This window comes from Alicyclobacillus hesperidum, assembly GCF_900107035.1.
GTDB lineage: Bacteria > Bacillota > Bacilli > Alicyclobacillales > Alicyclobacillaceae > Alicyclobacillus > Alicyclobacillus hesperidum.
The window spans coordinates 115343-173013 of the sequence record NZ_FNOJ01000001.1 but is presented as its reverse complement, the minus strand read 5'-3'; the positions used below and the strand labels follow the sequence as shown (position 1 = coordinate 173013).

The window sequence follows — 57671 nt, the reverse complement described above, 5'->3', positions numbered from 1 at the left end:
GAAGTCCGAGTTGCTGGAAGGCGTGGATATGATCATCGTTCGCGAACTGACGGGAGGCCTTTATTTTGGACAGCCAAAGGCCCGTGTCGAAGGAGGCCAAGCGGTCGTCGATACGTTGTACTACACCCGCGGCGAGATCGAGCGCGTCGTACGCCAGGCGTTTAGCTTGGCCCAAGGTCGCAGAAGGAAGTTGACCTCCGTAGACAAGGCTAACGTCCTCGAGTCCAGCCGTATGTGGCGCGAGGTGGTCAACGAGTTGTCTGCCGAATATCCCGATGTGGCAGTCGAACATGTGCTTGTCGATAATGCCGCGATGCAACTGGTAACACGGCCGAACAGTTTTGACGTGATCGTCACGGAAAACATGTTTGGTGACATTCTCAGCGATGAGGCGGCGGTTCTCACAGGATCCATTGGCATGCTGCCATCCGCCAGCATCGGCGGCGAAGGCCCGGGCCTGTACGAACCTGTACACGGTTCGGCCCCAGATATTGCGGGGCAGGGTATCGCGAATCCATTGGCTACATTTTTGTCCGTCGCGATGATGCTTCGTCACTCCCTAGGATATCCGCAGGCGGCCGATGCTATCGAAGCTGCGGTCTTAGCTGTCATTGAGCAAGGGGTGCGCACGCGCGATCTCGCAGGGTCGAACCAAGCGTTTGTCGGGACTAAGGAAATGAGCGAATTGGTGCGCGCCGATGTTCGAAGGAGGTTGGCATAAGATGGGCAAAACGCTATTTGAAAAAGTATGGGACGCACACGTGGTCAAACAACTTCCTGACGGGCAGGCGCTTCTTTATATAGACCTGCATCTTGTGCATGAAGTGACATCGCCACAGGCGTTCGCAGGTTTGCGCTTTGCAAAGCGCTCTGTGCGCCAGCCGTCACAGACGTTTGCTACGATGGATCACAATGTGCCGACTGTCAATCCAACCGATGTGCGCGATGCCATTGCAAAAAAGCAGATTGAGACATTGATGGAGAACTGCCGTGAGTTTAACGTTTCGCTTGCCGGCCTCGACAGCCCCTTTCAGGGCATTGTACATGTCATCGGCCCGGAGCTGGGATTGACCTTGCCCGGTAAGACCATTGTCTGTGGGGATAGTCATACGTCGACGCATGGTGCGTTTGGCGCATTGGCCTTCGGCATTGGTACGAGCGAGGTGGAACATGTTCTTGCAACGCAATGTCTATGGCAAAATAAGCCGAAAACGATGCGGATTCGCCTGAACGGTTCGCTTCAACCGGGAATCACCGCAAAGGACGTCATTCTTGGGCTCATCGCTAAATATGGCGTCAATTTTGGGACTGGTTATGTCGTTGAGTACGCTGGAACGCTGATTTCTCAGTTGTCCATGGAGCAGCGGATGACCATTTGCAATATGTCGATTGAGTTTGGTGCACGTGCGGGCATGATGGCACCTGATGAAACGACCATTGCGTACGTCAAAGGCCGGCAGCATGCCCCATATGGCGAGGCTTGGGAAGCTGCGGTCAGTGAATGGAAGTCGCTGGTGTCGGACGCGGACGCCCAATTTGATGTAGATATCGAGTTCGACGTCGAATCGCTTGAGCCGCAAGTGACGTGGGGCACGAATCCTGGTATGGGCGGTAGTGTGAATGGCGTGGTTCCGGATCCAGCTGATGCGGCGACCGAGACAGAAGCGCGAGCGATTCGACAAGCTCTCGAATATATGGGGTTGGAGCCTGGTACGAAAATTTCCGAGATACCGATACAGCATGTTTTCATCGGTTCTTGTACGAACGCGCGGATCGAAGATTTGCGGCTCGCTGCTGCTATTGTCAAAGGACGCAAGGTTGCTGAAGGCGTGCACGCGATGGTCGTACCGGGGTCCAAGCAAGTCAAGCAGCAGGCGGAGGAAGAAGGACTGCATGAGGTTTTCCTAGCTGCAGGTTTTGAGTGGCGCGAACCGGGCTGCAGCATGTGCCTTGGCATGAATCCGGACATCATCCCGGCTGGCGAGCGTTCTGCATCCACGTCAAACCGTAACTTTGAAGGTCGACAAGGCCGAGGAGCGAGAACGCATTTGGTCAGTCCCGCCATGGCTGCCGCCGCTGCGATTGCTGGTCATTTCGTCGATGTGCGCACGTTTCAATCGGAAGGGGTTACGGCCTGATGGAGCCTTTGGTAAAGCACGAAGGTAAAGTGGTTTGTATGAATCGACTGAACGTCGATACAGATCAAATCATTCCTAAGCAGTTTTTAAAGCGGATCGAACGCGATGGTTTTGGCGAATTTTTGTTTTATGACTGGCGTTATCAAGCGGATGGAACGCCGAACGCGAACTTCGAGTTGAACACGGCTCGCGCGCAAGGAGCCACCATCCTGTTAGCTGATGAGAACTTTGGCTGTGGTTCATCACGTGAGCATGCCGTTTGGGCCCTCGCCGACTATGGATTTCGTGTCGTGATCGCACCGTCGTTTGCGGATATCTTTTTTAACAACTGCTTTAAAAACGGGGTTTTGCCGATTGTCATTCCCACTGACGTCCGCAAGGAATTGGCGGAGACGCATGCAAATGGACAGTGGGAACGGGCGACAGTTGATCTGGAAGCGCAGGTCATCGAAACGGACTGTGGGCACAGAATTGCGTTCGAAGTGGATGCACACAAGCGCTACATGTTGTTGAACGGTTTGGACGACATCGGGCTGACGCTGCAGTATGAGGCCGACATTCGTGCGTATGAAGCTAACCGCAAGGCGTATCAATTTGTGTACTGAGAAACCGGCGAGCATGGCCGACAGGGAATACCACCTTCGCGAGACGAGGGTGGTATTTTCGCGTGTAGATCCCCGTGGTACACTAGCGACAAGAGAGAGGGGCATCGTCTTGGCGTCGTCATGGGCAGCACAGGTGACAAATGCAATTCGGTTTGTGTTTGCGTCGTATGGTCGTCTTCCGAAGGAAAGGCACATCGGCTTGGATCGCGATGTTCGGCATCCGGAGTGGACAGGCCGGATCTTGGATGCGTTAGGCAGGCCGGACCGATACGGATACAATATTGCGGTGACCGGAAGTAAAGGAAAGGGATCACATGCCATCCTTACGGCTGCGATACTGGAGCGTTTAGGATATCGAGTTGGGCTTTTTACCAGCCCTCACCTGGTTGACTTTTTGGAACGAATCCGCGTAAATGGTGAGATGATTCCGGAGCCGGACTTCGTTCGTATAGCGGACAAGGTACGGCATGTGGTCGATAGGCTTCCGGTTCCGCCGGATCAATACATAGGGCCTGTTGGCATCGTCGCCGCCATGGCAGCTCTTTGGTTTAAGGAGCAACAAACGGATTTTAATCTGTTCGAACTTGGACGCGGTGCACGCCACGACGATGTCAATCAAATTGTCCATCAAGGGGTTGTGATCACGCCTATCTTTCCCGAACATTTGGATCGGCTGGGACCTACATGGGAAGACGTCGTGATCGCGAAAATGGGCATTCTTACAGAAGATGTGTCATGGGCGGTGAGCAGTCAGCAAGCGCCTCGCGCAATGGCGGCGATGCGGCCGTACGTTGGGCGCGTTGGAGATTTTGCATACATGAATGATACGTTTCAGGTAGATGTGATGCCTGACGAACCGTCGGGTACATATCTGATTCGGGCGTCGTATCAAGGCCATGTGCACTCGGCTCGAATTGACGAGCGCTTGCTATCCTACCCGGACAATGTCGGTCTCTCCCTCGTTGCGGCGGCCCAAGCCATCGCCCATCGAGCGAGCCATCAAGGTGATCGACGTACACATATGCCCATTGCTGTCGATCTCAGTGATTTGATTCTCCCGGGTCGTTTGCATGTCGTGCAGGAATCGCCGACCGTCGTCGTGGATGGCGCAATTCATGCGGTGAACGCGGCGTTTGTGCGCAGGTTCGTCGAACGTCGCCAGGCAGGGCAAACAGGGCGGGTGTGTGCAGTCTTATCCTTGCCCGATGATAAAGATGCCGAAGGTGTTGTGGGAACGCTCGCGTCGGTTGTCGACGAGTTCATCTTTACGACGGCGAGCAATCCACATTTGCAATACAGTCGCGATCTCGTTCAGCTTGCCGCCAATCACGGCATCGCCGCGAAATCCGTCCCCGAGGTCGAACGCGCGATTGCAGACGCCGTGACATCTGCGGCCGCAAACGATCTCGTTCTTTGTGTCGGTACACAGTCCTTTGTAGGCGATGCGTTGCGCTTTTTTCGTGTGGCTACCGGATCGATCTGGCGAACCAGGATGGGGGATGGATCACGCTGATTTGGCAACTGATTCTTTTCGGGCTTGCGATGGGATCGAATAACGCGCTTGCCTCAGTTGGGCTGGGTACTTCACAGTTGACACGGGCCCAACAATGGCGGACGGCGTTGATTTTTGCGGTGTTTGAGGCGATTATGCCGGTTATTGGTATGGTCATTGGCGAGTCGGTGGCAGGCGACATTGGCCGCCGGGCGAAATTGGTCGGTATCGCAGTTTTGGTCGTCATGGGCGTCTATAGCTTATTGCGGCGCGAGGACGACGATGACGAGGCGGAGCGGGCGGCAAAAGCGCGAGGGATGAAAATTTTATTTCTGGCGATTGCGCTTTCATTGGACAACCTCACGGTTGGCTTTGGCATCGGGATGTTTAATGCACCACTTGGTATTGCGGCTGTGATTTTTGGGGTGATCAGTCTGTGTCTCACACTCTTAGGCCTTGAGGTGGGACGACATCTTGGCAAGCGAGTGTCACTTTCGCCAGACAAATTGTCTGGCGCGGTACTCCTCATCGTCGCGGGTGTGATGGCGCTGGTCTAAGCCAAGGAATCTGCCGTTGCTGGTCAGAGTTTACACTTTTTGAGGCTGGCTGTGATTGTAGTATAATGGCCGAGTACAGCAAGCGGCATTTTGTCGACGGCTCGCCCATGCGAGCCTTCGGCAACAGGGAAGAGGAGGTTCTGCTTTTATGGCAGCGGATACAGGTTTTAAAGCCGGGTTGGAAGATGTAGTAGCCAATACATCAGAAATTTGTTTTCTAGATGGAAAAGAAGGGCGCTTGATATTTCAAGGCTATGATATTCACGATCTCGTCAATGGTGGAGCCACCTTTGAGGAAGTCGTCTACCTGCTTTGGCACGGTGAACTCCCGTCCAAGACGGAACTGAAAGCGTTCACTGAGAAATTGGCCAGCGAGCGCAGCTTGCCAGAGCCAGTTTTGGAGATGTTGAAACGACTCCCGAAAGACGCGAACGCGATGGCAGTTCTTCGCACAGCCGTTTCCCATCTCGGTTTGTACGATCCCGATGACGGCGATGAGAGTATAGAGGCCAACCTTCGCAAAGCGGCTCGACTGGTCGCAAAAATCCCCACCATTGTCACTTCTTTTGAGCGCATTCGTCAGGGGCTTGAGCCAGTTGCCCCCATTCCGGAACTCAGCGCAGCAGCAAGCTTTTTCTATCAGTTGCGTGGTGAACGTCCGTCTGCATTTGAGGAAAAGGCGTTCAATACAGCTTTGATTTTGCATGCCGATCACGAATTGAACGCGTCCACGTTCTCGGCTCGTGTCACGGCAGGCACCTTGTCCGATATGTACTCGGCAATCACATCGGCGATTGGCACACTTAAAGGCCCATTGCACGGTGGGGCAAATGAACAGGTTATGCGGATGCTTCTGGAAATTGGGGAAAAGGATCAGGCGTTGTCCTGGATTGAAGAGGCTCTTGCCAACAAAAAGAAAATCATGGGCTTCGGCCACCGCGTCTATCGCACAGAAGATCCACGTGCTACTCACTTGCGCCAATTGAGCAAACAGGCTGGTGAACTGGCTGGTGAGACGAAGTGGTTTGAGATGTCCCAAATCATCGAGCAGTTTGTGAAGGAAAAGAAGGGGCTTAACGCAAACGTCGACTTTTATTCCGCGTCCACGTATTACGCGATGGGCATTCCAACCCACTTGTACACGCCTATTTTCGCGTGCAGCCGGATTTCCGGATGGACCGCTCATGTTCTGGAACAGTACCGCAACAATCGCTTGATTCGTCCGCGTGCCGAGTACGTTGGCAAGGTCGACCGCAAGTATATTCCCATTGCAGAGCGCTAAGCTCTACGAATTGCCACATGATCCTTGATTGTCTTGGCGTGACGGCATCCCGTTCGGGAACAATGTGTTCAAGGGGGGATGGGGCATGGCCAACAACAATCGGTTATTGCTCTCGCAGGCGTCAAAGGCGTTGCAGGATCTCAAGTACGAAATTGCCGGAGAACTCGGCATCACGCCGCCTGCTGATGGCTATTGGGGATTTGTCTCGTCGTTCGAGAACGGTTCCATCGGTGGTAGCATTACGCGTAAGCTGGTTGCGTATGCTCAGCAAAAACTGGCTGAGGGCTCCACTGAAGTCGAGTAATCATACACAGAAGGGCTGCACCGGTTTCGGACAGCCCTTCTGTGTATTTTTTGTGCTGAATATGCCAAGGAGGGGCTGAGATCCCCAGCCCCTCAACGAAAGTGTCTGTTTTGTCAATGTAAAACGCTATTTTGTGTTTCTGTCCGAGCCGAAATTTTGCTGAGGGCATCGCCTGCCTCGTTGATGTGAATGTCCACCGTAGCCAAGTCACCGATGGAAACAATACCACACAACTCGCCTTGCGCATTGACGACTGGCAGGCGGCGAATCTGATGCTGAGCCATTAGGTCAGCTGCCTCATGGGCATCCATGTCAGGTGTTGCGGTTACAACCGTATTCGTCATGCAATCCTCGACACGGGTGTCGATTTTGCCACGCGCAACTGCTTTTAACACGATGTCGCGGTCCGTGATCATGCCGATCACGCGTTTGTTGTCACAAACCGGGATCGAACCACAGTTTTGATTCTTCATTGCCTGTGCCGCTTTCTGAATCGAGTCGGTTCCACAGCAGCAGGTAACGTCGGTCGTCATAATCTGTTGCAGTTTCATGCAATATCCCTCCTGTGGACTGAGACGTTCACAGGGTAGTATGTCCAGGCGGTGCAGTTTAAGAAGCGGAAGATGTTTGTTGCCGCCGCCAATCCAGAATTTCACGAAGCGCGGTACCGCCCCCCCATAGTGCAATCATCTCCCGAATCAATACATCAAGCGGCTGTTGCTCGCCGAAGTAGGGAGCCCATGCGTTTGTCGGGGCAGCCAGTGCGAGTGCGGCCCAAAGAAAACAAGCCATTCCGACCGTAAACAATACGGCTACGGCCGTGCGTTGTCGCCGCCTTGCTGCCCATATCGAAATCAACCCAAACACTAGATAGGTATAGGATTCTAAGTCCGAAAAGCGCAGGTAAGACCCAAGCTGACCATATGCGATACCAAGTGCCCCTAATGTGGTACATGTCCAGCCAATCAATCGGCATACCGTTTTACTATTGGTCATGCTCCCATCCCTCGTCTTCACACACTGGGTATGTCCCATGTGTACGCGCTAGATGGCCAATTATGCAGTGAGTAAACGGGTGTTGCTATGGTATGTTAGATGGTGATGAATTGTGGGAGGGGTCGGGTGGTGCGCGAAGGCTATAGCAAAAGGCGCAAACTGGTCTACATGGTAATTCTCTGCGTGATCGTCATTGCTGGCCTTGTATCCGCTGTCTTTTGGCGATTGCGGCACGCCCTTGTGCAAGTTCAAACGGCAAGCGTACAACTTCAACATATGCAGCGAGTGACCATTAGTACCGGGGATGTCCGACCGGTCAACCGACAAATCGTCGATGCGACGAGTCTGCCACAGCCTGTCGCCCACCTGTACGTAGCGGTCGGTCAGCACGTGCATGTGGGACAACCTTTATTACAGTTGAATACGAGCGCAGCCACGCTCGCTGTCAGCCAGGCACAGACGGCTGTGACACAGGCGCAGTTGGCCTATCAACGTGCACTCACGCAGTATCAGCAGGCACCCGCTGCCTTAAAAGGTCTATGGTTGCCACAGGTCGATGCAGCCCAGTCGACTTTGGTACAAGCCCAAAATCAATTGGCGGAGGCAAAAGCACAGTTGAATCAGATGACCATTACGGCCAGTGTGACTGGAATTGTGCTTATCGCCAGTGCGAACGGCTTAGATGCCGAAGGCAATCAAACGCCGGTGGTGGAAGTGGTTAGCCCGAGCAAACAGGTGGTCTTGGAACTGTCGGAAGTGGATGCCGCACAAATTCAAGCCGGAATGGCGGTGAGTATGACGACCGACGCCTTTCCGAATCAGGTGTTTCGAGGTGTTGTGAAGCAGGTTGCTCCGTTTGCCAGCGTCTCCGCGAGCGGGACACCGCAGGTGCAAGTGCTTGTCGCACCACAGGGAACCCTACCTGTTCCCTACGGTTATCAGGTCAATTGTCGCATCAGCAGCGTCACGCCTGATAAGGTCCCAACTGTACCTTATGGTGCACTCGTTCAAGAAGGCACGAGCTATGCGGTATATGTGTTGCGGGGCAACCGCGTGTCGTTGGTTCCGGTCAAGCTTGGTATGACGAGCGACACGGCTGTTCAGGTCATCTCTGGGCTTCGCCCTGGCCAAACCGTGGTCGTGAATCCGCCTGATACGCTGACGAATGGAGAGGTTGTGAAGCCGACGTGATCGAACTTAGTGGCGTGTGCAAGGCGTACAAGGTCGGTGACGAGCCGTTAACGGTTCTCCATGGCATCGATCTTCGGATCGAAGAAGGGGAGTTTGTCTCGATCATGGGTCCATCAGGGAGCGGCAAATCGACGTTGATGCATATCATCGGCTGTTTGGATACGCCGTCAGCCGGCGAATACCGGCTGTGCGGTACGTCTGTTGGAGGTCTCTCCGCGCGCGATCTCGCCGTCTTGCGCAACCGCACCATTGGTTTTGTATTTCAGAACTTTCATCTGCTTCCGCGCATCACAGCCGTGCGCAACGTCGAGTTACCGCTGCTCTATGCGGGTGTAAGCCGTGCACAGCGGCGTTCGCGAGCACTCGAGTTGTTGGCGCGCGTCGGCATGGAGGATCGCGCGCAACATCTGCCGACGGCTCTCTCGGGTGGGCAGAAGCAACGCGTAGCCATCGCCCGCGCCCTGGCCAACGATCCGGCATTGATCTTGGCGGATGAACCGACCGGCGCACTAGATCAGCGCACGGGTCTTGAAATTATCGAATTGTTGCGCGAGTTACATAGTGCAGGACGCACAATTGTGGTGATCACGCATGACCCGACCGTTGCCGCCGCGGCGGATCGCACGATTTACATTGTGGATGGCCATATTCAGCGCGAGGAGGTGCGCAGAGGGTGAACGCCTGGGAAATGGTCAGCATGGCGTTGATTTCTTTGCGCACAAACAAGCTGCGCTCCTTTCTGACGATGCTTGGCATCTTAATTGGCGTCGCGTCGATTATTGCCATCGTCGCCATCGGCAACGGTGGCAAGGCAGCCGTGTTAGGTGCGATTGCAAGTGGTAGTGCAGAGAACACCATTCAGATTGTCCCGCGCGAGTTGGTTGCACCGGGGTTGCCACAGCCTGGACAAGTGCTGGCCATCGACGAGTCTGACTTGGCCATTGCGGCCTCGTTTTCTGGTGTGCAGCAGGTCAACTACACCTTGTATGGAACGGCTGTGGTCGGTTCCAGCAATCGCTCCGACAATGCGTCGATTGAGGCGGGGCCAGCGAACTTGAATGAATTGACGCGATTGCGGATCACGCGCGGCCACATGTTCAACCAAGCGGATGTGATTGGCCATCGCGATGTCGCAGTTCTAAGTCAGTCGCTTGCAAATAAACTGTTTGGCAGCGGCAATCCCATCGGTGGTCTGGTTACTGTGTCCGGTGTGCCGCTTCAAGTAATCGGGGTTGCAGTCTCTCAGGAGGCAAGTTTGTTCTCGTTATTTATGGGCAGTGACGCGCTGTACATGCCTGCAACGACTTGTCAGGACCTGTTCCCGAATTGGAGCATCAGCGAGATGGATGTGCAGGCGGCACCAGGCACCAACGTGCAAAATCTCGCACAGCGCATCGTTACAGCCCTCAATATTCACGCCGGCGATGCAACTGCCTTTGCGGATTCATCGGGACTCGCCTCAAGTGTTGGGGCCTTGTTGTCCAAGGTGACGACGATATTGACCTTGGTGATTGGCGCCATTGCGGGCATCGCACTCTTGGTCGGCGGCGTCGGTGTCATGAACATCATGTTGGTCTCTGTGACGGAGCGGACCCAGGAAATTGGCATTCGCATTTCGCTGGGTGCCACAAGGACCGCGATTTTGTTCCAGTTTCTCGTCGAATCGGCGACGATCACGGCAATCGGTGGCCTGGCAGGCGTCGTGATCGGAAGTTTAATCGGGCTTGGCATTCGTATGGCGACAGGAATTCCTGCGTCAGTTCCATGGCCGGTTGCGGTCTTAAGCTTTTTGTTTTCGGCTGTGATTGGTGTCGTTTGTGGACTTTATCCGGCAAACAAGGCGGCTCGCTTGAATCCCATCGAGGCGTTGCGTTACGAATAGGCGCTACCTTCGTTTGTTTGGCGATCCGTCGTCCGCTATACTGAAATCAGTGGTTCTTTGCCACCGTTCAATCTCAGATTTCGTGTTGCGCGATAAGGATGGTTGTCATGCGCCTGGGATTCAATATCGAATACGATGGCAGGAATTATGATATTCTGGAACTGCCGAACGAAGCTTTTGTATGCATGATTCCGTGCATGAGCAAAGATCAATTCAATCGTATGAATCGTCGGTTTCAAGAAGTCTGGCCGGATCCGACCGTCCGCCGCAATCACATGCTGGCGTTTACAGCGGATCGAGTGCATACATCGATAGATTTTTTGTTTTTATACCGAGGATCATTTTGGTTTGATGACGAAGATCTTGATCGCTATATTCACACACATACGAAGCAGGGACATCGTCCGTCGTAAGTGGCTGCGGGGGAAATAGATTGCGCACTGTCATAGTCTTTTTTGCTGGAAACGAGGTGGGGGGGGCGGCGTCCCATCTGCGCACGTGGGCCGAGGGCTTGGCTGAAGCCCGCACGCAATACCAATATCGATTTGTCAGTTTGGGGGATGGGCCGCTAGCGTCTGCACTTGAACGCACTGGAGGTTCCTTGACCAAGGTCACGGGTGGATTTCGAGCGGTTATCGATGCGCTCGCTCAGATCATTCGTCAGGAGCGAGCATGGTTATTGCATTCACATGGACCTCGCATGAACATACTTGCGGCGTATGCAGCTAAGCGTCAACAAATACCCTGGACAGCCACGATTCACAGCAACCCGCTATACGATTTTCTAGGGCATCCGCTCAAGTCGTTTTTATTTCCAAAGTTGCATCTATGGCATCTTCGCCAGGCGTCAGGCTTATTTGTCGTACAACCGACGCTCGGCGATATCCTGCCCTGCAAGACCATCCTAGAAGTTCCAAATGCTATTTTTCTTACGCCACCCGCGCGATCGCGCCATGAATATCGAGCATTTTGGCACAATCAACTCAGGTTACCTACGTCCACACGGTTTATGGGCGTGGCAGCGCGCCTCGATCCGGTGAAGAATCTAGACGTCCTGATCCAATCCGTAGCGAAGATACCAGATCCAGATGTGCATCTTTGCATTGCTGGCGATGGAAGAGAACGGGCTACGCTTGAGGCTCTGGCGGATCGGCTTGGCGTTCGAGAACGCATCCACTTTTTGGGGTTTCTCGCATCCGTCGAAGAATTTTACGGGGCTCTCGACGTACATGTCTTGCCCTCGAAGAGTGAAGGTGCTCCGACGTCCGTTTTGGAGGCTGGATTTTACGGTGCTGCGAATGTTGGATCGGATATTCCGGCCCTGCGTCGCATGCTGCTGGACGGCGAGGCAGGAGAGATGGTCCCCGTTGGCGATGTGCAGGCACTGGCAAGCGCCGTACATCGGCTATTTCGTGACGATGCGCTCAGGGATCATTACGTGCAGGTGTTTCGTGAGCAAGTGTTGCCGTTGTACTCGCGAGATCGCATGATTGCGGCATATGAGCGTGGATACACCGTGTTGGAAGAGGATGCTGTGCGAACAGGCAAGATTGTGCCGTTGGAAAATCGAACGGAGTGGTTGCGCGAATGAGGCGCTTTCGAATGCAGTTTCGGATGGCGGGTGGAGATCCGGTCCCGGCGGGCTGGACCTTCCTTGTTCTAAACGTCGCTTGGTACGTACTGGTCGAATCGGCAACTGGCAGATCCGCTACAGGACTATTGCGAGCAGGTGCGATGCTCCCACCGCTTGTACAGCAAGGGCAGTGGTTCCGGATCTTGTCCGCAATGTTTGTCCATGTTAGCCCTGTACATATTTTGGTCAACATGATATCCCTATGGACGCTTTTTATCGTTGAACGACTGTTGACCACACCATTCTTCATTGTACTCTACGTTATTTCCGGAGCAATTGGCAATCTACTAAGTATGCCGTTCCTTCCGAATGCGGTGTCAGGAGGGGCGTCGGGCGCGATTTTTGGACTTTTTGGTGCCATGCTGGCTCTGGCGTTGATGGGTCAGTTCCCGCCATTCGTACGCAATCAACTTCTCATTGTACTTGCGGTGAACGTCGTGATCGACATCTCGAACTTAGGGACGATTGGCTGGATCGCGCATTTGGGAGGCATGATTTCGGGCGCTTTGCTCACCCTGATATTTGTACGGTACGTGCGCAACCGGCCTTTTTGGATTGGGGTTTCCGTGGTTTGCTGTATTGCCACGGCAGTAAGTTTGATCTATGCGTTGGTGACGCCGTTGCCGTTCGGGTTATGAGCCCACATAATTCCTTATTGCAAATTGCAGGTCCACAACGTATACTACACATCGTAATGTTTGCAAGTTGGACTGCGTAATGAAAACACGGATTTGGACTTACACTTAAAGGGTTAGGACCTCGACGGACTAACTTTCCCCCGTGGTGTAGGGACGATTCCACATGCCTTTGCAACGGCATGGCCGATTTGGCTTAAAGGGGGATTTTTGTCATGGATACGATGGGACGTCACGTGATTGCAGAACTGTGGGGCTGCAACCCGGAAAAGTTGAACGATGTCCATGGAATCGAACGAGCTATGGTAAATGCGGCCTTGGAGGCGGGCGCCGAGGTTCGCGAAGTGGCGTTTCACAAGTTCGCTCCGCAGGGTGTGAGCGGTGTGGTTATCATTTCGGAGTCACACCTGACGATTCACAGTTTTCCTGAGCACGGGTATGCAAGCATTGATGTGTATACCTGCGGTGATCGAATTGATCCGAATGTGGCATGCGATTTAATTACGAAGCATCTCGGCGCGCAGCGCCTGGAGTCTATAGAAGTGCCACGCGGTGTCGGTCCAATTCAAGTTCAAGACGTAAAAGTGCGCGCGTTTTAATCGGACGAGATCCACGTGGAGGGCGCCGGACCAAAACCGGCGCCTTTTTCGCGTTCTCGCGGAGTCGATTGCTGGCGATTATTCGGCCCTGCCACCGTCAGGTCCGTTTGCAAATACGCGTTCATGGTGTGTCGGAATACGGCGATCCATCAGGATATTTGCGTTGCCAGCGTCGACGATGACAAGATATTTGTCTTCATCATCCCGTGCGATTGCCATGTACACGAGATTGGTGCGGATGTTGCGCAACTGAATCTCCTCAATTTTTGCGCCTGGATGTTCACCGAGAACGGCCTTACGTGCGTCGGCCTCTGAACACTTTGCGTATTTTTGAAGCTTCTTCGTGTACGCATCATGGCTTGCCTGGTATGCTTCGCGTAGCGTTTCGCGCGAGACTTGCACGCTCGATTTTACCTCAAACTGGTGGCTTGGACTCGGCGAAGGTACTGCCGACTCTGTTTGCTGAGGAGTTGTCAAAACGCCAGACCCTGACGTTTGTGCCGCGAATGCGGACGGATATGCACACGCAAGCGTGCAAAGTGTTGAAATCGCTGTAATCCAGTGTTTCATGGAAGTCATACACTCCTTTGTGGACGAACTAATTTTAGGTTATCCAGTAAATTGGAAATTATGTTCGGTGATTGGAGCTTTAGTTGATCGATGTGACAGTTGCGCAATAGGCAGAGTTCATGTATAATAAATAGCGTTCGTCAGGGGCCGTAGCTCAATGGGAGAGCACTACGCTGGCAGCGTAGGGGTTGTGGGTTCGAATCCCATCGGCTCCACCAAGCTTATCGTGTCTAACTTGACACAGATTGAACAGTTTTGTAAAATTACATAGCTGTTTGCGGCTCGGTAGCTCAGTCGGTAGAGCAGAGGACTGAAAATCCTCGTGTCGGCGGTTCGATTCCGTCCCGAGCCACCAGCAACCGAATATGCGGAAGTGGCTCAGGGGTAGAGCATCGCCTTGCCAAGGCGAGGGTCGCGGGTTCGAATCCCGTCTTCCGCTCCAGGGCAAACGCCATCAGCCCGACTGCGGGCGAGAACCGAGGACGACTGATGGCGATTTTGGTGCCATAGCCAAGTGGTAAGGCAGAGGTCTGCAAAACCTTTACCGCCGGTTCGAATCCGGCTGGCACCTCCAAGTGAAAAGCCTATCAGAACGCGGATGCCGAATGGATTTCGGGACCGCGTTCTGCTATTTCAAAACCTCGTGCAAACGATTTGCAAACCTTCGTATACAGAAACTTGTTTTGAGTCCACAAAATCATCGTATTCCGCGACTTTATGTAGTTGGTGATTGGGTAAGGCAGAGTTCTACTTTTGAAGTGGCGAAAGCTTGTTATAAAGAGGACTTCGATGGCCTAATGAGTGTGATTTGCACTCATGAAGGTCATTTTTATGTATGACAATTGTATTGGTAAGGGGATGGAGAAGAACTGTGTCAATCAAAAAGGGAGTAGTGGAAGGTCCTACACGCAGGTGCACGATATGTCAGGCATTGCGTAAGCGCTGAATCCGAATTCCTTCTGAACAAACGGTAACTCATCGGCTCGAATCTTCTTTTGAAGATCGCTCCGTGATCATGGACCACCAAAAAGAAACGCACACCTCTTACCCATGGCGGCAGGCTTTGACGCCAAAGTGGCTGGTATGGACCTAAATACCAGCATTACTGCTCGGTTAATAGACGCATCTCCCATCTTGGCAGGGCTTCGGTCGAAAAGTGTCGAATATGATCTGTCTCAGTTCACCTTGTTTGCGTTTGGAGAGACGGTATGATCGGTACATTTTTTAGTAACGCATGTATCGTATTTACATTGATGGTGATTGGCTTTTTGCCGTATAGTCGGCTACGTGCTCGCCGCTTGCCCACTACGTTGGATCGCCTTCTCACAGGTCTGGCTGCGGGAGTCATGGGAGTTCTGCTCATGCTGTACGCCCTACCGGTTCCGAATTCGAAGCTCATTTTGGATCTGCGACACTTGCCCGTGGTGACTTGTGCTTTGTTTCTAGGACCCTCAGCGTCTCTGGTGGCAGGATTGGTGGAAGGGATAGGGCGCGTCGCCATCTTCGGCTTAAATCAGACGTCACTCCTTGCGGCACTCAATATGTTGTTAGTTAGTGCCATTTCACCCATACTGGCACGTATCAAGCGCAGATTGGCTATCCGGGTGCTTGTTGTCAATGTGTATGCACTTACGCAGATTTCGGCGCTGGTCGTCTGGTTGATGCCTACCCACACGCAACTCGCATGGGTTTTTCTCACGTATTGGATCGTTTCGTTGGCCGCAGGATACGGAAGCGCTTGGTTGATGACGCAGCTATTCGCTCATTTCAGGCGCCAACGTGAACTAGAGCAAATGTCATCCGTCGATTTCCTGACCGGGCTTAACAATACTCGTCACTTCGATTTGGTCATTAATGAACTTGCGGCGCGAGCGGCCACTGGCACGGAGTCATTGTCCATCCTTGCGATTGACATTGACCATTTTAAAAGCGTGAATGACACATACGGCCATCCTGCTGGGGATGCCGTCCTGCAACAACTTGCGGAGGTATTGCAAACGTGCACGGGCTCGCGCGATATTGTTTCGCGAAATGGCGGGGAAGAGTTCACCGTGCTTATGCCTGCTTCCACGCTGATTGTGGCGCAAGAGATGGCTGAACGCATTCGCGCTACTGTTGAACGCAGAGACTTCCTGCTTCCAAATGGGGAATCGATTCACATCACGGTTTCGCTTGGCGTGGCGTGCCTGCCGGAATCCACAGTCGACACATCCGCGTTTTTACAACTTGCCGACGACGCGCTCTACACGGCCAAAAAGCGAGGGAGAAATCGGGTCTGTATCGCCTCTCCATAAACGAACGCCGTGCCCGTGCCAATCACGTCAGCAGAAGCTCGGCGTCCGCTTTTTTTATTTCAGACGTGTGATTTTCGGGGATTGCTTTGGCGGCGTAGGCGGTTTTGGCGCGATCGATCCCGCCATGTCGTCGGTGACTTGCTTTAAAGCCTCATAACAGTGCTCCATCGGTACCGACGAGTCCCACATGACGTCGCAGTGTCCATCTTCATAGACGATCACGCTGATCACATATTGTATGTCGCTCATGTCCGTTGCTCCTTCCAAACTTCCGAACGTTCACACGCTCCATTGTATCCTGTCAAGTCGAAAATGAGAAACGGGAAGTGCCCGGTTGAGCAGCTTTGGTAACTGTGTCACAATGGACTAGAAGCCGTCGTCCTAGCGCAATTCGTGCGCTTGCCTTGAAAAGGCTGTGTCGATATGAGGAGGAGAGTCCGTGAGAACCATCAAACTGGGTACCAGCGCGCTTGAAGTGCCGGTCGTCGCCGTTGGATGTATGCGTATTCATTCGCTGAGCAAGTTGGAGGCCGAAAGGTTTGTGCAGGCCGCATTAGAAGAGGGCGCAAACTTTTTCGATCACGCCGACATTTACGGAGGCGGCGAGTGCGAATCCATTTTTGCGGAAGCCGTGCACATGACTGACGATGTTCGCGAAAGCGTTATCTTACAGTCCAAATGTGGCATTCGCAAAGGCATGTTTGACTTCTCCAAAGAACACATTTTAGAGGCCGTTAATGGCAGCTTGCGTCGGTTGAAAACGGATTATCTAGACGTGTTGCTTTTACATAGGCCAGACGCACTGGTCGAGCCGGAGGAAGTCGCGGAGGCGTTCGACATCCTGGAATCGTCGGGAAAGGTACGCCACTTTGGTGTATCGAATCAAAAACCGATGCAAATCGAGTTGCTCAAGCGCTATGTTCGTCAACCGCTCGTGGCCAATCAGCTTCAACTGAGCATTACCAACGCGACCATGATTTCGAACGGTATCAATGTGAATATGGAGAACGAATCGGCCATCGATCGCGACGGTAGTGTGCTCGATTACTGCCGCTTACACGACATCACCATTCAACCTTGGTCGCCGTTCCAATATGGATTTTTTGAAGGCGTCTTTCTGAACAACGACAAATTCAAGGAGCTCAATCAGAAAATAGATGAAATTGCGGATCGCTATGATGTATCGAATACAACCATTGCCATCGCATGGTTGTTGCGACATCCTGCAAATATGCAACCAGTCATTGGTACCATGAATATTGGCCGCCTGCGCGACTCGTGCAAAGCTAGCGAGATTCGGCTTACTCGCGAAGAGTGGTACGATATTTATCGCGCGGCGGGGAATATCCTTCCGTAAGTACAAACGAGCCAGCCGGGCATGTTGCCGGCTGGCTCGTTGCATAAATGAAATGATTAGCGAAGCGAGAATTGTTGTAAGGCGGCTTGCATCTGTTCCGCCAATTCCGCGAGGGAAGCGGCCGAAGCCGAAATCTCCTCCATGGACGCGAGTTGTTCCTCGGTCGACGCAGAGACGGTTTGCATCCCAGCCGACGTTTCCACCGTTGCGGATTCGACTTGTGCGATAAATTCGCGCAGAGAATCGGCACTTGCCGCCATCGCCTGTGAGGCGGACGTGACGCTGCGAATCTCTTCTGCCAGGGCGACGACACCCGCTCGAATGTTGGCAAACAGTTCACCCGCGTGATTGACGGCTTCAATACCATGTTGCACATCTTGCTGGCTCGCTTCCATCGAGGCGGAGGCTTCTTCCATCCGTGCCTGCATCGACTCAATCAACTCTTGAATTTCATTGGCCGACGATGAGGACTGATCCGCCAATTTGCGAATTTCCTCCGCCACGACCGCAAATCCACGTCCGCTCTCACCGGCTCGAGCCGCCTCAATTGCAGCATTCAAGGCAAGCAAATTGGTTTGCGTCGCGATCGATTGAATGACCGCAATGATGCTGTGAATTTGTCCCGAGTATCCCGTGAGTTCCTGAATCGACGTCGATAATCCAGTAAACGAGTGGCCCAACACTTCCATCTGATGCACAGCGCTTTCTGCACTGCTGGATCCGCGGTCGGCTTCTTCAGCCGTTGCTTCTGCCACCTGGGCGACGACACTGGCACTTTTCGCAACCTCTTCAATGTTACTCGCCAGGGAATCCACTCGTTCGCGATCGCGCTTGGCACGCTCCGACTGCTCCATAACGCTTGCCGCAAGTTCGCTGACCACATTTGTAATTTGTTCAGTTGCGCGGGTATTTTCTTCTGCACTTGCCGTCAGTTGTTCGGACGATGCCGCAACTTGCTCCGCATTCATCTCGACCCGGCGGATGATATCGCGTAGGGAGTGTAGCATGTGATTACATGCGCCTCCCAGGACACCTAGTTCATCTCGCGTCTTGATTACCACATCTGTAGTTAAATCCCCGCGACCCACACGTTCTGCGAATTCGACCAGTGCGTGCAGAGGTCGCGTGATCGACCGAACCAAATACCAAATCGCGAGAAAACCGAAGATGAGTGAGATACCAAGCACAATCAGCGTAATGACCAAGATGGGATGCACGGCACGCATGTAGGACGACGTTGGCAAAATGCCGATGACCTTCCAACCAGTCGCTGCGTTGGTTACATATGTGAATCGGTAACTCGCACCTTTAACGGCCACGCTAAAAATACCACTGTCGTGTTGGTACATCTGATTTAGTGTAGCGAGATGGAGGCTTGAACCTGGGGCCAAGCCGTGCATGGCGATGACGTTCGATTGTCCGTCCATCAGCCCCAAATAACCGCTGTTGCCAAGTGGAACTTGATTGACAAGACGATCAAACGTCTTCAAGGAAATGTCTGCACCGACAACCCCACGCCTGTTGGCCAAGCGTTCAGCAATGGTCACTGTCAACTGTTTTGTTATGGCGTCGACGTAAGGTGGTGTGACAATCGGTGTGGGGCTTGTCATGGCCGCTTGGTACCAAGAGCGTTTACGGGGATCGTAGCCAGCCGGCATCTTGGCGGCCGGACTTACGTAGAACGCGCCTGTGTTTGTTCCTACGTAGACGTGAAGAAAGTCGGTATACGATTGGGATGCACCCGCTAATGCAGGGAGTGTGGAAGACTCGTTCAAGGTGGTGCTGTTTAATAACTTAGCGAGATAAGTCAAGGTTTGCTCACGCTGTGAGATGAACGTGTTTACATCCTGGTTGAACACTTTCACACTCGTCATATCGTGGTTGTCCAACTGAGATGAAAAGTTGCTTTTGGCAGTGGCAAACGACGTGAACCCGATGACGAGGGACGGAACGATCAATAGGGCCAGGCTAATTGTCAGTAGCTTTAGTCCAATAGTCCACCCTCGCTTAACTACTTGTGCCGATGCCACCATTTGGTTCTCCATTGGTGTGACCTCCTGTTGCGAAAGTCTGTTTCATCAAGACATTTGGCACTGTGCAGAATGGTAAACACAAACAGACAGCCTTCTGGATCTTCACAGAAGGCTGCCTTGGTGTGATACCTGCCGATTTCAGTGCTCAGCTGACGGCTTGGCAGCCCGGCCATCTTAGATCCGAAGGTAGAATCCGTAGACCCGTGGCTTTGCGCCCCAGCGTTTCCGCTGGTTTGCCTTGCAATCGGGCACATCTTGGAGCCCGATTTTCATAGCCTGGCACATTATCCAACAAGATTCGACAGGAGTCAATGAGATCCAATGCTAGATTGGCCTGTTGACATTTTCGTCAGAGGCGGAGCATAATCCGTTGTAGAAAATGATTTTCTATAAGGTGTGATTTTGGTGGATTTGAAGGATATCCAACAGTTGCTACATGAGCATAAGTTTCGGCTAACTAAGGAACGCGAGGCCGTTTTGATGGCTTTTGTCGACGCAAGGCGCATGTTTACTCCTGCACAACTGCACGATTACGTGAAAGAGCGCTACGAGCGGGTTGGGCTCACCACTGTCTATCGCTTGTTGGAGGCGCTGACGAAGGTGGGCCTGGCAACTCCGTTCCTTATTGACGGAGAGATCTATTATACGTTTTGTCCCAACCAACATCATCATCATTTTGTCTGTTTGCAATGCCATCAAGTAAAGGAGTTGTTTCAGTGTAACGCGCAACAGGCGATGGATGTGGATCAAAAGATCGGAACGGTGGCGTACCACAAACTCGATTTCTTTGGCCGCTGTCGTTCATGCGAGGAGGAGAAACATTGATAAACTTATGGAATCCGCAACATCTGTCGCTCGCAATTGGACTGATTACGGCCTGCTTGCTTGGCGTCATCCACGGAATCACTCCAGATGAGCATACTTGGCCCATTACGTTCAGCTATTCCATCGGTAGCTACAGCAGTAAAGGCGGTATGTTGGCAGGTTTCTTCTTTTCTCTTGGCTTTACGCTGCAAAGGGCTATCGGTTCTGAATTATCATATTTTGCATTAGCTGGGTTTCTTATGCATGGATATGTCGAAAATATTGTCTATATCATTGTAGGACTTGTCATGGCGTGTTCTGGTTGGTATATTCTGATGCGCGGTCACTCGATCCACTTGATACCATGGGTTGACAAATGGCTACCGCATGCGTCGCATGCTGGGGGGATGGATGCACCCGTCCCACTGCGTTTAGCGTTTGTTCATGGCATGATTGCGGGATGGGGAACAGGGGCATTTGCGACCATTTTGTACACGGTGATCGCGCCGACCATGCCTTCTGCGTGGCTAGGCTTCGTGCCAGGTGTATTGTTTGGCATTGGTACGTTGTTCATGCAAATGACCATTGGTGCTCTTTTTGGATGGTGGCTCCAGCGACGACAGATTTCAGCGGCCGGCAAAGCGTTCATTGGTCGTTACGTGTCTGGCAATACGCTCTTTTATGGAGGACTTCTATTTGTTGTCGCAGGGGGCTTGGCTCTTATCGTTCCTTCTCTAGCTGAATGGAGCATCAATACAGGTGTACATGTGCACAATTTAGATGCCATCAATTTGGGTCTGGTACTGGTTGTCGCTGTTGTCGGCGGAGTCGGAGGGGTATCGATGTGGCGAGCAATGCAAATGGTAACCGGAAAAGGTATCTAGCGAGGGGGGATGCAGACAAAACGGTGACATTCAGCTTCATAGTCACGCTTTTGGCTATGCATAAGGTGAAAATCCCGTGACAGCGCATACGGGAATACATATTTGAGGAGGTGTACGTTCGTTGCATGCGCTATTCCATGCAAACGCTGTAGACTATATCATTATCGCTCTGTACTTCGTATTCGTGATCGGTGTGGGCTTCGTGTTGCGCAGCCGCGTTCGGACCGGTGAGGACTTCTTCCTTTCAGGTCGGTCCATTCCGGCTTGGATCACCGGTTTGGCATTCCTCTCCGCAAACCTTGGCGCCCTTGAGATCATGGGCATGACTGCGAGTGGTGCCGAGTACGGTATGCTCACGACGCATTTTTACTGGATTGGTGCAATTCCAGCGATGCTGTTTCTCGGCATTTACATGATGCCGTTCTACTACGTTTCAAAGGTTCGTTCTGTACCTGAGTACTTGAAGTTGCGTTATAACGAAGCAACGAGAGCGGTCAACGCCATCGCGTTTGCGGTCATGACGGTTCTAACATCGGGTATCAGCTTGTACTCGATGGCGCTGATTTTCCAAATCCTCATTGGCTGGTCATTCACAACGAGTATTTTGATCTCGGCTGTCGTCGTCTTGGTCTACGTCGGCCTCGGCGGTCTCACGTCTTCGATATTTAACGAGGTCGTTCAGTTTTTCTTAATTTGGGCTGGCCTTTTGCCGATCCCGCTGATTGGTATGCACAGTCTCGGCGGCTGGAACGGAATGATGGCTCGTCTGCCACAAGGGTTCGGCCACCTTTGGCAAAATCTCGGAAACCCGTCACACAACCCAATGGGCATTGGCTGGCTCGGAGTGGTACTTGGCCTTGGCTTCGTGCTTTCGTTCGGTTATTGGACGACAGACTTCCTAGTCGTACAGCGAACACTGGCGGCCAAGGATTTGCGGGCGGCGCAAAACACGCCTATCTATGCGGCGTTTTTCAAGATGATTGTCCCGATTTTGGTGATTATTCCAGGCCTCATCGCATTGGCCATTTTCCCGAAAATCGGGCATTCGCCGAACATGAGTTATAACCTGGCACTGCCCTTGCTCATTGCCAAGTATTACCCGCCAGGTATGCTCGGGCTTGGGCTTACGGCGATGCTCGCAAGCTTCATGAGCGGTATGGCCGGTAACGTCACAGCGTTTACAACCGTCTGGACCTACGACATTTATCAGGCGTATATTCGAAAGGACGCAAGTGATAAGCATTACGTTAATATGGGTCGCTGGGCTGTGGTCGTCGGCGTTATCATCAGCATTGGCACCGCGTATTTCGCAGCCGGTTTCCCAAGCGTCATGGACTACATGCAAACGCTGTTTTCGTTTTTCAATGCTCCGCTGTTTGGTACATTCCTGCTCGGCATGTTCTGGAAGCGGACGACGCCTTGGGGTGGTTTTTGGGGGCTCATTTGCGGTATTGCCAGTGCGTTTTTAATGTACTTTTTGCTTCCAGCCAATATGTTCACGAGTCCAGATGCTGGGAACTTCTGGCGCGCTTGGTGGGCCTGGTTTATTACGGTTGCTGTCACGGTATTGGTCAGTTTGTTCACGAAACGCCGTCCGCTCGAAGAACTTCAGGGGCTTGTCTATGGTCTGAGCAAACGACCGGACTACAGCGGCTATCCTTGGTATAAACGGCCTGGATATCTAGCCGGGATCGTCTTTGTCATCTTGGTTGGCTTGAACATCGCCTTCTGGTGATTGGATTGGAGATGATGCTATGCAAAGCCGTTGGCTTGACCTGCGCTTTCTCATAGGAATCCTGTTTACGGTTTACGGAATCGTCCTTGCGATTTACGGCGCGGTGTCAGATCCCCGGACGCCGAGCTTACACTGGAATATCGACTTGTGGTGGGGGCTCGTCAGCCTCGTGTTCGGGTTATTGTTCTTAATCGTGTCAATTGCCCGCCGGCCGAACGACGAAACTTAACATCAAGAAGAAGGCTGTCTTTCCTAAGGAGGAAAGGCAGCTTTCTTCGTCACGGAATTGATTCTCATGACGAACTCTACCTAGGCGTATACCAGTGTTCCTTGGTGCCATGTTGTCGTCACCTGTCGGATTTGGACGGTTCCATCTTGTTGTGCTATCTTTTCGGATCAAAGGAGGTGTAGAGCTTTAGGAAAGCGCTTTCGTTTGGTCCTGGATACTGGAGTGCAATGGTTTTGTGACTTGATGTCACCTTCAGGGGGAGTCTGTGTGAACCGAAAACAGCGTACGTTAAAGTTGGGAACGCTCGCAGCAACGATTGTGGCACTCTCAGCCGTGGCCACGCCTGCGGTCGCCAGTGCGGATACGACGACGGCCATTGCGTCATCGACAGTTCATGTCACAGTCAATGCCGCTGCTGAACTTGGAATCGTGCCCAATACTGCACTTGGTGTGAATACGGCCGTCTGGGACGGGCATTTACTCGATGCAGCCATTCCATCTCTGCTTCGTGGCATTGGGGTAACCATGTTGCGATATCCCGGAGGATCGACTTCAGATGAGTACAATTGGCAAACGAATACCGTAACTGGGGGTTATGCAGATCCCAACAACACCTTTGACAACTTCATGGGAGTGGTCCAAAAGGCTGGTGCGCAACCCATTATTACGGTCAACGCCGGCACGGGCACACCGAGTGAAGCTGCCGCATGGGTTCAAGATGCAAATGTCACGCACCACTACGGTGTCAAGTATTGGGAAATCGGAAATGAGATGTATGGCAGCTGGGAAGCAGGGAATTTTGCAAATAACCCATCTGGTTATGCGAAAGAAGCTGTATCCTTCATTCAGGCCATGAAAGCGGTTGATCCTTCTATTAAAATCGGCGTGGACCTCATCGCACCTGGTACTGGAGAAGATGACTGGAATGCAACCGTGCTTAGCACCATGCACAGCCTTGGGGTGCTTCCGGACTTCGCCATTGTGCACTGGTATGCGCAAAATCCGGGAGGCGAGACGGACGCTGGGCTGCTCAGTTCGACGAATCAAATTTCGACGATGATGGATACCTTGAAGCAGCAATTGAGCTCCTATGGAACCATCCCGGTTTTCGTCACCGAAACGAATTCGGTTTCGTATAACCCTGGGCGCCAGAGTACAAGTCTGGTTAATGCACTGTTCCTCGATGATGACATGGCAGACTGGCTTGAGTCCGGAGCGCAAAACGTCGACTGGTGGGACTTGCATAACGGCATTGTTACACAACAGGCCGGTGCAAATGTCGATCCGAATCTGTATGGGCAGTATAACTACGGAGACTATGGACTTTTGTCCAATGGCTCGAGTGACAATGGCATTTCAGAACCGGCTGCCAATACACCATTCCCAACGTATTATGGATACCAAATGCTCGCAGCCGTCATGGTGCCAGGAGCGACGATGATCGGTGCCGGATCGAACAATGATCTGGTGGCCGTGCATGCGACCAAGTTGCCCAATGGTGCTGTCGACGTCATGTTGATCAACAAGGATCCGAAACAAGCGTATACCGTCGATTTGCAAGCTGAAGGATTTGCTGCTAAGGGTCCTGCATTCACGTTATTCTACGGGCAAGGCAGTAACGCGGTGACGCCGGGCAAATTGGATAATCTGCAGAATGTGACACTACCGCCCTATTCTGTGACGGACATCATCATACCGGCGGTGCCCGGGCATCAGCCACAAGGGCCACAGTTTACGGACAAGACGACGTTATCCACTCCTCAGGTAAAGCCTAGTGCCAACGAGACTTTGACCACGACGTTTACCGACACGCGTGGTGCGGTCAAGGATGGTACACTCGACGTGGAAATCTACAATCCAGCAGGGCAATTGGTTGGGCAACAAGTGCAGTCTGGCGTGACGTTTACGCCTGGGCAATCATCTCAACCGATTACCTGGAACTGGACGGCGCCCGATTCTCCTGGGACGTATACCGTGAAGGCGTTCGTCTTCAGCCAAGACGGAACAAGCGTGTATGCGGCAGACCCGAGTGCAGCTACGTTCACGGTCACACAGCCGGATCCGCCCACCATTTCGGCCACCGTTCAGCTGTCCGCAACTACGGTCAAAGTGGGTACACCTGTGACCATCACGACGACTTACACCGAAACCGCGCCTACGGGGTACCTGAACAACGGGTTGCTTGTACAGTACGCCGTGTACAATAACTGGACATCATCGCAACAGTCCAATCCAACTGCGACATTGACTCCTGGGCAATCGGTGACTGAGACTTGGACATTTACGCCAGAGCAGGCCGGAACCTACACATTCCCTGAAGGCATCTTTACCAGTGGATGGACACAATTGCAGTGGATTAATCAGAACGTGACCTTGACTGTGACAAACTAAGGCGGTTCAACGTCAATCCTTCTCCGCCCGTGAGGGCGGATTTGTTTTTTTCACTGAATCTGTTCCTCATTTCGTTTATGATGGAAGAGGGAGCGCGAGTTATTTACGATAGGAGTGGTCACATGCCAACAAACCTGCGCGTTACAGTATGGAACGAGTTTCGCCATGAAAAACAGGAGCCCAAAATCGCAGAAATTTACCCGGAGGGCATTCATGGTGCCATTGCGAAAGCCCTTACAGAGGCGGGGCACGAGGTGCACACGGCTACGCTGGACGAGCCCGAGCATGGTTTGACAGAAACGGTGCTCAATAGCACCGATGTTCTCGTCTGGTGGGGACATATGGCGCACCATGAGGTAGCCGACGAAGTGGTGAACCGCGTCGTGGCAAGAGTACATGCGGGCATGGGGCTCATTGTCCTCCATTCCGGCCACTTCTCGAAGGTGTTTCAAAAATTGATGGGCACGTCTTGCAACTTGCGTTGGCGCGAAGAGGACGAGAAGGAGCGTTTGTGGGTTGTCGATCCAACGCATCCAATTGCAGCGGGATTGTCGCCTTACTTCGAGCTTCCGCAAGAGGAGACATATGGCGAGCACTTTGATATTCCGGTACCAGACGAGGTGGTGTTCGTCTCCTGGTTCTCTGGCGGAGACGTGTTCCGCAGTGGCTGCACATTTCGTCGAGGACTAGGCAAAATTTTTTATTTCCGACCGGGGCATGAAACCTACCCGACATATCACGATCCGAACGTCGTTCGTGTCATTCAAAACGCCGTCTTATGGGCCCGTCCAGTAGCGGGGCCACGGCCCACTTACGGGCATGCGCCAAGTTTGGAGCATGCGTGAGGACGTTCGGGACGTAGGTTGGGTGCTACATGTAGAGATGGCATTTTTGCAGTCCCATCCTGCTACCCGGTCGGTTAAGCGCCTACATATGGACGGTTACGGGGCGGCCTCGGCCGCCCTTCGTCTTGGGTTATGCTTCTGTGGCATCGATGGCTTCAATTGTGCGACGGCTGACTTGGTCGAGGCGATTCAGTTCGTCTTGGTTCAGTTGTATCTCAACAGCGCGCACGTTGTCCTTCAAATGTCGTATATTTTGCGTGCCAACGATAGCCGATGTCACGCCCGGTTGATGCAATAACCAAGCGATGGCGATTTCAGCCGGACTAACACCGTGCGCATCGGCAATCTCCTTTACAAGAAGGACCAATTCCCGTTCTTTTTCCATATGTTCGGGTTTGAACAGGCGACGTCCTTGTCGGAAGTCCGTCTCCTTCAATGTCACGCCACCAATATGGTAGGCACCGGTGAGAATACCTTTGGCAACCGAACTGTACGTGAGGATACCGATACCGTGATCGCGGCAATACGGCAACACCTCTTGCTCGATTCGCCTGTCTAACAAGCTGTATTCTGGTTGAATTACATCGACCTGTACGACGGTCATCGCTTGCTCCAACTGCTCTTTCCAGAAGTTTGAGACGGCAACAGACTTAATGACCCCTTCTTCGCGCAACTGGCGGAACGTCTCCATGGTCTCTGTGAGAGGGATTTCAGGGTTCGGCCAGTGCACATAGTAAATGTCCACGTAATCTGTTCGGAGGCGTTTCAAACTTTGTTCGATTGAGCGCAAAATATCATCGCGCTTCAGGTGATTGGGCGAGACTTTGGTTGCGATCACGCAATCTTGGCGCTTTCCTTCGAGCGCAAAACCAACGATTTCTTCCGAATGGCCTTGCCCGTACCCTTCCGCTGTATCGAATGAATTGATACCGAGCTCGAAAGCCGTCTGAATAGCTTGGATATTCAATTCATCACTTTCTTTTTCCCACTGTCCGCCACCAAGCTCCCAGCAGCCAAACGTAATTTGGGAAACGCTTACGCCATTTTGTAGCGCACTGTATTTCACATTCAAACATCCTTTCAGACGAAGATATGTACGTAAAATATGATACACGTTTTTGCGTCGACGTGTTTACCCCCACATCCATAGTGAACATTTCGCATGATTTATGATAGGCAAGCGAATCGCAGACTTTAGGTTTATAGCGATTTTCAAGAAAGTTTTTCTATGATGTCTACGTACTCATCAGATCAGGAAAAGGAGATTTTGGGCCATGCACTCGAAACGTCGAATCATTGTACAGTCAGGGCTGGCAGTCGGCGCAGCGACTGCATGCTTATTGGGTGTCGATCACGTTCATCGCACTATGCAGACACAGGTCAAGCTCACGTATGACAATGCGCAGTATTCCACTCGTTCCAGTCAGAACAGTTCTATCGGCAATATCTCATTGCCAGCGAATACACAAGGATCGGCAAATTGGAGTGGATATATCGCGACCCCAAGCGGAGCGAACGGTTATACGAGCGTAACTGGCAATTGGGTCGTGCCAACCGTTTCGGGTGCGGACAATTCCATGGCGGCTCAGTGGATTGGTTTGGGGGGCGTGGAAAACCAAGATTTACTCCAAATGGGTACTACCGAACAAATGGTCAATGGGCAACAAGAGGTGGATGTTTTTTGGGAGAAACTACCCGCCTCTGCTCATTCCATCATGACGATTCCCGTCGGCTCCTCCGTTGCGGCGAGTATTGATAAGAGTAACGGCTCGACTTGGAACTTGTCCATCCATGTGACTACGCCATCTGGGGAAACGGAGAGTAAAAGTCTAACGGTCTCCCTTAGCAATCGGTATGCGGAAAATATCGGTACGTCTGCGGAATGGATTAGCGAAGACCCATCCACTGGGCAAGGTGATCTCTATCCGCTGGCCAATGCGGGAACTGTTCAATTCACGAATGCGACGGTCGATGGGCAACCCATCACAGCTTCCGGAAACACCATCCAGTCTGTGGCCATGGTTGACGATGCAGGCGACATTCTCATCAGCCCCTCCAGCCTTGGAACGGATGGAGAGTCTTTCTCGACGACCACTTGGAGTACGACATCAAGCGGTGCAGGCAATGGACTGCCGGGTGATGGCGGTGGCTTTGGCGACGGGTGGTCGCAAGGATGGAGCCACTGGTCTGAGTCTTCGTACGGCGGTGGTCATCACCGAGATGTATCCAGTTGGAGCGGATGGATGCCTGGCGGCAGTTGGTCAATTAGCATCCCGACAAGCGCAGGTAACGGTAGCGGCTATACGATTCAATTTTCCTGGGGATGGTAATCACACTCTAACCATATATGATGTTAAAAAGCTACCCAACGATACCCTGGGTAGCTTTTTAGAACATAACGTTCGTCAATCCGCCGTTTGCCTTCCATTCATGTCAAAGAAGGTTGCGATGGTGCCGGCGATGATGAGCACGATGCCGGACGGAATGTAGGAAAAACTGGCGAATATGAAGCCGATCACGGCACATGCATACATGCCAATTCCTGCGGCTTTTGGGCGCGTTTTCGACAGAACCGAAAGCACCATCGCGATGATGGAGATGGCTATAGCACCGTAACCGCGCCAGCCAAAATCGGGCGTATATCCTTGTTTCGACAGCATGTCGAGCAATGTCTCAATGACGCCAATGAGACCTGCAATCAATCCGAGCATGAACGTGACCAACGCAGATTCCTCTTTTCCGCAATGTCAAGCCAGTGAGATCCCGGTCGCACACTGCATGTCATGGTTCTCATCGAGATCATGACACAAAAAAAGCCCATGTCGCAACATGGGCTCGAAATCTGTGATTAATATTTCACAACGTTTGCCGCTTGTGGGCCCTTCGGACCTTCCACAATGTCAAACGTAACACGTTGTCCTTCGTCCAGCGTCTTAAACCCGGAACCTTGGATGGCGCTGAAGTGAACAAACACATCGTCGCCGCCTTCAACTTGAATAAATCCAAAGCCTTTTTCCGAGTTGAACCACTTAACAATACCTTCTTGCATCCTAATTCCTCCATGGTGCTTCCATCAGCACTTACCAAATTCATTTGCATTGAGAAAGCCGTTCTTCCGACCCATTGAGGCCAGAATGAACGGCTCATGCATCTCTCATATCGTATGCAAATGGGTATTGATCAGTATTATACACGTCATCGCAGAGATGTCAATCGTGAATGCGACTGTGTCTTGCAGCGACCGTGTATGTCTGGATGGTATTGCCCAAACGGTGAACGATTGCCGGGATGAAGCTTGGTTGGCGGCCGACAATATGGGGAGCGGACATGATGCCCGCAGCCTACAGGCAGGGGGGAGATCGCGATGATGGTCGATGTGAAATGCAGCGTCTCGAATTGTTACTTTTGGAAAGCCAATAATGATTGTGCTGCACCTGGCATTATGGTGACAGTGGACAATCAAAGCCGCACAAACTTCCGCGAGGAGATTGCGAGCGAAATCGCCGTCGACACCAGGCGCACAGACTGGGCTCAATCTTCTATGCAGACGTGCTGTCATACGTTCCGGCCGAAATCGCAAAACAATGCGTCGAAGTGAGGAGGCAGTTTATGCACGTCTCGGATAGCGAACTGACGCAGCTCATGGCGAATGCACAGGTGATCGCAGCGGTCGGGCTGACCTCCAATCCGCAAACCGATCCGTACCGCGTTGCGTCTTATCAACAGTCGCAAGGGTATCGCGTCATTGCGGTCAATCGGGAAGGCGAAACGGTGCTCGGGCACCCTTCGGTACAGCATGTGCATGACATAAAAGAGCCTGTTGACATCGTCGAGGTCGCGGGCAACTCGCGCCACGTGGCAGACGTCGTCCAAGACGCCATACGAGCCAATGCCAAGGTCCTCTGGCTAGATAGGGGTGCATACGATCCAGCCGCCATAGCGCAAGCCGAGCAGGCCGGTCTTAAAGTTGTTTCAAACAAGCGCTTCGACGTGGAACACCGTCGCTTGCTGGCACATAAGCAAATGTGATGCGATCTGCCTCGAGTGAAGTTCTTTCGCTATAATGAGAAATACGTCACGGCACCCCTCGCATTGGCGGGGGGATTGTCTGTTTGGAGGGATTCGGTGAATCGCTGGGGGCAACTGCCGGATCGCCTTGTTCGCAATATTGGCGCTTGGCGCATTGGATACATGATGTGCTTTGCTATCTATGCGACGATCGCTAATCTGGATACGAGCCCAAACGCCGCATGGGTGGCCTGGGGGTATATCCTGCTCAGTGTCTTTGCTTTGATCGTCGTCTTACCGCACATTCGCCGTGCGTTGTTTCGCACATGGGATCCGTTGCGATCGCGCATGTACGTGGGCAAGCCTGTCGCTTTATTGAAATGGCGGCTTTATCTTTACATATTGACGCCAATCGCTTTGATCGCGTTGTTAGAACTGTTCAGCATCTTGGAGAGCCTGTTTTTACAGTTTACGCAGACCAACGTCTCAACAAAAGCTGGTGTCATGGATTACGTCATTGCCCTCTTGGCCGGATTAGAAGAGCTGTGGCGTTGGAGTATGATTGGCACTGTCGTCATCGTCTGTCGTTGGCTAACAGGAGATAGCTGGCGGCATGGCCGTGTGCGTGCCGCCGCATTTACGATTGCCGTCATTTTAAGTTCTTTGGCATTTGGGGCCGGGCACATCCTCGAATTTTCGCACAGTCGGTTGCAGGCTTGGTATTTGTTTAGTGGGCTTGGCTTGCTTTTGGCGTTGATGGCGGTCGTCACCGGACGCATCCTATTAGTCATCGCCGTACATAGCGGATATGATCTTTGGATCACATGGGTATCCTCGACTTCGGCTCCGACTGAGCTGTGGGCACTACTGATGTACGGGGTGCTCGTCCTATGGATTGTCGTTGTGGCAACACGACGGCATTTCGGTTTTCGACCGCCTGCACCGGCCTTAGAATCTGTCATTCTATCCGACTTATCGGCCGATTGGTCCGACCTGTTTGCGATTGAACGGCATGCCTTACATCGGGTGTTTGCCAACCGGGCGATGGTTCATATCCGGCACATCGGTGCGACTGCGTTGCCCTTTGGCACGGCAAACGGCGTGATCGACATCTTGGTTGAACTGTCTCGCCCACGTGTAACGCCGGAAGAACATGCGCAATTGAAGCGTTTGGGGTATCAGTTTTGCGGGAATGCAGGAATCAAAGGTCGACTGTATTGGATCAAGGATGACGAAGTCAGATGCCACTTGCAGATTGTGAAAATGGGCGGCCGGTTGGCAAAAACCGCGGTGGACTTCACAAACTTGCTTAGGAGCCGCGATGATTTGCTACAGGAATACAGCTTCATCAAGCGACGGTTAGTCGCTCAAGGATTCGCTGATTGGGCTTCCTATACAGAGGCCAAACGTCCAGTTGTCGAAGACTTGCTCCGCCGTCTTCGTTATCGTCGCACGGATTGACGAACGAAGACGGCTTGTCGCGAAGTTACATCGACAGCATCCACTCGAAGATAGCGTCGTTCATGCCTGGCAGCCACTCGTGCTGAAAGTCCGGGTACACCACCATTCTTTTGGGGCTGCGAATGCGGTTGTACGCCGCAAATTGTGTCGAGGGTGGGCATACTTTGTCCATTAAGCCGATACCCCACAGTACCTCTGCTTTAATGCGGTCCGCTAGATGCTGAATATCGATATAACCCAACTTTTCAAATATGAGATCGCGATTGGCGTGTAACGGATCGCGGTTGCGAAAGTATTGGATGAGCTCTTCGTGAACGCCGCCAAAGTCCATCTCCCATACGCGAAGATAATCGCTTAGGAATGGATAGACGGGGGCGGCACGCCGGATCCGCGGTTCCAGTGCAGCACAGGCTACGGTTAAAGCGCCGCCTTGTGACCAGCCAGTGACGCCGACTAAATCCGGGTCGACCTCGGGCAGGTTCATTACGATGTTGGCCAGTTGTGCTGTGTCGAGGAAGACTTGGCGAAAGTACAGATTGTCGGGATGGTCCTCCAGGCCGCGAACGACGTGGCCACTGCTTGTCATGCCGCGGACAGGGTGCGTGTCTTGCGAATGTCCGCCTTGCCCGCGACAATTCATGGCAACGACCGTGAAACCGTGTGCAGCATAGGCCATCTTGTCCAACCAATCGCCTGCGTGCCCTTTGTAGCCGTGAAATTGCAGAATGGCCGGGTGCGGTGTTGTTGCGTGGCGCGGGCGGGCATACAGTGCATGAATGCGGGCGCCCTTGACGCCAGTAAAGTAAAGGTCGAAACACTCGACCTGTGATGTAGAGAACGAATTGGGTACAATCTCGAGTTTGGCATCGACCTCCTTCATTTCCGCAAGTCCGCGTTCCCAATATGCGTCGAAGTCGTTTGGCCGCGGATTGCGCCCTCGATAGTTCAGCAATTCTTCATACGGAAGGTCAATCATTGGCATGTGCATCGTCTCCCAGCGCAGAGGTGTGGTTGTCAAGGAACTTGTAGGAGACTGTAGCACATTAGCAATCGGTGTAATGGTTCATTCGTGGCTATTTTATATGATTGGTTTGCTGCCGCTGCTCGGCTTCGGGATTTGAAGGAGTCACGTCGACTTTGTCTTCGCGATCAGACTTCGGTAAGACACTGAGGCTTCCGGTGGGCTCCAGGATGGCGTATTCCACCTTGCGGTAGTCAAAATAGCCTTGTTCTCGCAACATCTGCTGCAGGAGATCAAGATCAATTTTGCTTCTCTTCATGTGTTTAAGGATGTACTGCCCACGGTGCACAAGTACGATCGGTTCCCCTGTTGCGATTTTCCGAAAGCGCCTGCTTTTCAGCGACAAATACGCCGCAGCTATGGTGACCGCTGAGAAGAAAAAAAGTTGAACGGCACCCGTGATCAAAGGTTGCCAGCCACCAGCCGTGATCATGTTTGCTGCGATGTTGCCCATGCACGCTCCGGCGACCCAATTGAAGTATGTAGCTTGGCTGATCTGCGTTTCACCGATCCATCGTACGAGCATCAGTAAGATTACAAATGTGAATGTTGTTGCTGCAATGGTCATCAACCAATGTACGTTCATCGGAATGTCAACACCCAACCTCATCTGCACATATCACGATCTTGTTCCATCCGTGATAAAATTATCCGGGTCCCCTTGCCCATGTTGGCTCGACAGAATAGTATGGAGTTGCAGATTGCGCAGGAGGAGGCGTGAATATGGGCAAACGCTACTATTACGTCCACTCTTCCGACTCGCGCCAGGACAACATGAACCTTGAAGGCTTCGACATTCCGATCAACGAGGGGGATGCCCGGCGTATCGCTCGCCTCGTCAACATGTACGAAGAGAACATCCTCTCGCAGATCGATGAAGAGTATGTCAGCAAGACCCGATGGGCGGACAAGCTGGCGGATCGCATTGCATCATTTGGCGGTAGTTGGACATTTCTTATGATTTTTGGTGGCATCCTGGCGGCGTGGATGGTGTGGAACACCATTCCGTATACGGCACGGTATCATTTTGATAAGCCGCCTTTCATTTTGTTGAATCTGTGTCTTTCGTTTATTGCTGCATTTCAAGCGCCCATCATCATGATGAGCCAAAACCGGCAAGCTGCGAGGGACAAGCATGAATCGATTATCGACTTTGCCATCAACTACAAAGCCGAGCAAGAAATCGACGACATGCAAAGCCATCTTCATCGCATAGAGGGAAAACTGAATCAATTGGAACGGCTTTTACGCAGCTTGGAACAGCTCGAACGTCTTCGCCATGATGATCTTCAGGACGGAAAGACGCGCGAATAAAAAGGAAATCCACCCGAATTATCGAACAATTCCGTGTCGGTTGATCATTTGTATCGAGGGCGGGTGATTTCTGTTGGTTCAAAATCCCGAGCCTGGATGGCTGCATTCTATCCAGTTAGAGATCCATGACGCCATGACGCTTCTCGAGCCGCTGATGGAGGATTTTGAAGAGTGGCCGGATGCTGTGGACGCGCTTACGACCGATATTCTGCGTTTAGGGCATTTATGCACAAGTTTGCGAGATGCATTCAATTCCATTGCCGATGCGTCTTTGGCGATGCGGCGGATTGCGTTGACGCTCAGCGTCGAGGCGGCACGTACCCGGTCAGAGCTACACGGTCTTGAGACGGTTGTGGGTGACTTGTGGAAATGGTCGGAGCGGATGGCCAGGGCGTCGAAATCGTTTGTGGGAAAGGCTGCGAAAGTCCAACAGATTGTACGGGGGTTGGAAGTGTGCGCCCATGAAGTACATGAGCAGGTGTCTGCAGGGAAGGATAGATTAGGTGAGGTGTCAGCCGCGCTGGAGAGGTTGCAACAGGCAGTGGAAACGGGGGAATGTGAAGCGTAAACAGGGTTTGAACAATCGCTAAGTTCGTAGTATAGTAGATGTATGATGCGCCGGGGTGGCGGAATTGGCAGACGCAGCAGACTTAAAATCTGCCGGGGGTAACCCCGTACCGGTTCGAGTCCGGTTCTCGGCACCAGAGTTGACAAGGGACTTCGGGAGCTTCCCGAAGTCCTTTTGTTGTGTTGCGAAGCAAGTGTCTGCCGTTTTGCCGAGTCATGCGAATCAGGGATTAGTATGATCAATGCGTCAATGCATGTTCCGGCTATCTTTGGGAACTTCCCAATCCTGAAAATGCTCCGCCAACTCCCGCAAACCATCTGCCAATTCGGCCCCATACACGGGCAGGCCATGGCCCGTGATGACCACTTGCGGCTCTAATGCTGCAATGGTTTGTACAGATTGCCGCGCACGCTCCCAATCCGTTGTGAAATAGGCTGGTGGCCCGTGAAGCTCCCGTTTTTGCGTGAACACATCATACAGTGATTCTTGCTGCACAGTTGTGATGGCGTCTCCGGCAATCAGTGTCCGATCCCGCTCGCGAAATATTGAAATGTGTCCGGGTGTATGCCCGGGAGTATGGATCCAACGCCAATCAGGCATACCTGGAATCGAACAGTCTTCGGGAAGCGCCTGCACGTGATCGTCGAGATCAATGCCTTGGTTGGGGAATGTCGGCGAAAGTTTGGCAATCAGGCCGTTTGCCGCTCCCGGATCAGCGGGGGGATAATCGGCCCTACCCTGTAGAAAAGGTAGCTCGTCCTGGTGGGCGTATACAGGCATACCCCAATGGTCAATGAGTTCGAGAATAGATCCCACGTGATCGAAATGGCCATGTGTTAAAATGAGCGCATTTGGCTGCGCATGGGATCCGAAGTGGCGTTCGGCCAAGTCGATGATCTCCTGGGCGGTGTTGGGAACGCCAGCGTCAATGAGCGTGAATTCTCCAGTATCGCGCCCGCTATCGACGTAGATTACGTTGACGATTTGGGTGGTTAAAAAAAGGACATCATTCACCACCTGCATGGGGTGTCCGCTGACAAGCGAAGTTAAAGGAATCCACTTGTGTTCGAATTCGTTGCGCATCAATCTCACATCCCAGTTCAAAGTGCGATCGAACATCTAGGATGGCCTTCAAGGTGAAATCTAGCCGTTGAAGCAATCACAATTTTTTGCGTTGACACCTGACACGACAGGTGGTACAACAGGTGGGGATTGCATTTTGGATTGATATACGGGTCAATGGCCCGTGGCCAATACAGCAGTCGATTCATACGCTTTACAAGTGCATACGTCCTCGTTAGGCGAGGCGTCTATGTGAACATAAGCCACTGCCCGGAAACGTCGAAAGACGCCAATGGGTAGAACAGGTATGGCCGGCTTAAGGCTTTACTCAACGTGGCTGAGTGGACAACTCTACGTCGCATAGTGCTAAAGCTCAACTAGGGGGATTTATAAGTTGCAAGATTTTGGTGTGCAATGGTGATTCCCTCTGGGCTCATGCTTAGGGGGAATTTTTGATCCCGGAGGAGGTGGTAGTTGTGGATATAGGCCCTAGTCCCAGGTGTTTACGCAACGGAACGGCGTGTGTCGAATCGCATATGGGGGTGTACTGTCCCTTCTACCACTGTTTGAAAGGGGTCGATTGTCGTGAGCAAAAATTTGGCATGGCAAGAACACGATGTTGCGCAAAATGGTCCGGGTGATATCCATGGTGCATTTGGCACTCTGCGCGTTCATGATACGGAATTACACAAAGGTTGGAAGACGCGGCTATTGACCTTGTTGACCATTATGGGACCTGGGCTAATTGTCATGGTCGGCGACAACGATGCTGGCGGCGTATCGACATATGCACAAGCCGGGCAGAATTATGGAACCAGTTTGCTGTGGGTATTGTTGTTGCTCGTGCCCGTACTCATCGTCAATCAAGAAATGGTGGTACGCCTTGGGCTTGTCACGCGCGTTGGGCATGCGAAACTGATTTTCGAGCGTTTCGGCAAGTTTTGGGGTGCTTTCTCGGTCATCGATTTATTCATTCTTAACATCCTGACGATTGTCACAGAGTTCATCGGCGTTCGCGAGGCGATGGCGCACTTCGGTGTTTCGCCACTCATTTCCGTCGTTTTGGCGGGTGTTTTACTCGTCGCGATGACGGTTACCGGAAGCTTTCGGCGTTGGGAACGGTTTATGTATGTAATGGTTGTCGCAAATTTTTTGGTGATTCCGCTCGCTTTCATGAGTCACCCGGAGGCTGGTTCTGTTTTCAAGGGATTCGTCGTGCCGGGCGTTGCAGGTGGCTTTACGTCAAATGCGATGCTGCTCATCATCGGTATTGTGGGGACCACGGTGGCGCCCTGGCAGCTCTTCTTCCAGCAGTCCAACGTGATCGACAAGCGATTGACGTCGCGATGGATGGCCTATGAGCGAACTGATACGGTCATCGGATCGGTAGTCGTTGTCATCGGTGCTGCTGCCATCATGGCTTGCACTGCATTTGCGTTTCACGGTACAACCCTGGCGGGTCACTTCGTTGATGCCGGAGGTGTGATCCAAGGGCTTTCGCAATATGTTGGTCAAGCGGCAGGTGATTTGTTCGCGATTATCCTGCTTAATGCATCGCTGATTGGCGCTGCCGCTGTTACATTGTCGACGTCATATGCGTTTGGCGATGTGTTTGGGACGGAGCACTCTCTGCACAGGAGCGTGAAAGAAGGGCTTTCGTTCTACTTGATCTATGCCGTAATTATCGCGGTAGCGGCAGGAATCGTCGTGATTCCGCACGCACCGTTAGGGCTAATCACGACTGGCGTGCAGGCCCTCGCGGGCATTTTGTTGCCGAGTGCGACCGTCTTTTTGTTGCTGTTATGTAACGATCGCGATGTTTTGGGGCCGTGGGTTAACCGCCCGTGGCTAAACGCCATCAGCATCCTGATCGTCGGTGTGCTTGTGATGTTGTCACTGATTCTCGCCGTCACGACATTTTTTCCGAATGTCGATGTCCGCTTCCTCAGTCTTGTGGCCGCAGGCGTGCTCTTGGTGGGTTTGTTCGTTGCCTCCATTGTCATGCTGGGCAAGCGGCGAAAGGGGGTTGCACAGGCGCCGTTTGTCGACAAAGCGGATCGCCACGCATGGCAGATGCCTCCGGTACATGAACTGCCGAAGGCATCTTGGTCACCCATGAAAAAGCTGGCCATGATGACGTTGCGCGGATATCTTTTGATTGCCGTCGTTATGCTGGTTATTAAAATCGTGGAGTTGGCCTTGCACAGATAAGAAAGCGAGCGTTCTTGGCTGATTTCGAGGTTGTTTCAATTTGCGGCTGATATCATTCTTCTTGCGGAACCCCCCTGAAACCCCCTAGAATACATCCTTTGGCCACTGCGGTAAGCGGTGGTCTTTTTTTGGGAAGGCTAAGATATTCAAGGGCAATTCAATCTTGAATGTGTACTATGAGCTCAAACCCTTCCATTCCCCCTGGGTTTCCATATTTGCCGCTGCTTGAGTTGGCAGCGGCTTTTTTATCGCGATCGTGCGGTTAGCTACGGTGCGCTGCTTGTCCACCATCTTCGGCCCCGGTCTGTGTTCGGTCCGGCAACAGCCAATAGATGGCGAGACCTACAATGGTCGCGATGGCAATACCATTATTCTTGGCCCCGATACCGATAATGAAAATGACGGCGACGACAATGAGGTTTTTCGTGTTTGTGAGGTCGACTTTTGCCTCAATCATGTGACGGATGCCCATCGCCGCGATCATGCCGTACAGCAAAATGCCGATGCCGCCGACCACAGCCGCTGGAATGGACTGAATGACAGCGTTGAACTTGCCGAACAAGCCAAGCAGAATGGCGATCACGGCCGCACCTTGAATGATGCGGCTTGAAAATTGGCGAGTCATCGCCAGGACGCCTAGATTTTCTGCATAGGTCGTTTCGGCTGGACCACCAATCAGTGCGGAGATGAGGGTTGCCACGCCATTGCCAAGCAGGATGGACGAGAAGCCAGGGTCTTGTGTGACGTCGCGATCGATAATTTCATTCAATACAAACATGTGACCCAAATCCTCAACCATCGTTACGAGTGCGATGGGGGCCATGGCGAGAACGACTTGCCAGCTGAACGCTGGTGCGTGAAACGACGGGAACTGTACCCATGGCGACGCACTGGCGTTGCCAAAATGCACGAGGCCGCGGGCGATGGCGTAAACGTAGCCGACCACAATGCCGACGAGGATAGGAATGATACGTAGTTGCCTTGGGCCAGCGACGGCACTTATGATGGCGGCCGCAAGACTGACGATGGCCACGTCCCAGTGGGTCGATGCATCGGTCGCTACGGCCGTGCCTGCCAGGGACAAGCCGATGATGGCCACCACAGGGCCGACGACGACCGAGGGAATAAGGCGCTTGACGCGGTTAAACCCAATTGCCGCAATTAGTGCGGAAAACACGCCATACACGATAGATACGCTGATAAGTCCGGTGACTGCTTGATTCGGTGTGTGGTGCTTCGTCACGTAAAGTGTCAGTGGTGCGATGAATGCAAACGATGAGCCTAAGTACGCCGGAACTTTACCGCGTGTGATCAGGTGGAACAGCAGTGTGCCCACACCGCTGGCGATGAGCGTGGCGCCTGGATTCAACCCGGTCAGGATTGGCACCAGCACGGTAGCGCCAAACATAGCAAAGACGTGCTGTACAGAAAGTGGAAAGCGTCTAACAGCAGGGTGCAACGGTATACCTCCCAAATGTGGTTCGGCGTTTTTCAACGCAATCAAACCAAATTCGACAACTTATACATGCGTTTGTGCATGCATGGAAAGTATAACCACAATCGTATGAAAGCACAAAGGGGGATTTTTTACTGTTGAGAAGGCGCATGTTCATACTACTGGGAGTAACAGTGATAGGATTGGCAGGCTGTGGACCGATGGGGCAGGAAAGCCAAAATTTCATTGGTGAGAGTACAAATCAAACGCTCAACAGCTCGATGAGTAACAGTTCGATGGGCAACAGTTCGATGGGCAACAGTTCGATGGGCAACAGTTCGATGGGCAACAGTTCGATGGGCAACAGCTCTGTGAATAACCGCATTTTCGGCAACAATACTTCCTCATGACATGAGACATACATATAAAAGAAAAGGGCTGGCGCTGCTTCACGCTCCAGCCCTTCTCATTATTGCGGGTTGGTCATGATGATACTTGCGGTTTTTACAACCACGCGGGGTGGCAGTTGCAGTATCGACGTAACGAGCTCCGCGATGTCCTCCGGCTGCATCTGATGGCTTTCATCACCGATTTTGAGTCCCGCAGCCCGAGCCAGTTCCGTATTGACGGTGCTAGGTGTAAGCGCCATGACGCGGATATTGTGTTTACGCACTTCGTACATGAGAGACTCTGTAAAGCCCATTACCCCGAATTTCGACGCCGAGTAGGCAGAGGTGGTAGCCGAACCGCGCTCACCAGCCGTCGAACTGATGTTCAGGATATTGCCACCGTTGCGCTCAATCATGTGTGGCAGGACGGCTCGCGTTGCGTAATAGGTGCCAAGCAGATTGACGCGAATCATACGTTCCCATTCTTCGACAGGCATATCGATCACGGTGCCAAACGTGGCGGTCCCTGCATTGTTGATGAGAATGTCGACTGCGCCAAGTTGTTCCGTGAGTGTGGCGATGGCTTTTTCAATTTGTTCACGTTCGCCGACGTCCGCCTGGGCGGTAAATACTTGAACGTTGGAAAGAGACTGCAAGGTCTTGGCAACGTCGTCAAGATCCGATTGCGTACGTGCAATCAGGCCCAAGTTGACTCCGGCTTTCGCCAGGTGTTCCGCAATGCTGCGGCCAATGCCTTTGCCTGCACCGGTTATAATGGCATGCATGCCTTGTAGTGATTGTGCCATGTTCTGTCCCTCCATATCTGTATCTAACAGGACAATTATAAATCGCGACGGTTGCGCCTTGCAAAATCCCCCAAGTACAACGTTAGTATTGGAGTGTCACTTGTACCGCTTGGTAGCCAGGAAGGCGGCTTTGTGAATACGTGTATGACATCGACTGAAAGCCACTTAATCGCAACCCTGCCATCGCTTTCGCCAGCGCCTCCGCCGAGCCCGCAAACTCCACAGTAAACTGCGTGTCGCCCTGGGCAATGTGACGGGCTATCGCATCGCCGATGGTCTGACTGTTCACCTTCTCCTGAAATTCCGCCATGACGGTTGGGTTGTTTGCAATGGTGCGCAGAACTGGATCCGAGGAGCCTCGACTTAGCGATTTGACGACTTGAGCAAAATCTGTCGTTGCTTGGGGCAAGCCAGATTCATCCCACGAGTGGGTGGCGGCCATCTGTGCGTTTGTCAGGTTGTAGTACAGGTAGCTGGGGCGATTTCCACCACCAATCGGATCGTCCCACGTGACATCGAGTTGATACCAATGCCCTCCAATTTTGACCTCGTTCCACAGGTGCGATCCGCCGCCCGCCGTGCCATCGACGAAGCGTACGGGGATGCCGGCGAACGACATCATCCTGTAGGTGAGCGCAGCTATACCTTGACACACGGCCGAACCTTGAAAGGCATCGTACGGTGTGTACCGCTTAAGCGACGTGTCGTATCTGACATGTTCCACAATCCAGTTATGAATGACCCACTCTTTGTCGAAGTCGCTCATCCCAGGGCGCAGCAGCGTGCGTTCCGTGTTGCGGATCGATTGATCCAACGCTCTGGTCTGTGCTGCTGATTGTAGCCACGCGATGGTGACGCGAGTGGTGGTTCCATCCGATTCGTAGTTCATGTTGGAATACAGCTGCGCGAAATAGGGTTGCTGTTGCAAGCTCGTCTTGACGAGTGCTTCCGTCTGCTGCATCGGCAAGTTTACGGAAAATGAGGTCTTTTGTGTCGCAATAGCCTCTGCCACGACTTGCGCTGGCTCCGTGGCACCGAAGACTGTGGTTGGGAATAAGGTGGAAATAGGCTGGACGAAAACGCCTGCCGTCAGCGCGATCGCGACGGCCTGATGTGGCACGCGCATGAAGAGAGCTCCTTCCAAGTCAAGAACATTGTTAGATCCCAGTCTAACCTATTTTCTTGAACGGTTGTCTTGGTGGGTTTCACCAACTGCCTGTCGCCGCCGCGACAGGTTGTCTGCATCTGGAATATATGAACAACGACAGTGAGGTGATGAAACATGGGGATTTCGAAAGTGTTGCAAGCGCTGGTACAGCTGGCGCAAACCAAGCGATTGACAACCCTGGTCATCGGTTTGCTCGGCGCCGCGAAATTGATCACAGACGCGCTTGGCTTACACGTCATCACAAATCCAGAGATCAATGCGATTGCCAATGCCGTTGCATCTATCGTTACGGTCATCTCCGTATTTATGTCGCATGCGAAAACGAGCGCTCTTCCGTCGGGTCAAGCGAGCAGTACGGTGCAACCGGGTGGCGAAACGGCCACGTCTGGCACCGCTGTCAAGGTGGGCAGTGAGCCTGTGAGCGACCAAGAATCTCCGAATGGTGCGAGTGTGCCCGTCTCCGATTCACCACAGATGGCTTCTGATGGGTATGCACGGCCGAGCAACTAGGAGGCTAAGGTCGAGGTCGCGTAGTGAGGTGCCCTCTCAAGTTTGCTACAATGAGGGGACATGGCCGGGCTTACCTGGCGCGCAATGGAGGAATCGACATGCCTGAACGTGTGACAACGGCTTTGGAAGTGCGCTGGGGGGAATGCGATCCCGCTGGTATTGTGTATCATCCATCGTTTATCGATTGGTTTTCCATCGCGCGCATGCACTTTCTTTCAGCAAACGGAATTCGCTATATGACTGATTTCCACGATGCAGGCATCACGGTCGTGGTGACGGACGTCTCTTGTCATTACGCGCGTGCGCTGCGAGCCGAGGATCAAATCGAAGTTTCAGCTCGGCTGTTGGAACTGTCGCGGACGCGCTTATGTTTTGCTTACGAAGTTTTGACAGCGGATGGAGAGTTGAGCGCGGCGGGGCAAACTAAGCATGCATTCGTGGCGAACGAATCGATGCGACCAGTCAATCTAGCGCGCGTGGCGCCACACCTGTGGAACCGTCTGGCGCAGTTACCTACATCCACTGTGGCAGATGCCTGAATTGCGGCCGTGCAAGCTGTAGCCTATACGATTTTGGTGCCAGGCGTGTAGGTTACAACAGACGGTCGTCGCGAACGCGGGAAGACGAGATTGTGGAACGCCTGTTGACATTCGGACTCTCTGTTGCTAACATATGTGCCTGTCCGCGATTTGCGGCTGTAGCTCAGAGGGAGAGCACCACCTTGACACGGTGGGGGTCACAGGTTCGATTCCTGTCAGCCGCACCAAACGAAGCCGTCGACGTACATGCGTTGACGGCTTTTTTGCATCCGTAATCATCCGTAATACGGATTGGCAATGAATATTGGCGCGGTGCGTCGCAGACACCGTCAATTCGCGATCGGGATTCGCGATGGAGGGACTGGTGAACGTGCACAGGTTGACCGTGAGTGCTACGCATGCGTTCCCAGGCTTGGCCAGCTCGTTGCAGCAACTCGAAGGCGCAAAAGTGCTGCTTGGCGATATGGCCATGGAATCTCTGACTTGCATATTTCCGCCACAGTTTGCACCACAGGTGGCAGAAACCATTGCACATTATCTACTAACCGACTGGTTGCGCACGGAAATTGCGCGTGAATGGATCCGGCGCGCAGGGGACTTTGACAGTGAGATGGCGCTTTGTGCGGACCGCGTTGTCGTCAAATTTGTCGCGGGCAAGATGTCACTTGCCAATGCCAGCTTTGCGACTTGGCTTTCGCGCGTTCAGGTGGAGTTGCTACCGTTCTGTACAGGAGATGCAATCGTCTCCCTAGACGGCTTTGCTCGTTTTCGTCTGCGCGAAGTAGTCGCTGCGCTTCGTGCCGAAACCGAACGCGTATGGCAGCATGACGGTCGTGAAAGGGATTTTGAGCGATTGGTGGAAGGACTGCGCGAAGTGCTAAGTGAACAGGTGATACAAGACGAGGAATTGCATGTGTTCACAACTCCCGACTTTGTCTGGATTGCGGACGCGGATGGGTTTGGTCTTTGCGAGGGAGAAATCGGGGAAGCGATGGATGCGGTTGTATCCGATGTGGACGGCATTGACAATGAGGACCTCGCGATTGCAACTTTAATTGGACATTCCCCGCGCCGCGTCGTCCTGCACGACTTGGACCCGGGTGCGCTTTGGCCGAGTTTTGCGGAAACCCTAAGCCGTCTTTTTCAACAGCGCTTGCAGAGATGCGATGGTTGTGACGTTTGTCGACAGTTGGCACACATGGAGCAGCGTTTCCGTATACAATGGACTCAGAATCACAGAAGACAGCAGCGATGATGGGGGGATTGCGGTGCTATTCGGGTGCGCGGCGGCTGTGGCGGGCGTTGGAGCGTTGTTCTACGCGACGAGTGTTCTCCCGACACAGTGGCTTAAGGTGGAGCGTGTGCATTGGAACCTGGGAATCGAAAGGAAGATTGTTCAAATCAGCGACATCCACATCGAGCGCAACCGAATTCCACCCTCCCGCCTGAAGGCTGTTCTTAAGGCCGAACAGCCTGATTTCGTTTGCTTGACAGGTGATTTTGTCGATAGAGATGAGTCACTATTGTTACTCGTACCGTTTTTGCGCGCACTGCAGGAAGTTGGGGTTCCGATCTATGCGGTGCTCGGCAATCACGACTACAGGTTGCAAAGCGTCCAGCGTCTGATTGAATTGATGCAATCATTTGACGTGACCGTTCTCATCAATCAAACTGTGGTTCTAGACAGAATGAACCTGGTGGGCATCGACGATTATTGCACGCGGCATAGTGACGAGCGGGCGTTTGACCAGATTGACGACGCACTTCCAGTCATTGTGATGACGCATGACCCCACGTATACGGTCGTCGCCACACGCAGCTTTGATTGCTTGTTTGCTGGCCACTTGCACGGGAAGCAGTTTAACGTACCGTTCCTGTTTCAGCTCAATCCGATGGGCCCCCTCGCCAGTTCCGGTGTCTACAAGGGGCGCCATCGCTGTCCAAAAGGGCCGTTTTACATATCGAAAGGCATTGGACAATCCGGCATCAATTTGCGATTTTTGGTGCGCAGTGAAATCACGGTTCACGAACTGTGATGGGTCGTTGTGCATTGAAGGAGGACAAGCATTGGCAAACCGCTCAGAAGTGAACCTTTTAACGCGGCTGGATAGGATACCGCTTACACCGCGTGTCGTTGGCATCATCTTTTTACTTTCGCTCGTCTGGTTAGCAGAGGCGTTTGATATCGGGATCGTCGGGCCGGTGTTGACCACTTTGGAGAAGTCTTGGCATTTGGCGTCCTGGCAGGTCGGACTCTTGGCGATTGCCTCGACCGTTGGTATCGTGCTTGGGATGTTACCGTCGGGCATGATCGCGGACAAGTTTGGCCGACGTAAGGTGATTCTGTTTGGGATCCTGTGGTTCTCGGTGTTAACGTTGCTCGGCGCGCTCGTCTCGAATGTGGAGTCGCTGTTTGCGATTCGCCTTCTCGCAGGGGTCGGCGAGGGGGCGGTGCTGCCGATGCCATATTTGATTTTGTCGGAGTTTACCGGACATCGGCGGCGGGCAGTCAGCGTCGGATATGCGAATGGCATCCTCACAGCTGCTTATATTGTGCCGAGTGTCGTTTCACTTTGGGCCTTGCACAACTACCCGGCCGACTATGCGTGGCGCGTCCCGTTTTTACTCGGAGGCATTCCCCTGGTCATGTTGATTCCGATTTACTTATGGCTTCCGGAGTCGCCGCGTTACCTGTTGGAACGCGGGCAAGCTGGCCGTGTGCAAAAGCTTGTGGAATCATTGGAACACGAGGCGAGTTTACCACACGATGAGAAACTTCACGACGACGTGATCGCCGAAATGCTGGATGCGACCCCGCATGATATGTTGAATACGCTGAAGGCGCTGGTGCGCAGGCCTCTTTTGGGGCGTACGGCCATGGTGATCATGCATCTGACTGCGGCTCTCATCCTGTTTTATATCTTGCAGGTGTTTGGCCCTACACTGTTGGCAACGCGCGGAGTTGCCATTTCAAATTCGATTTTGTACACGGGGATCATGATGTTGCTCGCCGGCTTTGGCTCGGTATGCCAGGGGTACCTATCTGACAGGTTTGGCCGCAAAGCAATCTTGGCGGTATATGTTGGCCTTGCGACAATAGGTTGTCTTTTGTTCGCATTTGCAGGTAGTGCGCCAATTGCGTTTGCCGCCGGATTTCTGACGGCTTTCTTCGGCCTTGGCATCTTTCCGGTATCGAAGCTCTGTGTGGCAGAACAGTATCCGACAGACGTGCGTGGCCGCGGCGTCTACATTGTTGAAATGGCTGCGCGTGGACTAAGTGGTATTGTAACCACCTATTTCATCCCATTCGTACTCAAAGCGGGTGGCGATCTCGTTATTTTTCTCGGCATTGCCGTGGCGCTTGTGGTACTCAGTATTCCGTTTCTGGTCTTTGGCCGCGAAACCGCACGCGTTCAGTTGGAATATGCGAGTGCCATCGTGCCAGGCAAGTCGCCTGAACGCAAATTCTCGCATAAGTGATGACGGATGTAGCTATCGTTGTTGGATAGTTCAGCGTACTTACGATTAGGCACTTTTCACAACCAGTCTATGGCGCATCGCCATAGAGCTCGTGAAAAGTGCCTTTTGCGTGTTCAGCCCCTCATGTCGTCGGCTGTCGATACGTCAGATGAAAGCCAATACAATGGGGAGAAAGCGATTTTGGAAGTTCTGATTGAATTCTGGCCCTCGTTTTGTTAGCATGAAATAAGTTTGTTGCACAAACTATTTGTCAAGAAAGGTGATGGCCCGTGGCGACGTACTTCCCGGAAGTCAGCCGTATTGCCTATGAAGGCAGAAAGTCAGACAATCTGCTCGCATTCAAGTACTACAATCCTCAAGAAATTGTGCTTGGTAAGCCGATGGCCGAGCATCTTCGCTTTGCGGTGAGTTACTGGCACACATTCACCTTGCCAGGGAGCGATCCGTTTGGCCTTGCCAACATGATTCGCCCTTGGGACGGCTACACTGGCATGGATTTGGCCAAAAAGCGCGTAGAAGCGGCATTTGAGTTTTTTGAAAAGCTCGGAGTCGAGTATTTTTGCTTCCATGATCGCGATATTGCGCCAGAAGGCGACACTTTGCGCGAAAGCAACCGCAATTTGGACGAGATCGTCGGCATGATCAAGGAATATATGAAATCGACCGGCGTCAAGTTGCTGTGGAACACACAGAACATGTTTTCTAACCCTCGGTTTGCGCATGGCGCTGCGACTTCACCGGATGCAGATGTATTCGCTTACGCTGCTGCCCAAGTGAAAAAGAGTCTGGAAATCGCTCGTGAGCTGGGTGCTGAGAACTATGTCTTCTGGGGCGGTCGCGAAGGTTATGAGACGCTGTTGAATACCGACATGCAGCTCGAACTCGACAACCAAGCGCGTCTATTGCAGATGGCGGCTGATTATGCAGACGAAATCGGTTTTCGCGGTCAGTTCTTGATTGAGCCAAAGCCGAAAGAGCCGACGAAGCATCAATACGACTTCGACGCTCAATCCACCATCGCGTTCTTGCTCAAGTATGGACTCGCAGATCGGTTTAAGTTGAATATTGAGGCCAACCATGCGACATTGGCAGGGCACACGTTCCAGCATGAATTGCGGGTGAGCCGTTTGCACGGCATGCTGGGTTCCGTTGATGCCAACCAAGGCGATCCTTTGCTCGGCTGGGATACCGACGAGTTTCCAACCAACTTGTATGATACGACCCTTGCGATGTACGAGATTCTCAAAAATGGAGGCCTGCAACCGGGTGGCTTGAACTTTGACGCCAAGGTGCGCAGGGCTTCAATGACGCCTATCGATCTGTTCTATGCACACATTGCGGGCATGGATAGCTTTGCTCGAGGCCTGAAGGTAGCAGCCAAGTTGCTCGAAGATGGCGTGTTCGAAAACGAGATCGCCAACCGTTACGAGAGCTACACGAAGGGCATTGGCAAGGACATCGTGGAAGGTAAAGCGACGCTCAAGTCGCTGGAAGACTACGTGATCGACAAGCGCGTTGTGGCAGAGCGTTCTGGACGCCAGGAAGTATTGCTTGCGAAACTGAATCAGTACCTACTTGAAGTGGAATGATAGCGATGGCAACGCAATCCTTGCTCATTGGGATCGACGTAGGTACGTCGGGTGTCAAGGTCGTTCTGGCCGATCTCGACGGCAGAACGGTTGCACAGTCGACTCGCACGTACGACGTGTCGCAACCGCAACCCCTATTTGCCGAACAGGATCCAGAGATTTGGTGGGAACAGACGTGTCGGGCGCTACAGGACGTGTTTGTGAAATCGGGTGCAAACCCGGGTAATGTGCGTGGTATTGGACTGACGGGTCAAATGCACAGCCTCGTGCTGCTCGATGAGCATGGGGCGGTCATTCGACCAGCCATCCTTTGGAGCGATCAGCGCACACAGGAACAGTGCGATTGGATTCATAGCGAAATTGGCCTCGAGAAGACCATCGATTTGGTGGCGAATCCGGCGTTGACGAATTTTACGGCAACGAAGTTGCTTTGGGTACGTCAGCATGAGCCCGAGCATTATCGTCGCATTCGCCGCGTGCTTTTGCCTAAGGATTATATCCGGTATCGTCTGACGGGTGAATTTGCATCGGATGTGTCCGACGCTTCTGGAACCCTGCTGTTGGATGTCGCCGGCCGCAAGTGGTCGGAGGAGATGTGCGAACGCCTGTCTATCCCGCTTTCATGGTTGCCTACTGTGCATGAATCGGTCGAGGTGACTGGCCGTGTGCACGAGAAGGCCGCGCAAGCAACGGGTTTGGTAGCGGGAACACCTGTTGTTGCTGGGGCCGGCGATCAAGCTGCTGGTGCGATTGGCAATGGCATTGTGCGTCCGGGCGTCGTATCGAGTACCATTGGCACCTCTGGAGTTGTGTTCGCCTATGCCGAAGGGATCGTGCGCGATCCGAAAGGACGTTTGCATACGTTTTGTCACGCGGTGCCGGGGGCATGGCACGTCATGGGCGTCACGCAGGCAGCCGGTGGTTCGTTGCAGTGGTATCGGAACGAGTTTGCACAATTGGAGCGGAGTACGGCGGAGTTGATTGGTCGCGATGTGTATGAGTTGCTGAGCGACGAGGCTGCTTCGGTGCCGCCAGGGAGCGAAGGGCTTGTATTCCTGCCGTATTTGATGGGCGAGCGCACACCACATCTCAACCCTCTCGCGCGTGGCGTGTTCTTTGGCATCACAGGTCGCCATCGGCGAGCGCATTTTGTGCGTTCCATCATGGAAGGTGTGGCGTTTAGTTTGCGGGATTGCCTTGAGTTGATCACAGGTCTTGGGCTTCCCGTCGAACAGATTCGCGTTTCGGGCGGCGGTGCTCGCAGTGAGGTATGGAGATCCATCCAGGCTGGCGTCTTCGGACAAGACGTGTGCACCGTTGAGGCCAACGAGGGTCCGGCCTTTGGTGCTGCACTGTTGGCGGGCGTGGGTAGTGGCTGTTTCGAGGACATCGTCTCTGCGTGCGATGCTCGCATTCGCGTGCATGCAAGCGATGCGCCGAACCCATCACATGTCCCGATCTATGCAAAGACCTATGATGTGTACCGAGCACTGTACACGTCCTTGCAACCACATTTCGTGCAGAAGTGACACGTTGAGACTGGTTGAGTAACAGGAAGGTGCGGCGCTATGGTGCCGCACCATGCTCGGGTAAGCGCATTCCGCTTATCGCATGGTGCAATGCGACAATCCAGGTGTTCTAGAAACCCTTCAAAAGAGAGAAGTTGCTTCATCGACAGAGAAGGAGTATGGAGACATGAAGATCAGAATTAGTAACACCCTGATTTACTTTTTCGGGGCTCTTGGTGGATTGCTTTTTGGTTACGATACGGGTGTCATTTCGGGCGCCATCTTGTTCATTCGCCAGACGCTTCATCTAAGCTCGTTTGATCAAGGTTTTGTTGTGAGCGCTATCCTGATTGGCGCAATCATTGGTTCAGCTATCAGTGGTCCACTGACGGATAAGATGGGGCGCAAAAAGGTCGTCCTGATTGCCGCCTTGATTTTCTGTATCGGCGCGATTGGGTCAGCCTTGTCGCCGAGCACAGGCGTTTTAATATTGTTCCGCATTGTGCTGGGTCTTGCCGTGGGCACGGCGTCGACCATGGTTCCGATGTACCTTGCCGAGATGGCGCCAACTGAAATTCGCGGCGCACTCTCCAGTTTGAACCAGTTGATGATTGTCATTGGCATTTTGCTTGCGTATATCATTAACTACGTGTTTGCACCGAGCGGACAGTGGCGCTGGATGTTGGGATTGGCGTTTGTACCGGGAGCCATTCTTTTTATTGGTATGCTGTTCCTGCCCGAGAGTCCGCGCTGGCTTTTGAAGCGTGGGCGTGAAGATCAAGCTCGCGAGATTTTGAATCACTTGCGCAAAGGACGCGGAGTCGAAGAAGAGTTGAGCGACATTCGGCGTGCGAATGAACTTGAAACTGGCGGTTGGTCACAGTTGAAGGAAAAGTGGGTGCGCCCGGCGCTCTGGACGGGTATCGGGCTTGCTGTCTTTCAACAGTTCATTGGGTGCAACACCGTCATCTATTATGCACCTACGACGTTCACGGACGTCGGACTCGGATCTTCGGCCGCCATCCTCGGTACTGTCGGTATCGGTAGCGTCCAGGTGATTATGACCGTGATCGCAGTCCGTTTGATCGATCGCGTTGGGCGCAAGCCTTTGTTGGTAAGCGGTAGCATCGGAATGGCTTTGTCGCTGTTGTTACTCGGTTTCATTCACATGGCATTTGGCAATTCGGCGGCCGCTGGCTGGACAACCTTGATTTTCTTAGCGATTTATATCTTCTTCTTCTCCATCAGTTGGGGGCCTGTCGTTTGGGTCATGCTTTCGGAAATCTTCCCGCTAGGCATTCGCGGTGCGGGCATGGCAGTCGGTGCGGTCGCCAACTGGGCGTCGAACTTGGTCGTTTCGTTGACGTTCCCGCCATTGCTGAAGGCTGTGGGTATTAGTTGGGCCTTCATCATCTATGGCATCTTTGGCGTTCTGTCGATCATTTTCGTGATTGCGAATGTGAAAGAGACGAAGGGACGCAGTCTCGAACAAATTGAGTTTGATTTGCGAAGCAGGATATCGTGACATCGGCTGCGTAATCATTGTATAGCAGCCTCACCGCGACTTTGATGCCGCATTTGCAGGGATCATAGGGATGGGACTGGCTCGCGTTCGCGGGCTGGTCCTGTCGCATTTTTCTGGGGCAATGGTACATTCCTTTACAGCCTAGCAAGAAAGGATTGAATGATGATGTCAGTCAAAGAGGCGACGTATGCAGGGGAATCTGCAATACTCTTGCAAAATGGAGACTACGAGGCAATTTTACTGCCCAAACGCGGCGGCAATCTCGTTGCGTTTCGAGATGTGAAGCGTGGATATCGCTTTTTGCGCGAACCAGAGCAGGAGATGGACCAATTTGAAAAGTCGCCCATCCGCTTTGGCATTCCCGTCCTCTTTCCACCGAATCGTTATCGCGACGGCGTATTTACAGTTGCCGGCAGAACGTATCATTTGCCGGTGAACGAGGAGTCGACGCACAATCACCTACATGGCTTCTTTTCTCGCCTCGCATGGCCCGTTGTCGCAAGTGGTGACAATGCCGAAGGCGCGTTTGTCGAGATTCGCCACGACGTCGACGAGAATCATCCCGTTTATGAACACTGGCCGCACCGCTTTTCCATTTCGATTCGCTATACGTTAACCACATCATCTCTGGTGCAAACCGTACACATCGAGAACACGGGAGACACGCCAATGCCGTGTATGCTGGGCTTTCACACGGCCGTGCTGGTTCCGTTTGCGCCAAGCAGTAGCGCGGCGGATTGTACATTTACTTTGACCATCGGCGAGCGGTGGCAACTCGACGAGCGCAAACTTCCTACAGGCCGTTTCCAACCCCTAAACGCCGGTGAGCAAAATATGAAATCTGGCGGTGTCAGCCCGTTCTTTGAGGCCATGGACAATCATTACTCGGCGGCGCCTGTCGATGGTCACAACCAGATGGTCTTGACGGACAGTAAGGCGGGGGTGCGGTTTATTTACGATGTCGATCTCGGATACCGTCACTGGATGGTGTGGAACAACAATGCAGGTGGTACCTTCTTTTGCCCTGAGCCACAAATCAACATGGTCAATGCGCCAAACGTCGAGCTGCCAGCCGATGTTACAGGGCTCGTGATTTTGCAACCAGGGGAGTCGTGGACGGGTACGAGTCGGATGTACGCGGAATCGCTCTAAACAAAAAGGGCAACGGGAAGGGGCGAAAGAACATGCCTTTGCGTGCACGAAGCGATGTGCCGGAGCAAGAAACTTGGGATTTGCGCCCGCTGTTCCTGAGCGTGGAGGACTGGGAAACTGCGGTTGAGCGCATTCCCGCGCTTGCGGAAGAACTGATAAAACAATCCGATTCTCAAGAGTGGCGCACTCCAAAGGATCTCGTCAGGTGCTTGCAATTGCACGACGAGTTGCGCAGGTTGTGCATCAATACGGACCGCTACGCCATGTCTCGGTTTGCCGAAGACGCGACGAGCAATGAAGCGCAAACGCTCATGGGTAAAGCCCAGTTGGCATTGCAACGATGTGGAGAAGCTTCGGAACATCTGCGGGCGGCGATTCGCCGCTTGCCGACGAACACGCTTGCTGCCTGGCGCCAGGATGCCGAAATTGTCGTGTATGCCACATATTTAGAACGCGTGGAGCAAGAGCGTGCGCACACATTGCACGACGAGGCAGAACGTGCACTGGCTGCCTTGGCAGGAAATATCGGTGTTCCAAGTGGCGTGTACGAGGCAGCAACAGGCGCCGACATGCGTTTTCGCAATGCTCACGACGGTTCAGGCAATGAAGTTGCAGTTACGCCGTTTGCTCTATTGATGAACATTGAGACATCAGCAGATACGAAGTTTCGCCATGATGCCTATCAAAGCGTGATCGACGGCCTGCGGCCGTATCAACATACGCTGGCTCGCGCACTTGCCGGTAAAATCCAGGGCGACGTCGCGGCCGCGCGTTTGCGCAACTACGATAGTGTCTTTCACATGCTGCAGATGGCCGATATGGGAGGAACGATTTCGGCGAACCAGGTCGACCCTGAACATTATTTCATGGTCCAGGACGTGATGTTGAAGGAACTGGCGCCGCATATGCGACGTTACATGCGGTTGCGCAAGCGCGTGCTGAACCTCGATCGGCCGCTTTTATGCGATGCGAAAGCACCGCTTGTGCCCCTCTCCGGTGCGCAGATGTCGTTTGCGCAAGCGAGATCGCTCATTCTCAAGGCAGCCGAGCCCCTTGGTTCGGTCTACACAGACATTCTTGAACGAGCATTTGACGAGCGGTGGATTTACTGGGGACGGAATGCCGGCAATTGGAACGGAGCGTTTTGCGGGGAGAGCTCGGTTCACCCGTACGTGTTTTCGCCATTTGGCGGCGGCATGTACGATGTGTTCGTGCTGGGGCACGAACTTGGGCATGCGGTGCACCTATCATTGGCGTGCGCTTCTGAACTGCCGACCAATCTCGCCTTTTCGTGTCTGTTCATCGAGACACCATCGACATTGATGGAGCACATGATCGCCAACAGGCTTATTGCTACCGCAGCCGATGCCACCAGTCGCGCCCAGGTGCGAATGATGCAGATGTTCACATTTCACCACGATTTTGTCACGCATCAGACTGAGGCGGAGATTTTACGTCGGTTGTACAGCTTGGCTGACAAGGGTCGGCCTTTGTCGACTGAGGTGTTCCGGCAAACCTCGCGGCAGGTACTGTCCGAATTTTGGGGAGACGAGATCGAACTCGACGAAGGCGCAGATTTATATTGGATGCGCCAACCGCATTACTATATGGGACTCTATCCGTACACCTATGCGGTCGGCTTAACCGCATCGACGATTCTGGCCGAGCGCTTCGCAGCAGGAGAGACAGCGCTGATCGAGGATTGGATCCGGGTTCTGTCTGAGGGAGCAGGTAAATCGCCGCTCGCACTGTTCCGCGCAGTCGGGCTCGACATGGACACGCCCGAACCTTACCGCCGAGCGATCCGCCACGTGGGCGCGATCATCGATGAACTGGAGACAGTCTTTACAACCGGCTAACCCGTACAGATCAGCAGTTTGTGTATAGCTGGATGCCTCAAGCTCCATACTGGAACCATCTGGATTTGTATGGAAGTGCATTGGGGGCGACAGCGTTGTACGTCTTTGAATGGACTCCAGGCATGGACGTCGAATCATTGTGTGAAAAGCTCGCAACTTGTGTCGGTACCGTCCGCTGGTGGAGCGGCGAGATGGTTTACATCGGATGTGAATGCCCGCCGGATCGAAAAAGACGCGTCGCATCTATCTTGGCGGGGGCGCTGGTGCGCGATTGGCTCTATCGCCAACTTGTTGTTCACGTGCAGCAACGCGAACCTTCGCTCATGAGCGACGAGATAGAGTACGGTGTGCTTAGCCAGTTGCACGATTTGCGGGCGACCAAGGCGCGTTTTGCAGGGGACGATCTGGACGCTTGGGAGGCCAAACTGGCCGCTGATTTGAGCGCTTGGATGGAGCAGGAGGATCGGTTGTCTTTGCCCGCATTTGCCCGATTTCGCATGCGACCGCTACTGACAGCCTTAACGGCCGAAGTCGAGCGGCGTATGCATCAAATGCGGCTTGAGGATGAGTACGAAGAATCCCTTCGGATGTTGCGCTATATGCTCAACGAACAACCCATTGTGAAGCGCGAGTTACACGTGTTTTGTGCTCCCGAACGAATCTGGATGACCGATGCGGAAGGCGAATTAATTCGCGACGAGGAAGTGTTGGCGGCCGCACTGGCGGGTGAAACGGATGTCGACAGCGAGGATTTGGCGATGAGCATTTTAATTACCCGTTCACCGTGCCGCATCATTTTGCACGATCTCGATCCCGACGCACCGTGGCCTCGCTTTTCCGAGACGATCCGCCGCGTGTTCCGTGAGCGCGTGATGCCATGTCGGGGGTGTACCACTTGTTGGTCACACCAAGGGCATCAGATTCGCGGTGACGAGCTGTTGGATTTACCTTGGAGTGATGGGGCAGTCGACGGGCAGGGCCTTGACATCTAGCCGCTTCGTGTCGTACTGTCCATTATAGAACAAAGGGTCGCAAGCGGCCTTTTGCCATGAAGAACATGCGATGCGGAAAGACGCGCTTTGACGCAGGAACCCATGTGCAGAGAGAGGATATCCAGGCTGCAAATGTCCTCCATGGTTGCGTAAAGACACCACTTTCCAAGCAGTTCACGGGTCGCAACGTGAACCGTTCAGCCGCGTTATGGCTTTGAGCCTCTGCTCCTGCTGGCCGAGCAGAGGGAAGTTGGGTGGAAACACGAGACTGACGTCGTCGTCCCATAGGGGTGACGGCGTTTTTTGTCGTTTCACCATTGCATATCAGAAGGGAGAACGAATCGTGGCACAGGACATTGTCGTTCGGTTGAAAGATGGTTCGGAAAGGGCCATGCCCGTTGGCAGCACGTATGCAGATCTAGCTGCTGCCATCAGCCCGCGCCTGGCTAAGGAGGCAGTGGCGGCGAAGGCGGACGGGCAAGTTGTCGATCTCGCTCGTGAGATCGCCGATGGCGCACAAGTGGAACTGTTGACGCTCAAAGATCCCGAGGGTGTCGACGTCATGCGGCACACCTGTGCGCATGTTATGGCGCAGGCGGTTTCCCGCTTGTTTCCAGGCACCAAGTTTGCCATAGGTCCCGTGATCGAAAACGGTTTTTATTACGATTTTGCCGATCACGACTTCACGCCGGAGGATCTGCCGCGCATTGCGGAAGAGATGCAGAAGATTATCGATGCGGACTATCCGGTCGTCCGCGAGGTCATTTCCCGGGAAGATGCCTTGCAAATGTTCGAGGCGCGCGAAGACCGGTTTAAGGTCGAGATTATTCGTGACTTACCTGAGGAAACGACGTTAACCATCTATCGCCAGGCCGAGTTTGTCGATCTTTGCCGGGGCCCGCATTTGCCGTCAACCGGCCGGATTAAGGTATTTCAATTGGGCAACCTGGCAGGCGCATACTGGCGGGGGGATTCGGATCGCGAAATGCTCACGCGGCTGTATGCCGTGGCGTTTGCGAAGAAGTCGGATCTCGATGAGTATAATCGGCTTCAACAAGAGGCGCGCGAGCGCGATCATCGCCGTCTAGGCAAGGAACTCGACATCTTCATGCTGTCGCCAGAGGTCGGACAGGGGTTGCCGCTTTGGTTGCCCAATGGCGCGAAGATTCGGCGCACCATTGAGCGCTACATTGTCGATCTCGAAGAGTCGCTCGGGTATCAGCACGTCTACACACCGCACTTGGCAAGCGTGGAACTGTACAAGATTTCCGGTCACTGGGAACATTATCATGAGGACATGTATCCACCTATGGAGATGGATAACGAAGAACTCGTGTTGCGACCGATGAACTGTCCGCATCACATGATGGTGTACAAAAACCATCTGCATAGCTACCGTGAGCTACCGATTCGCATAGCGGAGCTCGGTACCATGCACCGATACGAAATGTCAGGCGCACTGGCCGGTTTGCAACGCGTGCGTGCGATGACCCTAAACGACGCGCATATTTTCTGCCGACCCGATCAAATTCAGAGCGAGTTCATCCGCGTGGTCAGATTGATCGAGCGCGTGTACAAGGATTTTGGCATCCGCGACTACTATCATCGGTTGAGCTATCGCGATCCCGCCAATACCGAGAAGTATGTGCAGAACGACGAGATGTGGGAGTTAGCGCAAGGCATGTTGCGGCAGGCGATGGAGGAGTTGGGGCTTGAATTTGTAGAAGCGCCCGGCGAAGCCGCGTTCTATGGTCCCAAGCTGGATGTGCAGGTGCGCACCGCGTTGGGTAAAGACGAGACGCTGTCCACGGTTCAGCTCGACTTTCATCTGCCTAATCGATTTAACTTGGAGTATGTTGGGGAGGACGGTGAACGCCATCGCCCGGTCGTCATTCACCGCGGGGTTGTCGGCACGATGGAGCGCTTTACGGCGTTCTTGATTGAGCAGTATAAGGGTGCTTTCCCGGCTTGGCTGGCTCCAACACAAGCTGTTGTAGCCTCTGTGGCAGATGACTTTGCCGCATACGCAGAAGAGGTGGCGGACAAATTGCGCGAAATGGGCTTGCGTGTGGAAGCCGACGTTCGTCCTGACAAGATTGGCTACAAGATCCGTCAGGCCCAAATCCACAAGATCCCATACACGCTTGTCGTCGGTCAACGCGAACTACAAGAAGGCACCGTTTCCGTGCGCAAGTATCAGGCCGGGGATCAGGGGCAGATGGCCATTGACGCGTTTGCAGGGCGGCTGCGTGCCGAAATTGATGCCAAGGAATTGTTGGTGGAGCCGTAAGAGCCTTGACGTTGTAGAGTCCTTTGGTTAAAATACGCATGTTATAGTACGAAATTGAGTAAGCAGAAGCCTGCCGCTTCTCACCTGATCGGCATATGCTGACAGGTTCCTAGACAATGCGAGTCTTATCGATTTCACATGAATCGATGACTAGGCGCGTTTTACGCGGTCATCTAGGGAGCGCAGGCATATGTGTGCCTGCGCTTTTGTGTTGCGGTTCGGGTCGGATTTTATGGAGGTGACACCAGATTAGCAAAGAAGGGTATCAGGTAAACGAAGGTATTCGCGCTCGCGAAGTGCGCGTCGTTGACGCCGAAAACCAGCAGCT

The 57671-nt window shown here is 53.0% G+C and carries 57 protein-coding genes, 6 tRNA genes and 2 riboswitches (2 of these 65 running past the window's edge); of the genes, 48 read left to right on the top strand and 15 right to left on the bottom strand.

Annotated features, from left to right (window positions below; genetic code table 11):
• The 7 genes from leuB to BLU70_RS00805 all read left to right on the top strand — a co-directional run.
• Window positions 1–721, top strand: partial view of a 3-isopropylmalate dehydrogenase gene (gene leuB, locus BLU70_RS00835; protein ID WP_006448046.1) — the 3' portion only. 359 nt of this gene lie to the left of the window's left edge; only the last 721 of its 1080 coding nucleotides appear in the window; its start codon lies beyond the left edge, outside the window; the stop codon is at window positions 719–721.
• Between the two features lies 1 nt (window position 722).
• Window positions 723–2138, top strand: coding sequence for a 3-isopropylmalate dehydratase large subunit (gene leuC, locus BLU70_RS00830; protein WP_074691240.1), 1416 nt, complete (start codon window positions 723–725; stop codon window positions 2136–2138).
• Entirely contained in the window at window positions 2138–2743 is a 606-nt protein-coding gene (leuD, locus tag BLU70_RS00825) for a 3-isopropylmalate dehydratase small subunit (protein WP_040290674.1), read from the top strand. The genes leuC and leuD overlap by 1 nt, the downstream gene beginning before the upstream one ends.
• Before the next feature lie 109 nt (window positions 2744–2852).
• Window positions 2853–4256, top strand: coding sequence for a bifunctional folylpolyglutamate synthase/dihydrofolate synthase (locus BLU70_RS00820; RefSeq protein ID WP_244885066.1), 1404 nt, complete (start codon window positions 2853–2855; stop codon window positions 4254–4256).
• A 77-nt stretch (window positions 4257–4333) separates the two neighbouring features.
• Window positions 4334–4792 carry a manganese efflux pump MntP gene (locus BLU70_RS00815; RefSeq protein ID WP_237716510.1) on the top strand — a complete coding sequence of 153 codons (459 nt, stop codon included), beginning with the start codon at window positions 4334–4336 and terminating at the stop codon, window positions 4790–4792.
• A gap of 148 nt (window positions 4793–4940) precedes the next feature.
• Window positions 4941–6074: a citrate synthase gene (locus BLU70_RS00810; RefSeq protein WP_040290672.1), complete on the top strand. Its 1134-nt coding sequence runs from the start codon at window positions 4941–4943 to the stop codon at window positions 6072–6074.
• 85 nt (window positions 6075–6159) lie between these two features.
• Window positions 6160–6378 carry an alpha/beta-type small acid-soluble spore protein gene (locus BLU70_RS00805; protein WP_040290670.1) on the top strand — a complete coding sequence of 73 codons (219 nt, stop codon included), beginning with the start codon at window positions 6160–6162 and terminating at the stop codon, window positions 6376–6378.
• 113 nt (window positions 6379–6491) lie between these two features.
• Here BLU70_RS00805 and BLU70_RS00800 read toward each other — a convergent pair whose 3' ends face one another.
• The gene (locus tag BLU70_RS00800; protein ID WP_040290668.1) at window positions 6492–6929 is read right to left on the bottom strand and encodes a CBS domain-containing protein; all 438 of its coding nucleotides are present in this window, start codon (window positions 6927–6929) and stop codon (window positions 6492–6494) included.
• A 58-nt stretch (window positions 6930–6987) separates the two neighbouring features.
• Complete coding sequence (locus tag BLU70_RS00795; protein ID WP_074691236.1) at window positions 6988–7374, bottom strand: hypothetical protein; 387 nt, start codon at window positions 7372–7374, stop codon at window positions 6988–6990.
• A 129-nt stretch (window positions 7375–7503) separates the two neighbouring features.
• Between BLU70_RS00795 and BLU70_RS00790 the strand changes: the two genes are divergently transcribed.
• From BLU70_RS00790 to speD, 7 genes are all read left to right on the top strand, one after another.
• On the top strand, window positions 7504–8565 hold the full coding sequence (locus BLU70_RS00790; protein ID WP_176780809.1) for an efflux RND transporter periplasmic adaptor subunit: 1062 nt from the start codon (window positions 7504–7506) through the stop codon (window positions 8563–8565).
• The gene (locus BLU70_RS00785; protein ID WP_074691234.1) at window positions 8562–9242 is read left to right on the top strand and encodes an ABC transporter ATP-binding protein; all 681 of its coding nucleotides are present in this window, start codon (window positions 8562–8564) and stop codon (window positions 9240–9242) included. The genes BLU70_RS00790 and BLU70_RS00785 overlap by 4 nt, the downstream gene beginning before the upstream one ends.
• Entirely contained in the window at window positions 9239–10447 is a 1209-nt protein-coding gene (locus BLU70_RS00780; RefSeq protein ID WP_074691232.1) for an ABC transporter permease, read from the top strand. The genes BLU70_RS00785 and BLU70_RS00780 overlap by 4 nt, the downstream gene beginning before the upstream one ends.
• Before the next feature lie 107 nt (window positions 10448–10554).
• Complete coding sequence (locus tag BLU70_RS00775; protein ID WP_040290657.1) at window positions 10555–10860, top strand: hypothetical protein; 306 nt, start codon at window positions 10555–10557, stop codon at window positions 10858–10860.
• A 20-nt stretch (window positions 10861–10880) separates the two neighbouring features.
• The gene (locus BLU70_RS00770; protein WP_074691230.1) at window positions 10881–12038 is read left to right on the top strand and encodes a glycosyltransferase family 4 protein; all 1158 of its coding nucleotides are present in this window, start codon (window positions 10881–10883) and stop codon (window positions 12036–12038) included.
• Between the two features lie 11 nt (window positions 12039–12049).
• Window positions 12050–12718 (top strand): rhomboid family intramembrane serine protease, encoded by a 669-nt coding sequence (locus tag BLU70_RS00765; protein WP_244885065.1) that lies wholly within the window; start codon window positions 12050–12052, stop codon window positions 12716–12718.
• A gap of 212 nt (window positions 12719–12930) precedes the next feature.
• Entirely contained in the window at window positions 12931–13314 is a 384-nt protein-coding gene (gene speD, locus BLU70_RS00760) for an adenosylmethionine decarboxylase (RefSeq protein WP_006448028.1), read from the top strand.
• Between the two features lie 78 nt (window positions 13315–13392).
• Here the strand turns inward: speD and BLU70_RS00755 are convergent, their stop codons facing one another.
• Window positions 13393–13884 (bottom strand): hypothetical protein, encoded by a 492-nt coding sequence (locus BLU70_RS00755; RefSeq protein ID WP_040290653.1) that lies wholly within the window; start codon window positions 13882–13884, stop codon window positions 13393–13395.
• 143 nt (window positions 13885–14027) lie between these two features.
• Between BLU70_RS00755 and BLU70_RS00750 the strand changes: the two genes are divergently transcribed.
• The 5 genes from BLU70_RS00750 to BLU70_RS00730 all read left to right on the top strand — a co-directional run bounded on the left by BLU70_RS00750 (window position 14028) and on the right by BLU70_RS00730 (window position 16178).
• Window positions 14028–14102 (top strand) — tRNA-Ala (locus tag BLU70_RS00750).
• Window positions 14103–14163: 61 nt separating this feature from the next.
• Window positions 14164–14239: transfer RNA gene (locus BLU70_RS00745), tRNA-Phe, on the top strand.
• 12 nt (window positions 14240–14251) lie between these two features.
• Window positions 14252–14326 (top strand) — tRNA-Gly (locus BLU70_RS00740).
• Between the two features lie 58 nt (window positions 14327–14384).
• Window positions 14385–14458: transfer RNA gene (locus BLU70_RS00735), tRNA-Cys, on the top strand.
• Window positions 14459–15092: 634 nt separating this feature from the next.
• On the top strand, window positions 15093–16178 hold the full coding sequence (locus BLU70_RS00730) for a sensor domain-containing diguanylate cyclase (RefSeq protein WP_074691228.1): 1086 nt from the start codon (window positions 15093–15095) through the stop codon (window positions 16176–16178).
• A 54-nt stretch (window positions 16179–16232) separates the two neighbouring features.
• Here BLU70_RS00730 and BLU70_RS00725 read toward each other — a convergent pair whose 3' ends face one another.
• Window positions 16233–16427, bottom strand: coding sequence for a hypothetical protein (locus BLU70_RS00725; RefSeq protein ID WP_040290650.1), 195 nt, complete (start codon window positions 16425–16427; stop codon window positions 16233–16235).
• Window positions 16428–16617: 190 nt separating this feature from the next.
• Here BLU70_RS00725 and BLU70_RS00720 point away from each other — a divergent pair, with 190 nt between their 5' ends.
• Window positions 16618–17535 (top strand): aldo/keto reductase, encoded by a 918-nt coding sequence (locus BLU70_RS00720; RefSeq protein WP_074691226.1) that lies wholly within the window; start codon window positions 16618–16620, stop codon window positions 17533–17535.
• A 56-nt stretch (window positions 17536–17591) separates the two neighbouring features.
• Here BLU70_RS00720 and BLU70_RS00715 read toward each other — a convergent pair whose 3' ends face one another.
• Entirely contained in the window at window positions 17592–19580 is a 1989-nt protein-coding gene (locus BLU70_RS00715; RefSeq protein WP_074691224.1) for a methyl-accepting chemotaxis protein, read from the bottom strand.
• 144 nt (window positions 19581–19724) lie between these two features.
• Window positions 19725–19816, bottom strand: a riboswitch (cyclic di-GMP riboswitch).
• 157 nt (window positions 19817–19973) lie between these two features.
• On the opposite strand from BLU70_RS00715, the gene BLU70_RS00710 reads away from it, so the two are divergent.
• The 6 genes from BLU70_RS00710 to BLU70_RS00685 all read left to right on the top strand — a co-directional run bounded on the left by BLU70_RS00710 (window position 19974) and on the right by BLU70_RS00685 (window position 26456).
• Window positions 19974–20393 carry a Fur family transcriptional regulator gene (locus BLU70_RS00710; RefSeq protein WP_083341092.1) on the top strand — a complete coding sequence of 140 codons (420 nt, stop codon included), beginning with the start codon at window positions 19974–19976 and terminating at the stop codon, window positions 20391–20393.
• Complete coding sequence (locus BLU70_RS00705) at window positions 20390–21256, top strand: hypothetical protein (RefSeq protein WP_244885064.1); 867 nt, start codon at window positions 20390–20392, stop codon at window positions 21254–21256. The genes BLU70_RS00710 and BLU70_RS00705 overlap by 4 nt, the downstream gene beginning before the upstream one ends.
• Window positions 21257–21377: 121 nt before the next feature.
• A complete protein-coding gene (locus BLU70_RS00700) occupies window positions 21378–22991 on the top strand; it encodes a sodium:solute symporter family protein (RefSeq protein WP_006448016.1) in 1614 nt (537 codons plus the stop codon).
• A gap of 19 nt (window positions 22992–23010) precedes the next feature.
• Window positions 23011–23220, top strand: coding sequence for a hypothetical protein (locus tag BLU70_RS00695; protein ID WP_006448015.1), 210 nt, complete (start codon window positions 23011–23013; stop codon window positions 23218–23220).
• 267 nt (window positions 23221–23487) lie between these two features.
• Window positions 23488–25611, top strand: a complete 2124-nt coding sequence (locus BLU70_RS00690) for a hypothetical protein (RefSeq protein ID WP_052012406.1) — start codon at window positions 23488–23490, stop codon at window positions 25609–25611.
• A 122-nt stretch (window positions 25612–25733) separates the two neighbouring features.
• The gene (locus tag BLU70_RS00685) at window positions 25734–26456 is read left to right on the top strand and encodes a ThuA domain-containing protein (protein WP_040290640.1); all 723 of its coding nucleotides are present in this window, start codon (window positions 25734–25736) and stop codon (window positions 26454–26456) included.
• 130 nt (window positions 26457–26586) lie between these two features.
• On the opposite strand, the gene BLU70_RS00680 is transcribed toward BLU70_RS00685, so the two are convergent.
• The gene (locus BLU70_RS00680) at window positions 26587–27522 is read right to left on the bottom strand and encodes an aldo/keto reductase (protein ID WP_040290637.1); all 936 of its coding nucleotides are present in this window, start codon (window positions 27520–27522) and stop codon (window positions 26587–26589) included.
• Window positions 27523–27730: 208 nt separating this feature from the next.
• On the opposite strand from BLU70_RS00680, the gene BLU70_RS00675 reads away from it, so the two are divergent.
• Entirely contained in the window at window positions 27731–28786 is a 1056-nt protein-coding gene (locus BLU70_RS00675; RefSeq protein WP_074691219.1) for a G1 family glutamic endopeptidase, read from the top strand.
• 75 nt (window positions 28787–28861) lie between these two features.
• Here the strand turns inward: BLU70_RS00675 and BLU70_RS00670 are convergent, their stop codons facing one another.
• Entirely contained in the window at window positions 28862–29179 is a 318-nt protein-coding gene (locus tag BLU70_RS00670; protein ID WP_006448010.1) for a hypothetical protein, read from the bottom strand.
• A 125-nt stretch (window positions 29180–29304) separates the two neighbouring features.
• Window positions 29305–29505, bottom strand: coding sequence for a cold-shock protein (locus BLU70_RS00665; RefSeq protein WP_006448009.1), 201 nt, complete (start codon window positions 29503–29505; stop codon window positions 29305–29307).
• A gap of 315 nt (window positions 29506–29820) precedes the next feature.
• Between BLU70_RS00665 and BLU70_RS00660 the strand changes: the two genes are divergently transcribed.
• From BLU70_RS00660 to BLU70_RS00650, 3 genes are all read left to right on the top strand, one after another.
• A complete protein-coding gene (locus BLU70_RS00660; protein WP_237716508.1) occupies window positions 29821–30054 on the top strand; it encodes a DUF1540 domain-containing protein in 234 nt (77 codons plus the stop codon).
• An 11-nt stretch (window positions 30055–30065) separates the two neighbouring features.
• Window positions 30066–30485 carry a CoA-binding protein gene (locus tag BLU70_RS00655; RefSeq protein ID WP_006448007.1) on the top strand — a complete coding sequence of 140 codons (420 nt, stop codon included), beginning with the start codon at window positions 30066–30068 and terminating at the stop codon, window positions 30483–30485.
• A 96-nt stretch (window positions 30486–30581) separates the two neighbouring features.
• Window positions 30582–31925 (top strand): GrpB family protein, encoded by a 1344-nt coding sequence (locus tag BLU70_RS00650; RefSeq protein WP_052012405.1) that lies wholly within the window; start codon window positions 30582–30584, stop codon window positions 31923–31925.
• A 25-nt stretch (window positions 31926–31950) separates the two neighbouring features.
• Here the strand turns inward: BLU70_RS00650 and BLU70_RS00645 are convergent, their stop codons facing one another.
• Entirely contained in the window at window positions 31951–32907 is a 957-nt protein-coding gene (locus BLU70_RS00645; RefSeq protein ID WP_040290634.1) for an acetylxylan esterase, read from the bottom strand.
• 91 nt (window positions 32908–32998) lie between these two features.
• Complete coding sequence (locus tag BLU70_RS00640) at window positions 32999–33532, bottom strand: DUF421 domain-containing protein (RefSeq protein WP_157785489.1); 534 nt, start codon at window positions 33530–33532, stop codon at window positions 32999–33001.
• A gap of 137 nt (window positions 33533–33669) precedes the next feature.
• On the opposite strand from BLU70_RS00640, the gene BLU70_RS00635 reads away from it, so the two are divergent.
• The 3 genes from BLU70_RS00635 to BLU70_RS00625 all read left to right on the top strand — a co-directional run bounded on the left by BLU70_RS00635 (window position 33670) and on the right by BLU70_RS00625 (window position 34964).
• Window positions 33670–34260, top strand: a complete 591-nt coding sequence (locus BLU70_RS00635) for a DUF1003 domain-containing protein (RefSeq protein WP_006448003.1) — start codon at window positions 33670–33672, stop codon at window positions 34258–34260.
• Between the two features lie 73 nt (window positions 34261–34333).
• The gene (locus tag BLU70_RS00630) at window positions 34334–34828 is read left to right on the top strand and encodes a hypothetical protein (protein ID WP_074691217.1); all 495 of its coding nucleotides are present in this window, start codon (window positions 34334–34336) and stop codon (window positions 34826–34828) included.
• 49 nt (window positions 34829–34877) lie between these two features.
• Window positions 34878–34964: transfer RNA gene (locus tag BLU70_RS00625), tRNA-Leu, on the top strand.
• Window positions 34965–35074: 110 nt separating this feature from the next.
• Here BLU70_RS00625 and BLU70_RS00620 read toward each other — a convergent pair.
• Entirely contained in the window at window positions 35075–35911 is an 837-nt protein-coding gene (locus tag BLU70_RS00620; protein WP_074691320.1) for an MBL fold metallo-hydrolase, read from the bottom strand.
• A gap of 203 nt (window positions 35912–36114) precedes the next feature.
• Window positions 36115–36281: riboswitch (M-box (ykoK) riboswitch) on the top strand.
• 194 nt (window positions 36282–36475) lie between these two features.
• On the opposite strand from BLU70_RS00620, the gene BLU70_RS00615 reads away from it, so the two are divergent.
• The gene (locus BLU70_RS00615; RefSeq protein ID WP_006448001.1) at window positions 36476–38101 is read left to right on the top strand and encodes an Nramp family divalent metal transporter; all 1626 of its coding nucleotides are present in this window, start codon (window positions 36476–36478) and stop codon (window positions 38099–38101) included.
• Between the two features lie 262 nt (window positions 38102–38363).
• Here BLU70_RS00615 and BLU70_RS00610 read toward each other — a convergent pair whose 3' ends face one another.
• The 4 genes from BLU70_RS00610 to BLU70_RS00600 all read right to left on the bottom strand — a co-directional run bounded on the left by BLU70_RS00610 (window position 38364) and on the right by BLU70_RS00600 (window position 41857).
• Window positions 38364–39560, bottom strand: coding sequence for a uracil-xanthine permease family protein (locus tag BLU70_RS00610; RefSeq protein ID WP_100218694.1), 1197 nt, complete (start codon window positions 39558–39560; stop codon window positions 38364–38366).
• A gap of 238 nt (window positions 39561–39798) precedes the next feature.
• Window positions 39799–39930, bottom strand: a complete 132-nt coding sequence (locus tag BLU70_RS14860) for a hypothetical protein (protein WP_276326105.1) — start codon at window positions 39928–39930, stop codon at window positions 39799–39801.
• A 75-nt stretch (window positions 39931–40005) separates the two neighbouring features.
• Complete coding sequence (locus tag BLU70_RS00605) at window positions 40006–40731, bottom strand: 3-ketoacyl-ACP reductase (RefSeq protein ID WP_040290628.1); 726 nt, start codon at window positions 40729–40731, stop codon at window positions 40006–40008.
• A gap of 82 nt (window positions 40732–40813) precedes the next feature.
• Window positions 40814–41857, bottom strand: coding sequence for a transglutaminase domain-containing protein (locus tag BLU70_RS00600; protein WP_074691213.1), 1044 nt, complete (start codon window positions 41855–41857; stop codon window positions 40814–40816).
• A 156-nt stretch (window positions 41858–42013) separates the two neighbouring features.
• Between BLU70_RS00600 and BLU70_RS00595 the strand changes: the two genes are divergently transcribed.
• The 14 genes from BLU70_RS00595 to infC all read left to right on the top strand — a co-directional run.
• Window positions 42014–42409, top strand: a complete 396-nt coding sequence (locus tag BLU70_RS00595) for a hypothetical protein (RefSeq protein WP_074691211.1) — start codon at window positions 42014–42016, stop codon at window positions 42407–42409.
• 98 nt (window positions 42410–42507) lie between these two features.
• Complete coding sequence (locus BLU70_RS00590; protein WP_006447994.1) at window positions 42508–42948, top strand: acyl-CoA thioesterase; 441 nt, start codon at window positions 42508–42510, stop codon at window positions 42946–42948.
• 152 nt (window positions 42949–43100) lie between these two features.
• Window positions 43101–43175 (top strand) — tRNA-Val (locus BLU70_RS00585).
• Between the two features lie 137 nt (window positions 43176–43312).
• The gene (ytxC, locus tag BLU70_RS00580; protein ID WP_074691209.1) at window positions 43313–44203 is read left to right on the top strand and encodes a sporulation protein YtxC; all 891 of its coding nucleotides are present in this window, start codon (window positions 43313–43315) and stop codon (window positions 44201–44203) included.
• A 13-nt stretch (window positions 44204–44216) separates the two neighbouring features.
• Complete coding sequence (locus BLU70_RS00575) at window positions 44217–44984, top strand: metallophosphoesterase (protein ID WP_074691208.1); 768 nt, start codon at window positions 44217–44219, stop codon at window positions 44982–44984.
• A gap of 31 nt (window positions 44985–45015) precedes the next feature.
• Complete coding sequence (locus BLU70_RS00570) at window positions 45016–46428, top strand: MFS transporter (protein WP_074691206.1); 1413 nt, start codon at window positions 45016–45018, stop codon at window positions 46426–46428.
• A gap of 269 nt (window positions 46429–46697) precedes the next feature.
• Window positions 46698–48017, top strand: a complete 1320-nt coding sequence (xylA, locus tag BLU70_RS00565) for a xylose isomerase (protein WP_006447988.1) — start codon at window positions 46698–46700, stop codon at window positions 48015–48017.
• Complete coding sequence (gene xylB, locus BLU70_RS00560; RefSeq protein WP_006447987.1) at window positions 48014–49546, top strand: xylulokinase; 1533 nt, start codon at window positions 48014–48016, stop codon at window positions 49544–49546. Before xylA ends, xylB begins: the two co-directional genes overlap by 4 nt.
• Before the next feature lie 166 nt (window positions 49547–49712).
• Window positions 49713–51050 (top strand): sugar porter family MFS transporter, encoded by a 1338-nt coding sequence (locus BLU70_RS00555; RefSeq protein ID WP_074691204.1) that lies wholly within the window; start codon window positions 49713–49715, stop codon window positions 51048–51050.
• Window positions 51051–51209: 159 nt separating this feature from the next.
• Window positions 51210–52202: an aldose 1-epimerase gene (locus BLU70_RS00550; protein ID WP_006447985.1), complete on the top strand. Its 993-nt coding sequence runs from the start codon at window positions 51210–51212 to the stop codon at window positions 52200–52202.
• Window positions 52203–52234: 32 nt separating this feature from the next.
• Window positions 52235–54061 carry a M3 family metallopeptidase gene (locus BLU70_RS00545; RefSeq protein ID WP_074691202.1) on the top strand — a complete coding sequence of 609 codons (1827 nt, stop codon included), beginning with the start codon at window positions 52235–52237 and terminating at the stop codon, window positions 54059–54061.
• Between the two features lie 95 nt (window positions 54062–54156).
• Window positions 54157–55053: a sporulation protein YtxC gene (ytxC, locus tag BLU70_RS00540; protein ID WP_074691200.1), complete on the top strand. Its 897-nt coding sequence runs from the start codon at window positions 54157–54159 to the stop codon at window positions 55051–55053.
• Window positions 55054–55396: 343 nt separating this feature from the next.
• Window positions 55397–57343 (top strand): threonine--tRNA ligase, encoded by a 1947-nt coding sequence (thrS, locus tag BLU70_RS00535; protein WP_006447982.1) that lies wholly within the window; start codon window positions 55397–55399, stop codon window positions 57341–57343.
• A 248-nt stretch (window positions 57344–57591) separates the two neighbouring features.
• Window positions 57592–57671, top strand: partial view of a translation initiation factor IF-3 gene (infC, locus tag BLU70_RS00530; protein ID WP_074691198.1) — the beginning only. 442 nt of this gene lie beyond the right edge of the window; the window shows 80 of its 522 coding nt (coding positions 1–80); it begins with the start codon at window positions 57592–57594; the stop codon falls past the right edge of the window.

Coding starts and splice junctions, on each gene's coding strand:
- leuC (WP_074691240.1), top strand. CDS start 723: ATGGGCAAAACGCTATTTGAAAAAGTATGGGACGCACACGTGGTCAAA.
- leuD (WP_040290674.1), top strand. CDS start 2,138: ATGGAGCCTTTGGTAAAGCACGAAGGTAAAGTGGTTTGTATGAATCGA.
- BLU70_RS00810 (WP_040290672.1), top strand. CDS start 4,941: ATGGCAGCGGATACAGGTTTTAAAGCCGGGTTGGAAGATGTAGTAGCC.
- BLU70_RS00805 (WP_040290670.1), top strand. CDS start 6,160: ATGGCCAACAACAATCGGTTATTGCTCTCGCAGGCGTCAAAGGCGTTG.
- BLU70_RS00800 (WP_040290668.1), bottom strand. CDS start 6,929: ATGAAACTGCAACAGATTATGACGACCGACGTTACCTGCTGCTGTGGA.
- BLU70_RS00795 (WP_074691236.1), bottom strand. CDS start 7,374: ATGACCAATAGTAAAACGGTATGCCGATTGATTGGCTGGACATGTACC.
- BLU70_RS00775 (WP_040290657.1), top strand. CDS start 10,555: ATGCGCCTGGGATTCAATATCGAATACGATGGCAGGAATTATGATATT.
- BLU70_RS00765 (WP_244885065.1), top strand. CDS start 12,050: ATGCAGTTTCGGATGGCGGGTGGAGATCCGGTCCCGGCGGGCTGGACC.
- speD (WP_006448028.1), top strand. CDS start 12,931: ATGGATACGATGGGACGTCACGTGATTGCAGAACTGTGGGGCTGCAAC.
- BLU70_RS00755 (WP_040290653.1), bottom strand. CDS start 13,884: ATGAAACACTGGATTACAGCGATTTCAACACTTTGCACGCTTGCGTGT.
- BLU70_RS00730 (WP_074691228.1), top strand. CDS start 15,093: ATGATCGGTACATTTTTTAGTAACGCATGTATCGTATTTACATTGATG.
- BLU70_RS00725 (WP_040290650.1), bottom strand. CDS start 16,427: ATGAGCGACATACAATATGTGATCAGCGTGATCGTCTATGAAGATGGA.
- BLU70_RS00715 (WP_074691224.1), bottom strand. CDS start 19,580: ATGGAGAACCAAATGGTGGCATCGGCACAAGTAGTTAAGCGAGGGTGG.
- BLU70_RS00695 (WP_006448015.1), top strand. CDS start 23,011: ATGCAAAGCCGTTGGCTTGACCTGCGCTTTCTCATAGGAATCCTGTTT.
- BLU70_RS00685 (WP_040290640.1), top strand. CDS start 25,734: ATGCCAACAAACCTGCGCGTTACAGTATGGAACGAGTTTCGCCATGAA.
- BLU70_RS00675 (WP_074691219.1), top strand. CDS start 27,731: ATGCACTCGAAACGTCGAATCATTGTACAGTCAGGGCTGGCAGTCGGC.
- BLU70_RS00665 (WP_006448009.1), bottom strand. CDS start 29,505: ATGCAAGAAGGTATTGTTAAGTGGTTCAACTCGGAAAAAGGCTTTGGA.
- BLU70_RS00660 (WP_237716508.1), top strand. CDS start 29,821: ATGATGGTCGATGTGAAATGCAGCGTCTCGAATTGTTACTTTTGGAAA.
- BLU70_RS00655 (WP_006448007.1), top strand. CDS start 30,066: ATGCACGTCTCGGATAGCGAACTGACGCAGCTCATGGCGAATGCACAG.
- BLU70_RS00645 (WP_040290634.1), bottom strand. CDS start 32,907: ATGCCAATGATTGACCTTCCGTATGAAGAATTGCTGAACTATCGAGGG.
- BLU70_RS00640 (WP_157785489.1), bottom strand. CDS start 33,532: ATGAACGTACATTGGTTGATGACCATTGCAGCAACAACATTCACATTT.
- BLU70_RS00635 (WP_006448003.1), top strand. CDS start 33,670: ATGGGCAAACGCTACTATTACGTCCACTCTTCCGACTCGCGCCAGGAC.
- BLU70_RS00620 (WP_074691320.1), bottom strand. CDS start 35,911: ATGCGCAACGAATTCGAACACAAGTGGATTCCTTTAACTTCGCTTGTC.
- BLU70_RS00605 (WP_040290628.1), bottom strand. CDS start 40,731: ATGGCACAATCACTACAAGGCATGCATGCCATTATAACCGGTGCAGGC.
- BLU70_RS00600 (WP_074691213.1), bottom strand. CDS start 41,857: ATGCGCGTGCCACATCAGGCCGTCGCGATCGCGCTGACGGCAGGCGTT.
- BLU70_RS00595 (WP_074691211.1), top strand. CDS start 42,014: ATGGGGATTTCGAAAGTGTTGCAAGCGCTGGTACAGCTGGCGCAAACC.
- BLU70_RS00590 (WP_006447994.1), top strand. CDS start 42,508: ATGCCTGAACGTGTGACAACGGCTTTGGAAGTGCGCTGGGGGGAATGC.
- xylB (WP_006447987.1), top strand. CDS start 48,014: ATGATAGCGATGGCAACGCAATCCTTGCTCATTGGGATCGACGTAGGT.
- BLU70_RS00555 (WP_074691204.1), top strand. CDS start 49,713: ATGAAGATCAGAATTAGTAACACCCTGATTTACTTTTTCGGGGCTCTT.
- BLU70_RS00550 (WP_006447985.1), top strand. CDS start 51,210: ATGATGATGTCAGTCAAAGAGGCGACGTATGCAGGGGAATCTGCAATA.
- BLU70_RS00545 (WP_074691202.1), top strand. CDS start 52,235: ATGCCTTTGCGTGCACGAAGCGATGTGCCGGAGCAAGAAACTTGGGAT.